This window comes from Pseudomonas lini (assembly GCF_001042905.1).
In the GTDB taxonomy this organism is placed as follows: domain Bacteria; phylum Pseudomonadota; class Gammaproteobacteria; order Pseudomonadales; family Pseudomonadaceae; genus Aquipseudomonas; species Aquipseudomonas lini.
Map to the genome: position 1 here is coordinate 1 of NZ_JYLB01000013.1, position 57671 is coordinate 57671.

At 59.4% G+C, this 57671-nt stretch carries 45 protein-coding genes and 1 pseudogene (1 of these 46 running past the window's edge); 21 read left to right on the forward strand and 25 right to left on the reverse strand.

From position 1 onward, the window contains the following. Positions 1-555 precede the first annotated feature (555 nt). The 4 genes and pseudogenes from TU81_RS27590 to TU81_RS27600 all read left to right on the forward strand — a co-directional run bounded on the left by TU81_RS27590 (position 556) and on the right by TU81_RS27600 (position 2909). Entirely contained in the window at positions 556-969 is a 414-nt protein-coding gene (locus tag TU81_RS27590) for a hypothetical protein (RefSeq protein ID WP_048397614.1), read from the forward strand. 334 nt (positions 970-1303) lie between these two features. After that, positions 1304-1666 carry a transposase gene (locus tag TU81_RS27595; RefSeq protein WP_048397720.1) on the forward strand — a complete coding sequence of 121 codons (363 nt, stop codon included), beginning with the start codon at positions 1304-1306 and terminating at the stop codon, positions 1664-1666. 14 nt (positions 1667-1680) lie between these two features. Then, positions 1681-1791 (forward strand): annotated as a pseudogene (locus TU81_RS30885) (DNA repair protein); the annotation flags it as partial. Between the two features lie 137 nt (positions 1792-1928). Beyond that, positions 1929-2909 (forward strand): LysR family transcriptional regulator, encoded by a 981-nt coding sequence (locus TU81_RS27600; protein ID WP_048397616.1) that lies wholly within the window; start codon positions 1929-1931, stop codon positions 2907-2909. A gap of 102 nt (positions 2910-3011) precedes the next feature. On the opposite strand, the gene TU81_RS27605 is transcribed toward TU81_RS27600, so the two are convergent. The 7 genes from TU81_RS27605 to TU81_RS27635 form a co-directional block, all read right to left on the reverse strand. Continuing rightward, positions 3012-3767 (reverse strand): metal-dependent hydrolase, encoded by a 756-nt coding sequence (locus TU81_RS27605; RefSeq protein WP_048397618.1) that lies wholly within the window; start codon positions 3765-3767, stop codon positions 3012-3014. A gap of 3 nt (positions 3768-3770) precedes the next feature. Next, a complete protein-coding gene (locus TU81_RS27610) occupies positions 3771-4583 on the reverse strand; it encodes a fatty acid desaturase family protein (RefSeq protein WP_157385215.1) in 813 nt (270 codons plus the stop codon). 174 nt (positions 4584-4757) lie between these two features. Further along, a complete protein-coding gene (locus tag TU81_RS27615) occupies positions 4758-5591 on the reverse strand; it encodes a fatty acid desaturase family protein (RefSeq protein ID WP_048397622.1) in 834 nt (277 codons plus the stop codon). A gap of 85 nt (positions 5592-5676) precedes the next feature. Beyond that, complete coding sequence (locus TU81_RS27620; RefSeq protein ID WP_231983795.1) at positions 5677-6993, reverse strand: MFS transporter; 1317 nt, start codon at positions 6991-6993, stop codon at positions 5677-5679. Continuing rightward, the gene (locus TU81_RS27625; RefSeq protein ID WP_231983794.1) at positions 6951-7745 is read right to left on the reverse strand and encodes a hypothetical protein; all 795 of its coding nucleotides are present in this window, start codon (positions 7743-7745) and stop codon (positions 6951-6953) included. The genes TU81_RS27620 and TU81_RS27625 overlap by 43 nt, the downstream gene beginning before the upstream one ends. A gap of 206 nt (positions 7746-7951) precedes the next feature. Then, positions 7952-8218, reverse strand: coding sequence for a hypothetical protein (locus TU81_RS27630; protein ID WP_048397628.1), 267 nt, complete (start codon positions 8216-8218; stop codon positions 7952-7954). Further along, positions 8215-8499 (reverse strand): DUF3077 domain-containing protein, encoded by a 285-nt coding sequence (locus tag TU81_RS27635; protein WP_048397630.1) that lies wholly within the window; start codon positions 8497-8499, stop codon positions 8215-8217. Before TU81_RS27635 ends, TU81_RS27630 begins: the two co-directional genes overlap by 4 nt. A 536-nt stretch (positions 8500-9035) precedes the next feature. Here TU81_RS27635 and TU81_RS27640 point away from each other — a divergent pair. Beyond that, positions 9036-9557, forward strand: coding sequence for a GNAT family N-acetyltransferase (locus tag TU81_RS27640; protein ID WP_048397632.1), 522 nt, complete (start codon positions 9036-9038; stop codon positions 9555-9557). Between the two features lies 1 nt (position 9558). On the opposite strand, the gene TU81_RS27645 is transcribed toward TU81_RS27640, so the two are convergent. The 4 genes from TU81_RS27645 to TU81_RS27655 all read right to left on the reverse strand — a co-directional run bounded on the left by TU81_RS27645 (position 9559) and on the right by TU81_RS27655 (position 13232). Then, complete coding sequence (locus TU81_RS27645; protein WP_048397634.1) at positions 9559-10251, reverse strand: aspartate/glutamate racemase family protein; 693 nt, start codon at positions 10249-10251, stop codon at positions 9559-9561. A gap of 116 nt (positions 10252-10367) precedes the next feature. Then, positions 10368-10838 (reverse strand): DUF2599 domain-containing protein, encoded by a 471-nt coding sequence (locus TU81_RS29980; RefSeq protein ID WP_082157891.1) that lies wholly within the window; start codon positions 10836-10838, stop codon positions 10368-10370. Further along, positions 10835-11767 carry a hypothetical protein gene (locus TU81_RS27650; RefSeq protein ID WP_048397637.1) on the reverse strand — a complete coding sequence of 311 codons (933 nt, stop codon included), beginning with the start codon at positions 11765-11767 and terminating at the stop codon, positions 10835-10837. Before TU81_RS27650 ends, TU81_RS29980 begins: the two co-directional genes overlap by 4 nt. A 76-nt stretch (positions 11768-11843) precedes the next feature. Next, entirely contained in the window at positions 11844-13232 is a 1389-nt protein-coding gene (locus TU81_RS27655) for a hypothetical protein (RefSeq protein WP_048397640.1), read from the reverse strand. A gap of 247 nt (positions 13233-13479) precedes the next feature. Between TU81_RS27655 and TU81_RS27660 the strand changes: the two genes are divergently transcribed. Continuing rightward, the gene (locus TU81_RS27660) at positions 13480-13974 is read left to right on the forward strand and encodes a hypothetical protein (protein ID WP_038983545.1); all 495 of its coding nucleotides are present in this window, start codon (positions 13480-13482) and stop codon (positions 13972-13974) included. A 183-nt stretch (positions 13975-14157) separates the two neighbouring features. Here TU81_RS27660 and TU81_RS27665 read toward each other — a convergent pair whose 3' ends face one another. Both TU81_RS27665 and ccoN read right to left on the reverse strand, forming a co-directional pair. Continuing rightward, positions 14158-14379 (reverse strand): hypothetical protein, encoded by a 222-nt coding sequence (locus TU81_RS27665; RefSeq protein WP_048397641.1) that lies wholly within the window; start codon positions 14377-14379, stop codon positions 14158-14160. Between the two features lie 15 nt (positions 14380-14394). Further along, the gene (ccoN, locus tag TU81_RS27670) at positions 14395-15822 is read right to left on the reverse strand and encodes a cytochrome-c oxidase, cbb3-type subunit I (RefSeq protein ID WP_048397723.1); all 1428 of its coding nucleotides are present in this window, start codon (positions 15820-15822) and stop codon (positions 14395-14397) included. A gap of 432 nt (positions 15823-16254) precedes the next feature. Here ccoN and TU81_RS27675 point away from each other — a divergent pair, with 432 nt between their 5' ends. From TU81_RS27675 to TU81_RS27690, 4 genes are all read left to right on the forward strand, one after another. Next, positions 16255-17928, forward strand: a complete 1674-nt coding sequence (locus tag TU81_RS27675) for a nitrite/sulfite reductase (RefSeq protein ID WP_048397642.1) — start codon at positions 16255-16257, stop codon at positions 17926-17928. Further along, on the forward strand, positions 17925-18419 hold the full coding sequence (locus TU81_RS27680; protein ID WP_048397643.1) for a DUF934 domain-containing protein: 495 nt from the start codon (positions 17925-17927) through the stop codon (positions 18417-18419). Before TU81_RS27675 ends, TU81_RS27680 begins: the two co-directional genes overlap by 4 nt. Before the next feature lie 206 nt (positions 18420-18625). Next, complete coding sequence (locus TU81_RS27685) at positions 18626-19594, forward strand: hypothetical protein (RefSeq protein ID WP_038983544.1); 969 nt, start codon at positions 18626-18628, stop codon at positions 19592-19594. Between the two features lie 175 nt (positions 19595-19769). Beyond that, positions 19770-20441, forward strand: coding sequence for a DUF3313 domain-containing protein (locus TU81_RS27690; RefSeq protein ID WP_038983542.1), 672 nt, complete (start codon positions 19770-19772; stop codon positions 20439-20441). A gap of 152 nt (positions 20442-20593) precedes the next feature. Here TU81_RS27690 and TU81_RS27695 read toward each other — a convergent pair whose 3' ends face one another. Continuing rightward, the gene (locus TU81_RS27695) at positions 20594-21019 is read right to left on the reverse strand and encodes a YciI family protein (protein WP_048397644.1); all 426 of its coding nucleotides are present in this window, start codon (positions 21017-21019) and stop codon (positions 20594-20596) included. Between the two features lie 257 nt (positions 21020-21276). Between TU81_RS27695 and tpx the strand changes: the two genes are divergently transcribed. From tpx to TU81_RS27730, 7 genes are all read left to right on the forward strand, one after another. Then, complete coding sequence (gene tpx, locus TU81_RS27700) at positions 21277-21777, forward strand: thiol peroxidase (RefSeq protein WP_048397645.1); 501 nt, start codon at positions 21277-21279, stop codon at positions 21775-21777. Positions 21778-21956: 179 nt separating this feature from the next. Next, positions 21957-23273 (forward strand): MdtA/MuxA family multidrug efflux RND transporter periplasmic adaptor subunit, encoded by a 1317-nt coding sequence (locus TU81_RS27705; protein ID WP_048397646.1) that lies wholly within the window; start codon positions 21957-21959, stop codon positions 23271-23273. Next, on the forward strand, positions 23270-26374 hold the full coding sequence (locus TU81_RS27710) for an MdtB/MuxB family multidrug efflux RND transporter permease subunit (protein WP_048397648.1): 3105 nt from the start codon (positions 23270-23272) through the stop codon (positions 26372-26374). Before TU81_RS27705 ends, TU81_RS27710 begins: the two co-directional genes overlap by 4 nt. Beyond that, positions 26371-29478: an efflux RND transporter permease subunit gene (locus tag TU81_RS27715; RefSeq protein ID WP_048397649.1), complete on the forward strand. Its 3108-nt coding sequence runs from the start codon at positions 26371-26373 to the stop codon at positions 29476-29478. The genes TU81_RS27710 and TU81_RS27715 overlap by 4 nt, the downstream gene beginning before the upstream one ends. After that, a complete protein-coding gene (locus TU81_RS27720; RefSeq protein WP_048397650.1) occupies positions 29475-30968 on the forward strand; it encodes an efflux transporter outer membrane subunit in 1494 nt (497 codons plus the stop codon). Before TU81_RS27715 ends, TU81_RS27720 begins: the two co-directional genes overlap by 4 nt. Positions 30969-31264: 296 nt before the next feature. Next, positions 31265-33346, forward strand: a complete 2082-nt coding sequence (locus TU81_RS27725) for a putative bifunctional diguanylate cyclase/phosphodiesterase (RefSeq protein ID WP_048397651.1) — start codon at positions 31265-31267, stop codon at positions 33344-33346. Between the two features lie 116 nt (positions 33347-33462). Continuing rightward, a complete protein-coding gene (locus TU81_RS27730; RefSeq protein ID WP_048397652.1) occupies positions 33463-34209 on the forward strand; it encodes an SDR family oxidoreductase in 747 nt (248 codons plus the stop codon). A 148-nt stretch (positions 34210-34357) separates the two neighbouring features. Here TU81_RS27730 and mapR read toward each other — a convergent pair whose 3' ends face one another. The 3 genes from mapR to TU81_RS27745 form a co-directional block, all read right to left on the reverse strand. Further along, positions 34358-35767: a GntR family transcriptional regulator MpaR gene (gene mapR, locus TU81_RS27735; protein ID WP_048397653.1), complete on the reverse strand. Its 1410-nt coding sequence runs from the start codon at positions 35765-35767 to the stop codon at positions 34358-34360. A 148-nt stretch (positions 35768-35915) separates the two neighbouring features. Continuing rightward, positions 35916-37346 (reverse strand): cytochrome c oxidase accessory protein CcoG, encoded by a 1431-nt coding sequence (gene ccoG, locus TU81_RS27740; protein WP_038983527.1) that lies wholly within the window; start codon positions 37344-37346, stop codon positions 35916-35918. Positions 37347-37541: 195 nt separating this feature from the next. Next, positions 37542-37775 (reverse strand): DUF3203 family protein, encoded by a 234-nt coding sequence (locus TU81_RS27745; protein ID WP_038983526.1) that lies wholly within the window; start codon positions 37773-37775, stop codon positions 37542-37544. A 130-nt stretch (positions 37776-37905) separates the two neighbouring features. On the opposite strand from TU81_RS27745, the gene TU81_RS27750 reads away from it, so the two are divergent. After that, positions 37906-38409 (forward strand): MgtC/SapB family protein, encoded by a 504-nt coding sequence (locus TU81_RS27750; RefSeq protein WP_038983525.1) that lies wholly within the window; start codon positions 37906-37908, stop codon positions 38407-38409. A 124-nt stretch (positions 38410-38533) separates the two neighbouring features. Here TU81_RS27750 and TU81_RS29990 read toward each other — a convergent pair whose 3' ends face one another. Beyond that, positions 38534-38716, reverse strand: a complete 183-nt coding sequence (locus TU81_RS29990) for a hypothetical protein (protein ID WP_080772152.1) — start codon at positions 38714-38716, stop codon at positions 38534-38536. A gap of 216 nt (positions 38717-38932) precedes the next feature. Between TU81_RS29990 and TU81_RS27760 the strand changes: the two genes are divergently transcribed. From TU81_RS27760 to glgB, 3 genes are all read left to right on the forward strand, one after another. Further along, positions 38933-40930 carry an alpha-1,4-glucan--maltose-1-phosphate maltosyltransferase gene (locus tag TU81_RS27760; protein ID WP_048397654.1) on the forward strand — a complete coding sequence of 666 codons (1998 nt, stop codon included), beginning with the start codon at positions 38933-38935 and terminating at the stop codon, positions 40928-40930. Between the two features lie 163 nt (positions 40931-41093). After that, positions 41094-44435: a maltose alpha-D-glucosyltransferase gene (gene treS, locus TU81_RS27765; protein WP_038983520.1), complete on the forward strand. Its 3342-nt coding sequence runs from the start codon at positions 41094-41096 to the stop codon at positions 44433-44435. Positions 44436-44437: 2 nt separating this feature from the next. Next, positions 44438-46669 (forward strand): 1,4-alpha-glucan branching protein GlgB, encoded by a 2232-nt coding sequence (gene glgB / locus TU81_RS27770; protein ID WP_048397655.1) that lies wholly within the window; start codon positions 44438-44440, stop codon positions 46667-46669. 133 nt (positions 46670-46802) lie between these two features. Here glgB and TU81_RS27775 read toward each other — a convergent pair whose 3' ends face one another. The 7 genes from TU81_RS27775 to malQ all read right to left on the reverse strand — a co-directional run. Further along, positions 46803-47870, reverse strand: a complete 1068-nt coding sequence (locus TU81_RS27775) for an autotransporter domain-containing protein (RefSeq protein WP_048397657.1) — start codon at positions 47868-47870, stop codon at positions 46803-46805. Positions 47871-48298: 428 nt separating this feature from the next. Further along, positions 48299-49099: an endonuclease/exonuclease/phosphatase family protein gene (locus TU81_RS27780; RefSeq protein ID WP_048397658.1), complete on the reverse strand. Its 801-nt coding sequence runs from the start codon at positions 49097-49099 to the stop codon at positions 48299-48301. Between the two features lie 221 nt (positions 49100-49320). Next, positions 49321-50079, reverse strand: coding sequence for a PIG-L deacetylase family protein (locus TU81_RS27785; protein ID WP_038983513.1), 759 nt, complete (start codon positions 50077-50079; stop codon positions 49321-49323). Between the two features lie 270 nt (positions 50080-50349). After that, positions 50350-52509, reverse strand: a complete 2160-nt coding sequence (gene glgX, locus TU81_RS27790) for a glycogen debranching protein GlgX (RefSeq protein ID WP_038983511.1) — start codon at positions 52507-52509, stop codon at positions 50350-50352. Between the two features lie 128 nt (positions 52510-52637). Further along, a complete protein-coding gene (locus tag TU81_RS27795; RefSeq protein WP_038983509.1) occupies positions 52638-52979 on the reverse strand; it encodes a DUF2934 domain-containing protein in 342 nt (113 codons plus the stop codon). A gap of 21 nt (positions 52980-53000) precedes the next feature. After that, the gene (locus tag TU81_RS27800; protein WP_048397659.1) at positions 53001-55796 is read right to left on the reverse strand and encodes a malto-oligosyltrehalose synthase; all 2796 of its coding nucleotides are present in this window, start codon (positions 55794-55796) and stop codon (positions 53001-53003) included. Then, a protein-coding gene (gene malQ, locus TU81_RS27805) for a 4-alpha-glucanotransferase (protein ID WP_048397660.1) crosses the window boundary here: on the reverse strand, positions 55793-57671 show its 3' portion. The gene runs 200 nt beyond the window's last position; the window shows 1879 of its 2079 coding nt (coding positions 201-2079); the start codon falls outside the window, past its right edge — the gene reads right to left on this strand; the stop codon is at positions 55793-55795. Before malQ ends, TU81_RS27800 begins: the two co-directional genes overlap by 4 nt.

The following is a 57671-nucleotide window of genomic DNA, read 5'->3' on the forward strand; positions in this document are numbered from 1 at the left end:
ATCCATGTGGGAGCGGGCTTGCTCGCGAAGACGGCGGCACAGTAAACATTGATGTTGCCTGACCCACCGCTTTCGCGAGCAAGCCCGCTCCCACAGGTTTCGCACCTTAACTGACTGGCATTAGGGCTTGCCCCCGTTCGGCGGCGAAGCCGTCGTAAAATCGGCATATGCGGTGTGCCTGAAAACATGCGATTGCAGGTTTGGGGGTCGCTTCGCAACCCAACGGGGGCAAGCCCCCTCGCCACAACAGCGGGTTAGGCTCCATTTCTTCGAGTCACTCAAGTGCAACTCCCTCTGGATAAATAAATTCGTCCTCTTTTCGTTTTTTTTTTGATGTGTGGCCTGTTTATTTCTAAACGGAGAAGAATGCCCCTCATGTTGCATTCCTGTCTACTATCAGGTTTGACAGTAGACAGGCTTATCACGGTTAATATATTAATTTCGTCGGCAACGTGCTGGTCGGAAGCGAAAGTGTTGGCCGTGAGCGGTGCCAAGGACACCCTTCTCATTGATATGTAGAAGGGGAATAATTTTTTCAAAAGGGATGAATAAGAAATGGCGACTCCAGCGAATGTAACAACCAGCACAGTGGGTACTTTTAAAGTCAGCGCCATTGGGTTTGGAAGCATAGAACAGGGAAATATTTCGTTTGAAGATGATGGTGAGGGCTTTAAAGTCAGGGTTTTTAAGACTGAGATCGGGGTGACGCAATCCTTTGAGCTTGTTTTTTCGAGAAAACAGCCCTCAGAACAGTATGATGTAAAAGACTTGACGGCGTTGTATCATAAAGAAAGCGCGGGGGAATATTTTGATTATGGTCCTGTTTCCGGCACTGTAAAGGTGTGGTATACGGATTCGCCTCGGAAAACTAAAGGCGAATTTGATATGGAAATGAAGAAAATCAAGGGTGATCCTGGGGGGCCTGTAAAGTTAAGTGTTACAGGGTCTTTTGACTTGAGCAATAGCTAGGTTGATGTGAGGTTTTATGTATCTGATGTTTGGTGTTTGATAGTTAGCGTCATACCGGTCGCTATTGAAGTTGCGGTGTGGCGCTAATCATCTCGATATAACGTGTTTGAGAAATACTTGGCTGACACTCCGCTTTCGCGAGCAAGCCCACTCCCACAGTTTATGGGTGTACCCAGAAAATTCCACGCAACTCCCATCTCCAACATGAAGCTTTCATGACAAAAGTTCGGTAGCACATCGCCATTCCGGTCATGCCTATGTGACGCGCTTGAGGGGCCTTTTGGCCGCTTTACACAAGCCGAGGGCGGGAGCCGGGAGTGAGGCAATGGGGATTATGGAACGCTACTCGAAAGTGGGCATGCAAGAACTCGATCAGCGCCTGTCGAAGATTGTCGAAGCCGCGCGCAAGAAGCCGGTTTCGGTCTACAGCGAGCAGCAACTCTACGAGCAGCTCAATTACAATCTGCTGTTCTGCTGGTTCATCGGCCTGGACCTGAACAAGGTCTGGAGCTTCAACGTATTGAGCCGCGACATCGCCACGCTGCTGAACAACCCGCGGGCGGTGCAGCTGATCCAGAAAATTATTGGCGAAGTGTTCTGCGGTGCCTTGCTGCCAATGCCCGAGTTCTCCTTGAACTTTGCGTTGCAACACACCTGGCTGGGCAAACACGCAGCGACGTCGACAACAAGCAATTGAGTGGGCCGAACGCTGGTCGAGAAGCCGAACGTGCCCGGCTCGAGACGCAATTGGCTGAGCGTGACACACAAATGCAGCAATGTTCGGTCAAGAATCAACAGATGTATGGCGGGGCCAAGGATGTCGGTGCAGGGCGAATTTCTGGTGATGAGAGCAACCCCCTTCGCCACACACGAACCCGCTCCCACAGGTTTCTCACTGGTTTAAAGAATTTCTATCGCGCTGGAAGCAATCAAAAACAAAGATCGACAGGGAGTCATCGATGTCATTCATAGAACCCACAGGACGTCAGGGTGTTGTCGAATACCGATCGCCGCAGGGGCCATCCGAATCCTGGCTGGCACGGGCCGCCGGGATTGATACCGAGGTCGCGCAATACTTTCTGGTCAGCGCCCGTTGCGGCTGTTTCATGCAGGCCGCGCGCAGCCTCAATGTGCGGGCGACCCTGCTGCGCAAGCACCTGGCGCAGCTGGAAGATCAGCTGCAACGTTCGCTGTTCAAGTTCCAGGGCAGCGCACTGACCTTGAGTCGTGACGGTCAGCAGTTGCAGGCGCAGTTGGTCGCGTTGGCGCACGAGCGCAAGTTGCCGGTGATCGAACAGCCGTTGATTCGCCTGGCCGTGGCCGAGTCGATCCTGCACGACATCCTCGGCCGCGATCTGGTCTCGCTGCTGCGACGCAACGCCAGTGTGCGCCTGGACATCATTTCCCTGGACAGCGAGCTGTCCCTGCGAGCGATCAGTGCCGATGTGGTGGTGTGGCTGGCGGGCACCGATTCGCCGTTGCCAGGCCCCAGTTTTGCCATCAGCGAGCCACAGCGTCTGGCACGGCTGGACTATCTGCCGCACATCGCCAAACGCTATTCACGGGTCGCGGCGCGGCCGGACAGCCTGGGTGACCTGGCCGATTTCATGCTGGTGCAATGGCAGCACGATCGCCACGTCACCGCTTTTGGGCCGTGGAACAATCTGGTGGAGCAGCGCCTGGCGGGAGTGGTGCAGCTGCATTCCTATGAGCTGATGCTGGAGATGATCCGCTGCAGCGCTTGCATCGGTTTGTTGCCGCACTACATGAGCCAATTCGACCGGGGGCTGGTGGCATTGCCCGGGCTCTTCAAGCAACCGATGCAGCGCCAGGTGTGGATGGCGGTCAATGCCGACTCCCGGAATGAGGCCGGGGTGCAGGGGATCGTCGAGTTGATCCACAACACGTTCAGTGAGCGACGGGAGTGGTTCGAAGGATAACCACTGTTTTAATGTGTGAGCGAGCCTGCTCGCGATAGCGATCCAGCAATCAACATCAACGTTGAATGTGAGGGTCCCATCGCGAGCCAGTGCCTTGCGAAATCAGCTTTTTTTCAGCGGAAGAAAGTAGGCGGACCATCCGATTGCCATCAGCGCCAGGTTGGCGCCATCGCGAAACAGCAAGCTGCCCGCGGCACGCCGTACTTCCTTCGAGCTGACGCGGCCGCGGGCGATGTCGAGGCGGGCAAAACTGTGTATGTGACGAATGACATCGAACGCCATGAGCCCCGATGCTGCCAGGAAAAAGAAAATCCGCTGCCAATAGGGTATGCCCAGCGACCGCACCAGGTCCGTGGTGACGTGCTGGTGCGCCACTTCTTCAGCGCAATGCCATCGCCACAGGCGGGTCTGTGGTGACTCCTTGACCGAGAGCAAGCCGTTTCTACGTAAGGCGGCAGCGGACATGACGGCCGTCACGTGCTCGAACGCGGCAGCCAATGCCAGTTGCGCATTGAGTGACAACTTCGATCGGAGGGCCTCGAGGTCTTTCTCGATCATATGCTCGAACTTCTTGACTTCAAACCCCTGGTTTTCCAGTTGCTGGTTGTACCGCCGGTGCGCTCGTTGGTGAGCACGTTCCTCGGCCACGAAGTTGCGCGAACATTCGGCAAGAACCGACGTTTGTTGCAGTCGCAAAGCGGCTGACTCCACCACCGAAATCACGAATTGCTCACCGGCCGGAAGCAATACCGAACAGGCATCGAACAGGTAAGTCTTGATTGACGTGTCGTTCCAGAATGGCTTGAAGAGGGTGGCCTCTTCACGTTTGTCAGATACAGGATGCCCGAGGTAGTCCATGGGTCAATGCCTCACACATGAACGCGGGGTGTCGGCGGCAGCGATCTCGCGAATCAATCCCGAGAAATAACCCTGCGTGATTTGCGCCTGCCGGGTATGTGCCTCGTCTTTCGCGAGCGCCTCATGCACCTGCCTAAGGCGAAAGCACGGCACGGCAGGATACAGGTGGTGTTCGGCATGAAAGCCGACGCCGTGGGGGGCGATCAACAAGCGTTCCCACCAGGTTGCAATCACCGTTCGGGATGCTCCGGGACCGGGGTTGGGCATGGCGAAGTGTTCTGCCACATCGCGCCAATACAGCAGGGCCATCAACACGGTAAACAGTGGCAGAAGCCAATACACCAAGGCCGCCAGCCAGAGGTGGAACCAGGTGAGAACCCCCGCCAGCGAAACGGCAAAAATCCATTGTCGATACCGCGTGGAAGGTGGGCATTGCGACGCCATTTTTGACGTCACCAGGGCCGTTTTCAATTCATGGAAGCCGTACAGCCCTGCGCAGTGTTTCAGCAACAGGATGGCAATGTTGAACGCGGATTTTGGAAACGTGAATCGGTCCTGTCCCTTGCATGAAACCCAGTTGGGATCGCGGTCGGTTGCGGTATGCCGATGGTGGGCGGTGTGGTCGCGACGAAACCCGAAAATGGTGATGGTGAACGGGATTGCCGTCAGGAGATCGCCAAGGGTGTCGTTGAGCATGGGGCGAGTCCGGCTGAACTGCCGGTGTGAAAACTCATGCATCAGGATGAGCAATGCATGCTGCCTTGTGCCGATGAACACAACGGCCAACACCGAGGCCAAAATCGTGCCGGCGTACATGGCCAGGCCTCCCGCACACAGGATCAGCACCCACTCGAAAACCGTGGCGGCGAGTAAACGCAATGGGGCGGGTTTGCCCCACGCCAACAGCTGGGCGCGCTCTACAGTGCGGATAGGGTGTTGAGTCTCGGCAGTCTTTGTGTGCCGTGGTTCGATAGCTGCGTCTGTCATGGCTTACTTCCAGAGTCGGGGACCGAATCGCATCCAGGTCGCAAAGAAGGTGGGGAGGTCCGTCACGCCGCCTGGCTTGCATTCGGCCAGAGCCCTCGATCGAGCGTGAGCATGGAACCAGCGCGTCGCCGGCGCCTCATGGTGAATGCGGTGCAACGAGCGATGCAGGACGAGCCAGGACAGTAGCGTTGGCAGATATAAATCGGTCGTGACGTCAGAGGGCGCGCGGCGCGAGCCTTGAGCCGAGATCGGTACTCCATAGTGCTCGGCCTGGGTTAGCCAGAAATCCAGCCAGGCAAAAATGCAATACGGAAGCAGGTAGGCGCAGACGATTTGTCGAGGCACCTCATGGATGCCCAAAGCCAGCGCTGCGACGAAAACGGCGAGAAAGGCATTGTTCCAGCGCCGGTGCCGGAGCGCATGAGGAGGTGTGTAGCGTCGGGAAAAAATATTGATGGAAACGGCAACCCACAACTGCTCAACGGCGCCAAACAGGCTGATCAGGCGTGTTCGCCATGTCTGTTGGTACAGCAACCCTTCGGGATCATCGGCCTGGCAGGTTTTGCGATGGTGTTCGAGGTGAAAGCAGCGGTAGCCCACGAAGTTGACGCCGAAAATGGCAGCCGTGAACACACCCACTGCATCGTTCAGACGCGTGCCAACGAGGAACTGGCGATGCACACATTGATGTTTGGCCTCCTGAACCCCGATCATCAGAATCGCCTGAAACACTATAAGCGGAGCAATGGCCAGCCATCCGAACGCCTCGTGCGCAGCCAGCCAGACAATCGCGGCCGTATTCAAGACGCACAGGGCCATGAACAGATAGCTGGGCATGTTGGAGCGCAATGAATGAAAGGCCTCCAAGCTGGTATCTGCATGTCGGGCAGACCTCGTGGCACTGTTCAAAGGCTCTATTCGCTTAAACATCCGACAGCCTCCCAAGGCCCGAGCCAACGTAAAAAAACGCCACCGTCGTCAATAGCAGCACACCGGATGCTACGAACACGGCTTCGATGGAGATGAATTGCAAAACCCAGCCTGAAATCGCTGCCGAGACCGGCGCGAGTCCGGCAAACACGAGCATGAACAGGCTCATGCCGCGACCGAGCAATGCAGGCGGTAATGCTCGCTGCAGCCAGGTGTACGCCATGACCTGCACAAAGCCGCCGAAGATACCAATGGCGAACAGCAGTGCCACGCCTTGCCAGAGGGCATATACCCATCCCAGCGGCATCAGCAGCAAGGCGATGGCGCCGTCCACTGCGAGCAGGGTGGTGCCTAAATTGATAATCCGCAGTTTCGGGTGGGCCGTGAACATCAGCATGCCGACCAAGGTACCCGCGCCTTGGGCACCGAGTAGCCAGCCCAGGGCTTGCGCCTCGGGGGTGAAACGCATGTGAACCAGTAGCGGCACGGCGATCTGTACGGGGCCGCTCATGAACAGTGTCATGGCCGCCATATAGATCAGATACGTACGAAGCCGCTGATTCTGAAAGAAATAACGCAGGCCTTCTGCCGAGGCCGTGGGGCCGGAATCAGCGGAAGTCGCTCTGCGGATAAGCAGAGTCCTCAGCCCGAACGCGGACAGGGCAAAGGTCAGCGCATCGAGTGCAAACGCGATGGCAAAGCCGTCCAGCGCGCCGTTTGAATCTGAGCGCGCACCAGAGGGCAAGAACGCGCTGGCGATGAGCGCACCGGCGGCGACCGGGCCCAGGGCCATGGTGACCTGTCTGAGCGCAAGAAAGACGCCGTTGGCCTGCTCCAGATCGCGCGGGTTCACAATGCCGGGCACCAAGGCACTGCCGGCCGGTAAAGTGAGCGCGCTGAACAGCCCCAATAATGCGGCGCATCCATAGATCACGGGCAACGTGGCATGGCCTTGAAAAACCGCCCAGGACAAGCCGCATAGCGCCATTGCACTTGAACAGCAGCCGAACATCCATACCGGGCGGGCACCAAAACGGTCGACCAGCGAGCCGCCAGCCAACAGGAACAAGGCGCGCGGTAATGCAAGCGCGGCAAAAGCCCAGCCGAGCGCCATCGGGTCTGGCGTTATGGCCATGACCAGCAGGGGAAAGGCGACGAGGGTGAACTGGTCTCCCATCATGGACGCCGCAGCGCAGGTCAGCAGCCGCCAAAAACGTCTGTCGCGCGCGAGTGGACGGGCTGCGCTTTCTACTGCCAGGGAAGCGTTCACAAGCACACGAAGAACAGTTTTTTCATACGCTGCAGCCAAGGCAGCGGAACTCGCTTCCATATAAAGGAAAGGCCGGAGAGTGGCACTTTACCTACGATCAGCACGCCGACATCCAGCGAAGGCTCATGCGGGAAATAGTTGTCGTTGATGGCGACGATCTTGCGAAAGCCTTTTTTGAAGTAATACCGCAGTTGCGGATCCAGCGGCAGGCCCTTGCGTTCACCTCGCACATACTGCGCTACCGGAATGTCAGGGTTTTTCGAGATCCAGTTACGAAGGCCCGGAACCGGCGAGCCAAGATAGACCTCTGACCATCCCGCCTTCAGCGCATGGGGCCAAAAGAACTCGAAAATCGCTTGCGCCGCTTTCGGATCAACGCTGCTCAGGCTGATGCCAAACAGCACGCCAGTTTTTGCAGACTCGTCGCCGTGCTGTTTTCTTGCACAGTCTTCCCACGTCGGGCACTTGCGTATGATGTCGTGCCGGGCAGGTTTCATGAACACTGACGCCAGTGCAGTCCCCGTGCGAGTGCAAAAAGCGCCGATACTCAATGCAGGGAAAGAGGTGATCCGTGACGCCAGCATCGAGGCATCGGCGCGCTGATCGTCTTGCCATTTCCTTTGCTCAAGTTCAAGCACCGAAGAAATGTCCGCCAGCGACAGAAATCGAACCTCGATCTCAAGGTCATCAGAGGGGTTGTAAGCCCCCACGTCATGTCTGCCAGCGCAACGATCAGGGACCTTTGCAATCCCGTTTTTTAAGGCAGTTTCCATCTCGGCAACAGGCAACATGACGTATACGGCTCACAGATTGAAGGGGCGAGAAATCAATCCGCGCTAATGTATTGCGCCTTTGTGAACGTCTGATGATCGGGCCAAAAAAGATCGCAGCCTTCGGCAGCTCCTACGGAGGGTGCGTACACCCGCGCAATGACGGGTTCACATGATCCCTGTAGGAGCTGCCGAAGGCTGCGATCTTTTGATCTGCGTGGCTTTCGTCAGACTCGCGCCCGTAGCTGCCGCCCCAGTACATCCATCACATCACAGCCATCGCGCAGCAACATCGCCGCCGCATGGGCCAGTTGCTGCACATCGGTGCCTTTGGCCCCCGTGATATCAAGGCTGGCCAGGCTTTCCATCATCTGCGTTACCGCCAGAAAACGGCTGGCTGCACTGCGATGCAGTACATCCAGCGGTGCTTGGGTGGCCACCAGCAACACTGGAATATTGTCTTCGTTATGCGTCATCGGCATGTGCGGATTCATGCGTCACCTCCCGCCTGAGCGGCGTGTAAACCGTCGACCGAAGCTTGCACCAGCGAGCGTGCGGTGCCGAGCATCTGCTGGCTGGCCCAACGCAACGAAGCGCTGTGTTCCGGGCGGGTGGCGGTGGGGGCTTGATGGGCGAGGGCTTCGGCGCAGCTGAGGTAGACCGAGGCGTGCTCCAGGGCGTCGAGTAACGGGATGCCGGGTTGTACGGCGAAGAGGTGGTGATCGACGTGGTCGCAGCGGGCGAAGGGGGTGGATTTTGTGGTTGGGTCGGTCATGGTGTCGCTCCTGAGAAAAATAAGAGCTGCCACTAGATCGCCGTCAAACGAAATTAGGGTGGCAACTGTACGCAGGTTGACGGACCGGTCTCAAGGCACCCGGCGCATCCGAAGATGCCCCACGTACAGTTGCCATATCACTTTGCTGCGGACGAAAGCGTACGCGTGCAAAGTTAAGGAACTATACGACCTGAGAGATACAACCGAGCCGTCAAACCCGATCACGAATGAGTCGTGACAGGCGCGAGGATAGGGAGTGAGGGCAGGGCAGTCAACCGGCGAAGCGCTGCTTTGCGTGTAGGTCTGTGCCGGTATGAATTCCATTCGTTCATAACCTCAACAAACAACCCCAACCCCGTAGGAGCTGCCGAAGGCTGCGATCTTTTGATCTTGTGTTTTCCGGGTACAGCAAAAGCAAAGTCAAAAGATCGCAGCCTTCGGCAGCTCCTACAGTAAGGATGCATTCGCCGGATCTGGCAGAGGAAGGTGCGGCGGTTTAGAGTGACCGGCCACAACCCGATCAAGGACGACTCACCATGCCCGACCACGACTCCGCCATTCACCTCGAACGCTTCAACGAATCCCACATCGAGGGCATCACCGCGCTCTACAACGACCCGGCGATCACCCGTCAGGTGCTGCAAATGCCGTTTCAGTCCACCGAGGTCTGGCGCAAACGCCTGGCGCCGGACAATGAACGGGTGGTGCAACTGGTGGCGCTGCATCAGGGGTCGGTCATCGGCAACATTGGGCTTGAGCAGTTTTCGCGAATCCGCCGCAGCCACGCCGGCAACCTCGGCATGGGCGTCGCAGTGGCGTGGCAGGGCAAGGGCGTCGGTTCGAAATTGCTGGCAGCAGCACTCGATGTCGCCGACAACTGGATGAACCTGCAACGGGTCGAACTGTCGGTGTACGCCGACAACGAAGCAGCTATTGGGTTGTACCAAAAATTCGGCTTCGAGACCGAAGGCCTGTTCCGCGATTACGCCGTGCGTGACGGCCGACTGGTCGATACCCTGAGCATGGCGCGCCTGCGTCGCACGCTCAAGGCAGACTGAGTCAGTCGCCCAAAGCAAACGCCACCGCCGCCTGCGCATGCAGTTCGGTGGTGTCGAGCAAGGGCAGGGCGCTGTGCTCGGGCTTTATCAGCAGGCCGATTTCGGTGCAGCCGAGGATGATCGCCTGGACGCCGCGTTCGGTCAGCGATTCGATCACCCGTTGATAGACCTGGCGTGAAGCCTCGCTGATCAACCCGACGCACAACTCGTCATAGATGATCCGGTGCACGGCTTGGCGCTCCTCGGCTTCCGGCACCAGCACCGTCAGGCCCTTGGCCGTCAGACGTGCCTTGAGAAAGTCCTGCTCCATGGTGAACGCAGTGCCGAGCAAACCCACCCGCAGAGCACCGGTTTCCAGTGCCGCCTGACCGGCCGGGTCGGCAATGTGCAGGAACGGAATATCGATCGCTGCCTGAATCTGCCCGGCCACCTTGTGCATGGTGTTGGTACACAGCACCACGCACTCGGCGCCACCCGCTTCCAGGCGCAGGGCTGCATCCACCAGAATCGCCGCCGCATCGTCCCAGCGCCCGGCATGCTGAGCCTGTTCGACAGGGCCGAAGTCGACGCTGTACATCAACAGTTTCGCCGAGCGCAACGGCCCGAGGCGATCGCGTACCTGCTGGTTGATGAGACGGTAATACTCGGCGCTGGACTCCCAGCTCATGCCGCCGATAAGGCCGATGGTGCGCATTGGATTTCCTCAGGCTATGGCCTGTGTTGATAGGCCAGGCCTGAAGCGAGTTTCCATTTGTTCGATGGCGGGCACCAGCGATAAATCAACTGTAATGCTCAAGTTTTGGTGAAGTGTCATGGTGCCTTTTCAGGCAGCGGGACGACATGGTTGCAGCCGGCAGCCAAAGTTTGCGCATACCCCACATCAGGTCGCCATGGTTCCAGGTTCCACTGTGGTTTATCTCGTGCAATCGCTAGATGACAAATTAATTGATGACGCATGCCATGGGTGTTTTTCCAGTAGCGGCTATTGGAATAGTCACGGGTGAGTTCGTCCCACAGGAAGGGAGTCCCTTCTGGTGGTGTTTTCCTTGCACAGGGTGTGGGCGTAATGGAAAACGACCACTGATAGTCTCGATAAACCCATTGCACACTTTCGATGTATTCCACACAGCGCTCCACGGTGAGGATATAGCTGTCAGGAGCGTCTGTTGCAGTTTGCGCATAAAGAGGCGAGTTAATGCCCTGAATCAAACCGACGCTGATCAGCGAACGAAAGAGAATGCTCAGGACTTTGCCGAGCGTGCGCCACAGTAGGGTGTTCATTGAGTCACCACCTGATCTGTGGCGGCATAAGCAAAAGTGGCGATGCCGGTGGCGCTGGTCGCCGGTGTCAGCCGAATGATAGGTACCACAACTTTCGGGTTGGTCGAGTTGTAGAAGTCGCGTTGATTGTATTGCGCATCGGCAAGTCCGGCATTGGTACCGCCAGCAATATAGAAGAACGCCATGATCGGAAACACGTTGGGCCGCCCGGCTGTCCAGGTTTTGATCAAGACTTCGTTTTGCTCGCTGAATCCCGTCGCACCGAGCAGAGCTTTACCTCTCAAGGATTGATAGAACGCGGGGCCCGCCAGCGCATTGCGATCATCCTTGATATCAAAACCACATTGGCGCTGGAATGGGTTGCCACCCGGCAGATCCCATACGTTTTTCCATTGCTCCGCACTGGTCACCCCGGCGTTTTGGCAGGCCTGACTTTGAGTCGGATAAGTAGGGTGGGCGACGCAGACTGCGGTTGAGCTGCGAGTCCAGGTCCAGGCGTCCATGGGATAGGAGCACAGATAGTCCAGGTCGATTTTGTCGGCCGGGGCTTCGAAGATGGGATACAGGATGTAGCCATTACCGTGACCCCAGGCCAGACGGCCAAAGTTGGCGTCGGCCCTGAGATACGAGAACGAAACACCACCACTCTTTTCCGATGGGGGGCTGGGATCCCAGACTTTATAAGTGTTGTTGGGGTCTTTTACCGTCACCCTGAGGGTCACGCCCGAGCACAGAAACGCAGGTTGTGAGTCCGATTTGTTGCAGTTGGGGAATTTGCGATTGTAAAGCGTGTTTAGTTGAGTGGCGATGGCGGGGCCATTCAGGGTCTGGACATTGTTGACCGTCGCTACTTCATTTGGCGGTTTTATATCGACCTGAGTGCAACCCACCATTAACGCGATTAACAGCACACCGATTACTTTTTGCATGACAGATCCCTCGTCTACATTCAAGTCAAGCCGATAAAAGCACAAACTCCACAAAGTCCGTTGCAACGTGCTTTTGTCAAAGGTGCAGGCGCAATACCCACGAAAATCTCAACTTCTCACCACTCCCGGTACGAAGAATCGTGTAGTTGATTTGCACAGGTAACCCTGCACTTTCGGTGATCCATGAGGATTCGATAGGCAAGCGCATTTCTGAGGTGTTGGTGATGTTGAATTCGGCACCGTAACGCTTGTATCTACCGTGCCAGGCAATACGCACGCTGTAACCGGTGCTCATGCCGACGTAGCTGACCATTGCCGTTCGTTTGTCTGACGACAACCTGGGCTCGGTGAGTACCAGGTTTCCCACTTGCGTGACGCTGAGGTGGAGCGGGCGAGATTCCAGCGGCATCGGGTCGATGGAGCGTTGAACCGTGTAATACACCTTGGCGACTTTCCCGATGCAATCGATGACATCGATCCGCTTCACTTTGAATGTCAGGGTTTGACCTGAATACTCGATGGTTTGTATTTCACTGCCATAGGTGCTGTTGCGACCGACCCAATAGACTTTTACGGTTTGTCTCGGCGCCGAGCCGGTGAAAGCGACTTGTACAGTGGCGAACTCGGCGTCATAAAAGTCTTCTTGAATGTTCAGCAGGGTACCGTTGGCCTCCAATACGCTGGGCGGCCTCAGATCCAGAGCCGGTTGTTGGAGATGCACATCGATCTCAAGGATCGCGGATTGGCCGGAAGAATTGCCGAGCTGATCAGTGACCGAAAACCGGAAAGGGGTACGTGGGTTATCGCCAATTCTTTCGAAAACCGGAGTAAAGAGTGTTTCGGTTACCACCGGGCTGCCTGGAGCCGCCTCTGCAGGGGTTACTTTGTGATCGACATAGGTCGTGCCAATGCTCAGGCGAATGTCGTCATAGGCGCGTCTATTGGAGTAGTCCATTCCGGTCACGACACCGCGATCCGCCTGTGCCCTGTCCACCCCCTTGGTCTGCACATCGGCGGAAACCTGTACCTTGCGGGCCGAATGGCCAGGCTCTCCGGGTGCCAGGGTATGGAAGAGCACTTTTAATGTGAGGGACTCTTCGGGTGTTGTCTGACCTACCCTCCTTACCTTGTAGTAGATCTCGTTGATACCCTCTTGGAGAATGCCTTTGGGGATGAACAGCCTGACACGATCATTCTCCTCGCCGGGATTGATGGTTTTGCCAGCCACGGGGGGGGCTCTGCCGACGACGAACAGATCAACGCGGTCGTCTACAGCCATGACAACAGACCTGGACGCCGCATTGATCCAAGGGTCAATCAAGCATAAGAGTCCTTCAGGATATTCGTCGAAGAGGGATAAGGGGATGCCTCCATCCGGATTGGCATCGTGAATGACCGGCTTTTTCAACCCCTGAATGATCACGGGATAGAGGACTAGAACATTGTTATTGATTTGATTACCCATCACCCGTCTCCTCGAGACTGACTCGCACCATCCGTTATTTGGGTGGCGGGTCTATCAAACACCCGCTCAAGTGAGCTGGCTACTGTCAGATCTGACAGGTAAAGCCGTGTAAATTGGGTTTTTCGATACCGTCTGTCGTAAATTTCTCCATTGATCATTCATCAGTCGCTGTTTTAAATGAACAGTTCTGTACTCAATCTGCCATGCTCAAAAACCGCAGCACCGCTTCAACCAAAGGAACACCGCAATGGACGACGTACAGCAACTGGGCGAGATGCTTCGCCACTATGCAGATAGCGAAGCGCACAAGAAGCAACTGTTTGAGTCGCAATCGGCCGTGTGGGCGACGCGCATTGGTGAGTTGTTCGATCAGATCCAGCAGTGGCTGGCACCGGTCCTGACGCCGAATCTGTTGGAAGTGAGCCGCGAGGCGTATGTCGCGTCCGGGCCGAGCGTACCGGCGGAGACGTCGACGTTCAAGACCGAGAAACTGAGTATCGTCATCGCCGGGAAACCGGTGGAGTTTGTGCCGGACGTGATGGGCGCGGGTGGGCAGATTTCCCTCGCCGTGATGGGCTTGACCGCGGCGCGCTATGGCAGCATTTCGCTGGTGTGCCTGCCACCGTCCAGCGATTGGCAGTGGCGCAAGACCAATGGCTTGAAAGACCCGGACACCTTTGCTTTCGATGCGAATTTTCTGGCGCAGCAGCTGCAGGGCCTGATTCCCCGCGAGCGCGGCTGAAGCGTGTTATTTGTGACGCACACATAACCACTGTGGGAGCGGGCTTGCTCGCGAAGGCGGACTAACATTCAACATTGATGCTGAATGTTATGGCCTCTTCGCGAGCAAGCCCGCTCCCACATTGATCTGCGGCGTTCGCAGCAGATGGATTCACCGCAGCTCCCACAGTGGATTGGGTGTGCATCAGATTTCGAGGTTGCCCCAGCCCTGCTTCAGCTCTTGCGGCGCCACCGCGTTCACTTTCTTGCCCGTGGCCAATTCCACCCGCCGCGCCACTTCGGGGTCATCGGCGAACGGAATCAGGCTGGCATCGTCCAGGCTTTCGGCGGTCTGGTGTTTCAGGCAGTACTCGACCGCCAACCAAAGCCCCAAAACACCCAATAGATTCAACCCCATCTCGATCATGTCCGGCTCCTTGCCTCAGGCAATCTGCGCTTCAAGTTCAGCCATTTGCACATTCGCCACACGCACCGTGCGCCAGGTGTTGTAGGCCATCAGCAACATGCCGCTGAGGAAGAACACTCCGCCGACAAAGCGCACCACAAACCCCGGGTGACTGGCTTGCAAGGCTTCGACGAAGGAGTAGGTCAGCGTGCCGTCGTCGTTGATCGCGCGCCACATCAAACCCTGGGTGATGCCGTTGACCCACATCGAGGCGATGTACAGCACGGTGCCGATGGTCGCCAGCCAGAAGTGCGCGTTGATCAGGCCGATGCTGTGCATCTGCGGGCGGCCGAAGACTTTCGGGACCATGTGGTAGATGGCACCAAACGTGATCATCGCCACCCAGCCCAAGGCCCCGGCGTGAACGTGGCCGATGGTCCAGTCGGTGTAGTGAGAGAGGGCGTTGACCGTTTTGATCGCCATCATCGGCCCTTCGAAGGTCGACATGCCGTAGAAGGCCAATGACAGCACCAGAAAGCGCAGGATCGGGTCGGTACGCAACTTATGCCAGGCGCCCGACAACGTCATCATGCCGTTGATCATCCCGCCCCAGCTCGGCGCCAACAGAATCAGCGACATTGCCATGCCCAGTGACTGCGCCCAGTCTGGCAGCGCGGTGTAGTGCAAGTGGTGCGGGCCGGCCCAGATGTACAGGGTGATCAGCGCCCAGAAATGTACGATGGACAAGCGATAGGAATACACCGGTCGCCCGACCTGTTTCGGCACGAAGTAATACATCATCCCGAGGAAGCCGGTGGTCAGGAAAAACCCCACGGCGTTGTGCCCATACCACCACTGGACCATGGCGTCGGTGGCCCCGGAATACACCGGATACGACTTGAACCAGTCCACCGGGATCGACAGGTGATTGACCACGTGCAGCATGGCGATCACCACGATGAACGCACCGAAAAACCAGTTACCGACGTAGATGTGCTTGGTCTTGCGTTGCACCACGGTGGTGAAGAACACGATGGCGTAAGCGACCCAGACCGCCGTCATCCACACCGCACCGGAGAATTCGATCTCGGCGTATTCCTTGGTAGTGGTATAGCCCAGCGGCAGGGTGATCAGCATGACCACGATTACCGATTGCCAGCCCCAGAAGGTGAAGGCGGCGAGCTTGTCGGAGTACAGCCGCACCTGGCAGGTGCGTTGCACCGCGTAGTAGCTGGCGGCGAATTGCGCGCTGCCGGCAAAGCCGAAAATCACCAGACTGGTGTGCAGAGGACGCAGGCGGCCGAAGGTGGTCCACGGCAGGTCGAGGTTCATCTCGGGCCATACCAGTTGCGAGGCGATCCATACCCCCATCGCCATCCCGACGACACCCCAGACGATGGTTGCCACGACGAATTGGCGAACGACCTTGTAGTTATAGGCTTGTCCGATTGTTGCTGTGCTCATGGTCAGTTCTTCCACGGTTGCAAAGACTTGCCAGGCCACCCGGTCTGGCATGCCATGAACTGTAGAAACCCTGCCGCAAACAAAACAGACTCAGAAAAACCGAGTTTATGCGGATCAGATGCAATGCGGGCCTGAGGCCATAGGCCGCGTTCTGATACGGTTTTTTAGTGTGCAGCTGAATCTGTAACGTGCTGCGCTGCCGGTGCATAGTCGCCACCTCAAGAACGAGCCGCAGAGCCTGATGCCGACCAGTTAAGGAATTGAACACCGCAATCCTTGTGGGAGCGGGCTTGCTCGCGAAGACGGAGTGTCAGTCACCGGTAATGTTGAATGTGACGGCCTCTTCGCGAGCAAGCCCGCTCCCACAGGTTTTGCACCTTACTGACTGGCATTAGCCACAGAGCCCGATAATCCTGATGAGGTGGCAGCTACATGTATCAGTACGACGACTATGACCGGGCCCTGGTGTTCGAGCGTGTTGCGCAGTTTCGTGATCAGGTCGAACGCTTCATGGCAGGCGATTTGAGCGAAGAAGAATTCCTGCCCTTGCGTCTGCAGAACGGCCTGTACATGCAAAAGTATGCCTACATGCTGCGCGTGGCGATTCCCTACGGCACGCTGAGTGCGAAGCAAATGCACATTCTGGCGAGCATTGCGCGGGACTACGATCGTGGCTACGGCCACTTCACCACCCGGCAGAACATGCAGTTCAACTGGATCGAACTGGCTCAGGTGCCGGACATCCTCGAACGCCTGGCCGAGGTGGAAATGCACGCGATCCAGACCTCCGGCAACTGCGTGCGCAACATCACCACCGAAGCCTTCGCCGGCGTCGCGGCGGACGAGTTGATGGACCCGCGCCCGCTGGCAGAGATCCTGCGGCAATGGTCGACCATCAACCCGGAATTCCTGTTCCTGCCGCGCAAGTTCAAAATCGCCATCTGCTCGGCGAAGCAGGACCGCGCGGCGATCATGATGCATGACATCGGCCTTTATCTTTATCGCGATGACAGCGGGCAAATGCTCTTGCGGGTGATCGTTGGCGGCGGCTTGGGACGCACGCCGATCCTCGGTTTGCAGATTCGCGAAGGCTTGCCGTGGCAGCACCTGCTGTCCTACGTTGAAGCGGTGCTGCGGGTCTATAACCGCCACGGGCGGCGCGATAACAAGTACAAGGCGCGGATCAAGATTCTGGTCAAGGCGCTGGGTATCGAAGCGTTCGCCAAGGAAGTGGAGGAGGAGTGGCAGCACCTCAAGGACGGTCCGGCGCAGTTGACCGACGTCGAGTATGAGCGTGTCGCCAGTGCCTTCGTGCCACCCGATTACCGTTCACTGGCCGGCACCGACCTGGACTTCGGCACGCGCCTGGCGGATTACACGGCATTCGCCCGTTGGGTGACGCGCAACGTTCAGCCGCACAAAGTGCCGGGTTACGCCAGCGTGGTGCTGTCGACCAAACCGGGCATCGCCGCGCCGCCGGGGGATGTCACGGCTGAGCAAATGGACGCGGTGGCCCAGTGGTCCGAGCAGTTTGGTTTCGGCGAAATCCGCATCGCCCATGAACAGAACATCGTTTTGCCGGATGTGCCCAAGGCCGACCTTTACCCACTGTGGTGCCTGGCCTGCGAGCAAGGCCTTGGATGCGCCAACATCGGCTTGCTGACCGACATCATCGCTTGCCCGGGCGGCGACTTTTGCGCGCTGGCCAACGCCAAATCAATCCCCATTGCACAAGCGATTCAGGCGCGCTTCGAGGATCTGGATTACCTGCATGACCTGGGCGACATCAGCCTGAATATCTCCGGTTGCATGAACGCCTGCGGCCACCACCACATCGGCAACATCGGCATTCTTGGCGTCGATAAGAACGGCAGCGAGTGGTACCAGATCACCCTCGGTGGCGCCCAGGGCAAGAACAGTGCATTGGGCAAGGTCATCGGCCCGTCCTTCAGCGCCGCCGAAGTGCCCGAGGTAATCGAGCGGATCATCGGTACGTTTGTCCGCTACCGGGAGAGCGAGGAGCTGTTCGTCGATACCTTGGCACGCATCGGTCTGGAGCCGTTCAAGGAGCGGGTGTACCCGAAAATGCTGGAGGTGTCGGCATGAACAATCTGCTGCGTTTGCAAGACGGCGGCGCCGAGTGGGTGCGCGATGACCCGTGGCAGTTGATTCGTGATGCTACGGATGAGTTGCCGGCCGGGCCGCTGATATTGCCGCTCCCCCAGTGGCTGGCCCTGAATGCCGACAGGACATCAGCGCTCGAAGGCGTCTGGCTGGGTCCCAACGACGAAGTGACAAACCTGACCCCGTGGTTTCCCGACCTGCCGCTGATTGCCCTGGACTTCCCGAGTTTTCGCGACGGACGCGCCTACAGCCAAGCCTATCTGCTGCGTACGCGTTTCGGTTGGCAAGGCGAATTACGCGCGATTGGCGATGTACTGCGCGATCAACTCAGCCACATGCGCCAATGCGGTTTCGACAGCTTTGCCGTGCGCGAAGACAAATCCGCCGAAGATGCGCTGAAGGGATTGGCCGGGATGAGCGTGCTTTATGGGCGCTCGGTGATTGAGCCGCGGCCGTTGTTCAGACGGCGCTGAATTTTGAGCGACGAAAATCCTGTGGGAGCGTGGCTTGCCCGCGAAGAATACACCGCGGTTTTTCAGGTATTACGCGTCATCGTTCTTCGCGGGCAAGCCTCGCTCCCACAGGGATCTCTCTTGCCTGGGTATTTTTGCTTGGGCCAATGATGGCATTTTGATAGAGTCCGCGCTTCATGAGGAGTCAGCAAAGAAAGGAGTCTGGTTTGAGCGTGGGCAAGAAGATTTTAGGGCTGATGGCGTTGTTACTGATGGCGGCCCTGTGGGGCAGTTACTTTTATGTGTTCAAAGAGAACCGTAACGGCCAACTCGGGGAGACGTTCAGCAGCTACGCCTGGTGTGGCACGCCGCCGGCCAGCGATGCCACCGGCTCGGGCAAGGACCGACTGTCGCTGCACATCACCAACAACGTTCATGGCGAGTTCATGCTCTCGGGCGCGGTGATCGTCTCCGAGCGAACCTTTGATCGTTATGACCTGGGCCGCAACGAACTGCGGCTGCGCATGGAGCCCATGCAGTGGTCCTACGGCATTGCGCCGATTCTCATGGAACAGGTCAAGATCAAACCCCTGAGCCGCAACCTGTCTTCGACCAACAAAAGTGCCTACGCGGAACTTGAGTCCAGACCCATCGGCGTCCAGGGGCGGTCGACGGACTTTCCGTTCGACACCTATCGCTACGGCTACAAACCGGTGCTGTACTACCTCAAGGGCAACGAACGCATCGACCTGAAGTTCAGGAACATCACCACGAGCATGGAGATGTCCAACACCTTTACGCCGATCCAGAAGTACAACCGCGTCGAGTACATCAACGAGAAGAATTCGTTGATTCGCGAGGAAGACTACAAGCCCTACAGCGCCAACGAATGCGCATTCAGCGTCGAGCGCAAGGGCTCGTTCAAGGTGATTGTGCTGCTGTTGTTGCTGGTGATGTGCCTGCCGCTGCTGCATGTGTTTTATCGCGACGAGCCGGGCATCGATTTTCTCGCGACGTTGGTGAGTATCGGTGCGATCCGGGTGTTTCTGGTGGGGCCATTGAACGACTTCCAGCTGTACACCATCGACTTCCTGTTTGCCGCGGTGATTATCCTGGTGGGCACGGTGTCGCTGATCAAGGCGATGCGGGCCAATAGTCGGCGGGAGTTGGCCGCGAAAAGCGGGTCTTCTTGGTGATTCTGTAGAGCGAGGCTTGTCCGCGAAGGGGCCTTTGAATATTGCCGCGATCACTTCAACGGCTACGGCAATAGATGAATATTGTATGTTTTGATAACAAAACGCCGAGCATTGGCTATACCTGTAATTCCCCTACGCAATATTGTTGCCCGGCCTTCTGACAGGAGTTACAAGCATGAAGCTTGCGTTAATGATGAGCACACTGTGCATCGCCTCTATCGGGGTGGTGGGTTGCTCCAGCAAAGTCGTTGAGCCCGACCAGTATTCCGGCTTTCTCAAGGACTACAGTCAGCTCAAGGAAGCCAAGTCGCCATCAGGCGCCGTGGTGATGCGCTGGATGGACCCCAAGCTCGATGTCAATAAATTCACCAGTGTCTACATCGAGCCGACTCAGCTTTATCCCAAACCACAACCGACGGTGAAAATCCCTCAGACCACACTGAACGGCATCACCAGTTACTACGATCAGGCGCTCAAACGCGAAGTGGGTAAATCCCTGCCATTGGCCTCCGGCCCTGGCCCTGGCGTTATGGTGGTGCGTGCGGCGATCACTGCCGTCAGTAGCAAGACCGAAGGCCTCAAGCCTTATGAAGTCATCCCGATTGCCCTGGTGGCGGCGGCAGTCAGCACTGCGACCGGCATTCGCGACCAGGAAACCGATCTGGCCACCGAAGCGGTGTTTCTCGATGGCGGCAACAACAAAGTCATCGCCCAAGTCGTGCGCAAGGGCACCGGCAAACCGCTGGAAAACGTAGATCAGGTGATGAAGCCCAATGACGTGAAAAACGTGATCGATGGCTGGGCGTCGGATCTGCATCAGTCGTATCTGAAGCTCAAGTCCAAGTAATGCGGCGGGGCTGAGGGCCTCATCGCGAGCAAGCCCGCTCCCACATTCGATCTCCAGTGTTCACGAATAGTGTGTTCACAGCAGATCAAATGTGGGAGCGGGCTTGCTCGCGAAAGCGGTCGTTCAGGCGTAGGAGGTGTATCAGGTGTGCTTCAGAGCTTCTTCGCCTGCGCACGCACCCGTTCTTCCTGCTCGCGCAACTGCGGTGTGAACTCGGCACCAAAGTCTTCGGCCTCGTACACCTGGCGAATCTCGATCTCGGCCTCCGTCCCCGGCATCGGATTGGGGCAGCGCTTGACCCACTCGATCGCTTCCTCTTTCGACTTCACCTGCCATATCCAATAGCCGGCGATCAGCTCCTTGGTTGCGGCGAACGGGCCGTCGATCACCGTGCGCTGGTCACCCGAAAAACGTACGCGGGCGCCTTTGCTGCTGGGCTGCAGGCCGTCGCAATCGATAAGAATGCCGGCCTTGGCCAGTTCCTCGTTAAAATTGCCCATCGAGGTCATCAGTTCTTCGCTGGGCATCACACCGGCCTCGGAATCCGGGCTGGCTTTCACAATGATCATGAATCGCATGGTCTTGTCTCCGCTGGATTTGAGTGACTCGCTGTCTAGTCGAATAGCGACGGGCCAAATCGACAACGCGGCCAATGGAAAATCGCCTCGCTCCCACAAGCTTATGCAGTGTTAGTAAGTTTTGTTGAAACGCGTGTATCCAGTTTTGTGCGACGACATATCACAATTTGTATCTGGGCATAGGTCGCCAGACCATTTCGTGGTTAACTTCGGCCTCGTCAAAATTCTCTACATCAACGTTCAGAAGGACTCCGTTCATGGCTCAAGTCACTCTTAAAGGCAACCCGGTTCAAGTCAACGGCCAGTTGCCACAAGCCGGTTCCCAGGCGCCAGCCTTTTCCCTGGTTGCCGGCAATCTGTCCGACGTGACCCTGGCGAGCTTCGCCGGCAAGCGCAAAGTGTTGAACATCTTCCCAAGCATCGACACCCCGACCTGCGCTACCTCCGTGCGCAAGTTCAACGCCCAGGCCAATGACATCGCCAACACCGTAGTGCTGTGCATCTCCGCTGACCTGCCGTTCGCCCAAGCTCGTTTCTGCGGCGCCGAAGGCCTGGAAAACGTCCAGAACCTGTCGACCCTGCGCGGTGCCGAGTTCATCGAGAACTACGGCGTGGCGATTGCCGATGGCCCGCTCAAAGGCCTGACCGCCCGTGCCGTCGTGGTGCTGGACGAAAACGACAAGGTCCTGCACAGCGAACTGGTCAAGGAAATCGCTGAAGAGCCGAACTACGACGCAGCACTTGCCGTTCTGAAGTAAGCGAAGTTTACAATTGTTAACGGCCTGGCCCTGTCCAGGCCGTTTTCATTTGTGCTTCAGTGTCTTAGATAAATCTTCTGTTACGTAAGCCAAAGGTAAATTGCCGGTAAAGGCGCTTTGCTTAATACCCGCCAGTGCTTATCGTTCAGCCTCCTGTAGAAAGAAGCTTCACGCGCCCAATGGTTGATCATTCCATGCAATCCTCCGCTTCCCGCAATCCTCGTCGCTGGCTGTTCGGCCTGCTTGTCCTGTTGGTCATCGCTGGCCTGTGCTGGAAATTCTGGCCCGCAGGTAGCAGCCCGAAGGAGGGCGCAGGGCAGAAAGCCGTTGCCGGGCATACAGGCCGGTCGGGGGGGATGCGTCCGGGGTTCGGCGGGGCGAGCGGGCCGGTGCCGGTGCGCGTGGCGCCGGCGGTCAAAGGCGATTTCCCGCTGTATTACAAGGCGCTGGGCACCGTGACCGCGCTGAACACCATTAACGTGCGCAGTCGTGTTGGCGGTGAATTGATCAAGATTTCGTTCGAAGAAGGGCAAATGGTCAAGGCGGGCGACCTGCTGGCCGAGATCGATCCGCGTCCTTACCAGAACGCCTTGCTCCAGGCCGAAGGCACCTTGCTGCAGAATCAGGCACAACTGAAGAATGCTCAGGTCGATGTCGAGCGCTATCGCGGCTTGTACCGCGAAGACAGTATCGCCAAGCAAACCCTCGATACTGCCGAAGCATTGGTCGGCCAGTACCTGGGCACGGTAAAGACCAATCAGGCGGCGGTCAACGATGCCAAGCTCAACCTTGAATTCACCAAAATCCGCGCACCGATCGCCGGGCGTGTGGGCCTGCGTCAGCTGGACGTCGGCAACCTTGTGGCGGCGAACGACACCACGGCGCTGGTGATCATCACCCAGACTCAACCGATCAGCGTGGCGTTCACCTTGCCGGAAAACAGCCTGGACACCGTGCTGGCGCGCTATCGCACCGGCGCCAAACTGCCCGCTGAAGCCTGGGATCGTGGTGACACCAAACTGCAGGCCACTGGCGTGTTGCAGAGCCTGGACAACCAGATCGACGTCACCACCGGCACCCTGAAATTCAAGGCTCGCTACGAGAACCGCGATCAAGCGCTGTTCCCTAATCAATTCGTCAATGTCCACTTGCTGGCCGACACCCTCAAAGGCGTGGTGCTTGCGCCCTCGGCGGCGATCCAGTTCGGCACCAACGGCACGTTCGTCTATGCCATGGACGGTGACAAGAAGGTCACCATCCGCCAGTTGAAAGTCGGCGCCAGTGACGGTGACAACACGGTGATCACCGAAGGCCTGGCCGCTGGTGATCGGGTGGTGCTGGAAGGCACCGACCGCCTGAAAGAAGGCAGCGAAGTGGAGGTCGTCAACGACAGCAAGGATGTACCGACCACCCCGACCGAACACCTGCAAGGCAAGTCGGCCGCCACTGCACCTGACGCGACGGCCACCGACAAGGCGAAAAAGGGCGGCGCATGAACATCTCGCGGCTGTTCATCCTTCGCCCGGTCGCCACGACCCTGAGCATGCTGGCGATTATTCTGGCCGGCGTGATCGCTTATCGGCTGCTGCCAGTGTCGGCATTGCCCCAGGTCGACTACCCGACCATTCGCGTCATGACGCTCTATCCCGGCGCCAGCCCGGATGTCATGACCAGCGCCGTGACTGCGCCGCTGGAGCGTCAGTTCGGGCAGATGCCCGGCCTGACCCAGATGGCGTCCACCAGTTCTGGCGGCGCCTCGGTGCTGACCCTGCGTTTCAGCCTCGACATCAACATGGACGTCGCCGAGCAGCAAGTGCAGGCGGCGATCAACGCCGCGACCAATTTGCTGCCCAAGGATTTGCCGGCACCGCCGGTGTACAACAAGGTCAACCCGGCGGACACCCCGGTGCTGACCCTGGCTATCACCTCCAAGACTATGCTGTTGCCCAAACTCAATGATTTGGTCGACACGCGCATGGCGCAGAAAATCGCCAAAATCAGCGGCGTCGGCATGGTCAGCATTGCCGGCGGCCAGCGTCAGGCGGTGCGCATCAAGGTCAATCCCGAGGCCCTGGCGGCCAATGGCCTGAACCTGTCGGACGTGCGCACCCTGATTGGCGCCTCCAACGTCAATCAACCCAAGGGCAACTTTGACGGCCCGACCCGGGTGTCGATGCTCGACGCCAACGACCAACTGACGTCACCCAAGGACTACGCCAACCTGATCCTCGCCTACGCTAACGGCGCGCCGTTGCGACTCAAGGACGTGGCGGAGATCGTCGATGGTGCCGAGAACGAACGTCTGGCAGCGTGGGCCAATGAAAATCAGGCGGTGCTGCTGAACATCCAGCGCCAGCCCGGCGCCAACGTCATTGAAGTGGTCGACCGGATCAAGGCCTTGCTGCCAAGCATCACCGACAACCTGCCGGCCGGTCTCGACGTCACGGTACTCACCGACCGCACCCAGACCATCCGCGCCTCGGTCACCGACGTGCAACACGAACTGCTGATCGCCATCGCGCTGGTGGTGATGGTCACATTCCTGTTCCTGCGGCGGGCCAGCGCCACGATCATTCCGTCGGTGGCCGTGCCGCTGTCGTTGATCGGCACCTTCGGCGTGATGTACCTCGCGGGGTTCTCGGTCAATAACCTGACCCTGATGGCGCTGACCATCGCCACCGGTTTTGTGGTGGACGATGCGATCGTCATGCTGGAGAACATTTCCCGATATATCGAAGAGGGTGACAGCCCGCTGCAAGCCGCGCTCAAGGGCGCCAAGCAGATTGGCTTCACCCTGATTTCCCTGACGCTGTCGCTGATTGCGGTACTGATTCCGCTGCTGTTCATGGCCGACGTGGTGGGGCGCTTGTTCCGCGAGTTTGCGATCACTCTGGCGGTGGCGATCCTGATTTCCCTTGTCGTCTCCCTGACCCTGACGCCAATGATGTGCGCGCGGCTGCTCAAGCGTGAACCCAAGGAAGCAGAACAGGGCCGGTTTTACCGCTCCAGTGGCGCCGCAATTGATTGGATGATCGCGGCTTACGGGCGTAAGTTAAAGTGGGTTCTCAAGCACCAGCCGCTGACCTTGATGGTGGCCATCGGTACGCTGGCCTTGACCGTGTTCCTGTACATGGTGGTGCCCAAGGGCTTCTTCCCGGTGCAGGACACCGGGGTGATCCAGGGGATTTCCGAAGCGCCACAGTCGATTTCCTTCGCGGCGATGAGCGAGCGGCAGCAGGAACTGGCCAAGGTAATCCTCGCCGATCCGGCGGTCGAAAGCCTGTCGTCCTACATCGGGGTCGATGGCGACAACTCGACGCTGAACAGCGGTCGGCTGCTGATCAACCTCAAATCCCACAGCCAACGCGACCTGAGCGCCACCGAAGTGATTGCGCGTCTGCAACCGGCGCTGGACAAGCTGATCGGCATTCGCCTGTTCATGCAGCCGGTGCAGGACCTGACCATCGAGGATCGTGTCAGCCGCACGCAGTACCAGTTCAGTATGTCCTCGCCGGATTCCGAGTTGCTCAGCCTGTGGAGCGGGCGTCTGGTGGAAGCCCTGGCCCAGCGGACTGAGCTGACTGACGTTGCCAGCGATTTGCAGGACAAGGGCTTGCAGGTTTATCTGGTGATCGACCGCGATGCGGCGTCGCGGGTCGGCGTATCGGTGTCGAACATCACCGACGCGCTGTATGACGCCTTCGGTCAGCGGCAGATTTCCACCATCTACACCCAGGCCAGCCAATACCGCGTGGTGCTGCAATCGCAGTCCGGCGAGAAGATCGGCCCGGATGCGCTGAACCAGATTCACGTCAAGACCACCGATGGCGGTCAGGTGCGCCTGTCCAGCCTGGCGCATATCGAGGAGCGTCAGGCGCAACTGGCGATCACTCACATCGGCCAGTTCCCGGCGGTGATGATGTCCTTCAACCTGGCGCCCGGCGTGGCACTGGGGCATGCGGTGGAGATCATCGATCAGGTGCAGAAAGACATCGGCATGCCAATCGGCGTGCAGACCCAGTTCCAGGGCGCGGCCGAAGCGTTCCAGGCGTCGCTGTCGAGCACCTTGCTGCTGATTCTGGCGGCGGTGGTGACCATGTACATCGTGCTCGGCGTGCTCTACGAGAGCTACATTCACCCGATCACCATTCTTTCGACCTTGCCCTCGGCGGCAGTCGGCGCCTTGCTGGCGTTGCTGCTGAGCGGCAATGACCTGGGGATGATCGCGATCATCGGCATCATCCTGCTGATCGGTATCGTGAAAAAGAACGCGATCATGATGATCGACTTCGCCCTCGAGGCGGAACGCAACCAAGGCATGGACCCGCAAACCGCGATCTATCAGGCAGCGCTGTTGCGCTTCCGGCCGATTCTGATGACCACCTTGGCCGCGTTGTTCGGCGCGGTGCCGTTGATGCTGGCCACCGGTTCCGGCGCGGAATTGCGCCAGCCTTTGGGTCTGGTGATGGTCGGTGGCTTGTTGGTGAGTCAGGTGCTGACGCTGTTTACCACCCCCGTCATTTACTTGTACTTCGACCGCCTCGGGCGGCGCTGGGGCCGTAAGTCCGAGTCCGTGGAACCGGTAGAGCAGCCATGAACCTGTCCGGACCTTTCATCAAGCGCCCGGTCGCGACGATGTTGCTGAGCCTGGCGATCATGCTGCTGGGCGGCGTGAGCTTCGGCCTGTTGCCGGTCTCGCCACTGCCGCAAATGGACTTCCCGGTGATCGTGGTCCAGGCCAGTTTGCCCGGTGCAAGCCCGGAGGTCATGGCCTCGACCGTGGCCACGCCGCTTGAACGTTCCTTCGGCGCCATCGCCGGGGTCAACACCATGAGCAGCCGTTCCAGCCAAGGCTCGACACGGGTGATTCTGCAGTTCGACCTGGACCGCGACATCAACGGCGCGGCGCGGGAAGTGCAGGCGGCGATCAATGCCTCGCGCAATTTGCTGCCGAGCGGCATGCGCAGTATGCCGACCTACAAGAAGGTCAATCCGTCTCAAGCACCAATCATGGTGTTGTCGCTGACCTCGGATGTGCTGGAAAAAGGCCAGCTCTATGACTTGGCCTCGACCATTTTGTCCCAGAGCCTGTCGCAGGTGCAGGGCGTCGGTGAAGTGCAGATCGGTGGCAGTTCGTTGCCGGCGGTGCGCATCGAACTCGAACCCCAGGCGCTCAACCAGTACGGCGTGGCGCTGGACGACGTGCGTAACACCATCGCCAACGCCAACGTACGCCGGCCCAAGGGCTCGGTCGAAGATGGCCAGCGGCTGTGGCAGGTGCAGGCCAACGATCAACTGGAAAAAGCCAAGGATTACGAGTCGCTGATCATTCACTACGCGGACGGCGCGGCCCTGCGCCTGAAGGATGTGGCCAAGGTCAGTGACGGCGTCGAGGACCGCTACAACAGCGGGTTCTTCAATGACGACGCGGCGGTGTTGCTGGTGATCAACCGCCAGGCCGGCGCCAACATCATCGAGACGGTCAGCGAAATCAAGGCGCAACTGCCAGCGCTGCAGGCCGTGCTGCCGGCCAGCGTCAAGCTGAACCTGGCGATGGACCGTTCGCCGGTGATCAAGGCCACCCTGCACGAAGCGGAAATGACCCTGCTGATTGCCGTGGTGCTGGTGATTCTGGTGGTGTTCCTGTTCCTCGGTAATTTCCGTGCCTCGCTGATTCCGACCCTGGCGGTGCCGGTGTCGCTGGTGGGCACGTTTGCGGTGATGTACCTCTACGGGTTCTCCTTGAACAACCTGTCGCTGATGGCGCTGATCCTGGCCACCGGGCTGGTGGTGGACGACGCCATCGTGGTGCTGGAGAACATTTCCCGGCACATCGACAAGGGCGTGCCGCCGATGAAGGCGGCGTACCTCGGGGCCGAGGAAGTCGGCTTCACGCTGCTGTCGATGAACGTCTCGCTGGTGGCGGTGTTTCTGTCGATCCTGTTCATGGGCGGGATCATCGAAAGCCTGTTCCGCGAGTTTTCCATCACCTTGGCGGCGGCCATTGTGGTGTCGTTGCTGGTGTCGCTGACATTGACGCCGATGCTCTGCGCGCGCTGGCTCAAGCCGCATACACCGGGGCAGGAAAACCGCCTGCAACGCTGGAGCCAGCGGACCAACGAGTGGATGGTCGGCAAATACGCCAGCAGCCTCGACTGGGTGCTGCGTCACCGTCGACTGACCTTGCTCAGCCTGATCGTGACGATTGGCGTGAATATCGCGTTGTATGTCGTTGTTCCTAAAACATTTTTACCTCAGCAGGATACCGGCCAGTTGATCGGTTTTGTGCGCGGTGACGACGGTCTGTCGTTCAGTGTGATGCAGCCGAAGATGGAGATCTTCCGCCGCGCCGTGCTCAAGGACGAGGCGGTGCAAAGCGTCGCCGGGTTCATCGGTGGCAATAACGGCACCAACAACGCCTTCATGCTGGTGCGGCTGAAGCCGATCAAGGAACGCAACCTGTCCGCCCAGAAAGTCATCGAACGCCTGCGCAAGGAAATGCCCAAGGTGCCCGGTGCGCAGTTGATGCTGATGGCCGATCAGGACCTGCAATTTGGCGGCGGTCGCGAGCAGACCTCCTCGCAATATTCCTACATCCTGCAAAGCGGCGATCTCGGCGCGTTGCGTGAGTGGTATCCGAAAGTCGTCACCGCCCTCAAGGCGCTGCCGGAGCTGACGGCGATTGACGCGCGCGAAGGCCGCGGCGCCCCGCAAGTGACCCTGATCGTCGATCGCGATCAGGCCAAACGTCTGGGCGTGGACATGGACATGGTCACCGCGGTGTTGAACAACGCCTACAGCCAGCGGCAGATTTCGACGATCTACGACAGCCTCAACCAGTATCAGGTGGTGATGGAGGTCAACCCGAAATACGCCCAGGACCCGATCACGCTCAAGCAGGTGCAGGTGATCACCGCCGACGGCGCGCGGATTCCGCTGTCGACCATCGCTCACTACGAAAACAGCCTGGAAGACGACCGGGTCAGCCACGAAGGCCAGTTCGCTTCGGAAAGCATCGCCTTCGACATGGCCGAAGGCGTGACGGTGGAGCAGGGCTCGGCGGCCATCGAGCGGGCGATTGCCAAGGTCGGCTTGCCGGAAGACGTGATTGCGAAAATGGCCGGTACCGCCGATGCGTTTGCCGCCGCCCAGAAGAGCCAGCCGTGGATGATTCTCGGCGCGCTGGTGGCGGTGTTTCTGGTGTTGGGTGTGCTGTATGAAAGCTACATCCACCCGCTGACCATTCTCTCGACCTTGCCATCGGCCGGGGTCGGAGCGTTGCTGTCGATCTACGTGCTGGGCGGCGAGTTCAGCCTGATCTCCTTGCTTGGGCTGTTCCTGCTGATCGGCGTGGTGAAGAAAAACGCGATTCTGATGATCGACCTGGCGCTGCAACTGGAACGGCACCAGGGCCTGGAGCCGCTGGAATCAATCCGTAGCGCCTGCCTGCAACGGCTGCGGCCGATTCTGATGACCACCCTGGCGGCGATCCTCGGCGCCTTGCCGTTGTTGCTGAGTCGTGCCGAAGGGGCGGAAATGCGTCAGCCGCTGGGCCTGACCATCATCGGCGGGCTGGTCTTCAGCCAGGTGCTGACCCTTTACACCACCCCGGTGGTTTACCTCTATCTCGACAAACTGCGCCATCGCTTCAACCACTGGCGTGGGGTGCGTACCGATGCTGCTCTGGAAACTCCGCTATGACTGACCGTTCGCTTATCAATCTGGTTGCACCGCTGATCACGGCGCTGTTCAAGGCGCAGCGCTCGCGTTTGCTGAGCCTGTCGCTGTGCGTGGCGATGCTCAGTGCCTGCGCCATCGGTCCGGATTACCAGCGCCCGCAAGCTGCCGCGCCAGCACAGTACAAGGAAGCGGCTGGCTGGCGTCAGGCCAATCCCAGCGATTCTTTGGCGCGCGGTGCCTGGTGGGAGCTGTATGGCGATCAGCAGCTCAACGGCCTGATCGAAAAACTCAACAGCGCCAACCAGACCGTCGCCCAGTCCGAAGCCCAGTACCGTCAGGCTCAGGCCTTGGTGCGCAGCGCCCGGGGTGCGTTTTTCCCGACGGTGGACCTGACCGTCGGGAAAACCCGCTCCAGCCAGGGCACTGGTAGCAGCAGCTCGAGCCTGAGCAGCTCCTCCAGTGGTATTCGCGACACTTACACGGCGCAGGCCGGGGTCAGTTGGGAAGCGGACGTCTGGGGCAAATTGCGCCGAGGCCTGGAAGCGGACACGGCCAACGCCGAGGCGAGTTTTGCCGACCTGGCGGCGATGCGCCTGAGCCAGCAATCGGAGCTGGTGCAGAACTATCTGCAATTGCGGGTGATCGACGAACAGAAACGTCTTTTGGAGGCGACAGTCGAGGCCTATCAGCGCTCGCTGAAAATGACCGAAAACCAGTACCGCGCCGGTGTCTCCGGCAAGGACGCGGTGGCCCAGGCCACCACTCAGCTCAAAAGTACTCAGGCGGAGATGGTCGACCTGATCTGGCAGCGCGCGCAGTTCGAGAATGCCATCGCGGTACTGATTGGTCTGCCGCCAGCCGAGTTCAGCCTGGCTGAAACCAAAGACATCCCGGCATTGCCGCAGGTGCCGCTGAGCCTGCCTTCGCAATTGCTGGAGCGCCGCCCGGACATCGCCTCCGCCGAGCGCTCGGTGATGGCCGCCAACGCCAACATCGGCGTGGCCAAAGCTGCCTACTACCCGGACCTGACCCTGAGCCTGAACGGCGGTTATAGCAGCAGCACCTCTAACAACTGGATCAGTGTGCCGAACCGCTTCTGGTCGGTCGGCCCGCAACTGGCCATGACCCTGTTCGACGGTGGGCAGCGCTCGGCGGAAGTCGATCGCAGCGAAGCGGCCTATGACGAGACCGTCGCCAAGTACCGCCAGACCGTGCTCGACGGCTTCCGTGAAGTGGAAAACTATCTGGTGCAGCTCAAGGTGCTGGAAGACGAGGCCAAGGTTCGTCAGGAAGCACTGGATGCGGCGCGCGAATCCCTGCGGTTGACCCAGAATCAGTACAAGGCCGGGGTGATTGCTTATCTGGATGTGGTGGTGGTTCAGGCCACGGCGTTGAGCAACGAGCGCAACGTGCTGAGTTTGCTGCAGAGCCGCTTGATCGCCAGCGTGCAATTGATCGCCGCACTGGGCGGCGGGTGGGATGGGCAGCTTCAGGTGAGCGAAAAGGAATAGCGTAACCCCTGTGGTGAGGGAGTTTGCTGTGGTGAGAGCTGTTGTGGCGAGGGGGCTTGTCGGAACGCCGCATCGCCCCGTTCGGCTGCGAAGCAGTCGTAAGTCCAGGCTACTCGGTATATCTGAAAAATGTAGGGGGCCGCTTCGCGACCCAACGGGGGCAAGCCCCCTCGCCACATCGTCTTGATGGCCCTTTGATGACTTTGTGAGTGCGTTCGTCCGCGGAATCAGTACAATCGCCGACTTTGCTCCCCGTGAACGAACGCAGCACGGCGGGGGCGCTCGCGAGAAGTCCCATGCTCATCGGTAGTTATTCCTTTACCCTGGTTTTCATATCGCTCTGTGTGGCGATACTTGCCTCTTATACCGCGCTCGACCTCACCGGTCGCATCGCCACGGCCAAGGGTCGGGCGGTGCATCTATGGACGGCGGGCGGCGCTTTCGCGATGGGTATCGGCGTGTGGTCGATGCATTTCATCGGCATGCTCGCGTTCACATTGCCGATCGATCTGGGCTACGACGTTACTCTCACATCGCTATCGTTGTTGATCGCGGTCCTGTCTTGCGGCTTTGCCCTGTGGCTGGTCAGCCAGCCACAACTGCCGGCCTGGCAGCTGGCGTTCGGCGCGTTGGTCATGGGCGCTGGCATCAGTGCGATGCATTACACCGGCATGGCCGCCATGCGCATGCAACCGGGCATCGATTATGACCCCGCATTGTTTAGCACGTCGCTGCTGATTGCCGTTGGCGCGTCGGGCGCGGCGTTATGGATCGCGTTCCGCCTGCGCCAGCACGCGCCGTATGTTCGTCTGATCCGTGGCGGTGCAGCGATTATCATGGGCATCGCCATCGTCGGCATGCACTACACCGGCATGGCCGCGGCGCGCTTTGCCGACGGCAGTTTCTGTGGTGCGGCGGCCGATGGCCTGAACGGTGAGGGCCTGGACAATCTAGTTCTGATCACCACCCTTGCGGTGTTGAGCATTGCCTTGCTGACCTCGATCCTCGATGCACGCCTGGAGGCTCGCACCGCGGACCTCGCTCAATCGTTGACCGAGGCCAATCGCGAACTCACCCAGCTGGCGCTGCACGACACCCTGACCGGGCTGCCGAACCGAGTGTTGCTGGCCGACCGTATCGATCAGGCGATGTCGAGGGTGCAGGAGCAGGGTGGCTGTTTTGCGTTGATGTTCATTGATCTGGACGGCTTCAAACCGGTCAACGATGCTTTTGGGCACCACATGGGCGACCAGTTGCTGCGTGAGGTCGGTTTGCGCCTGCGTGAAGATTTGCGCAGTCAGGACACCCTGGCGCGAATCGGTGGCGATGAATTTGTGTTGCTGGTGCAACTCGCCGAGCCGAATGACGCGTTGAACCTGGCGGCGCGTCAGGTCGGGCTGATCGGGCGCTCGTTCCGGGTTGCGGAACATGACTTGCAGATTTCCGCCAGCGTCGGCATCGCGCTCTATCCGGGCAACGGTCAGACCGCCGAGGAATTGCTGATGAACGCCGACGCGGCGATGTACCACGCCAAGGGTGCCGGGAAAAACGGCCACCGTTTCTTCGACGCGTCGATGAACAGCAACGCGCGCAAGCAGTTGCAATTGCTGCAAGACCTGCGCAACGCCGTCGACCAGCAACAGTTCAGTCTCTATTACCAACCCAAGTTCGACGCCGGCAATGGCCGAGCGGTGGGTGCCGAGGCATTGCTGCGCTGGATGCACCCGACGCAGGGCATGCTGCAGCCGGACAGCTTCATCGATCTTGCGGAGAAGACCGGGCTGATCATTCCGATTGGCGAGTGGGTGCTCAACGAAGCCTGCCGTCAGATGCGCGAGTGGTACGTGCTCGGTTACACCGACTGGCGCATCGCGGTGAACCTCTCGGCCTTGCAGTTTTGCCACGCCGGGTTGGTCCAGAGTGTCGCCAAGGCCTTGGCCACTCATCATTTGCCGGCCAACAGCCTGACCCTGGAAATCACCGAAACCACCGCCATGAGCGACGCCGATGCGAGCATGACGGTGCTGCAGGAGCTCTCGGAAATGGGCGTCGACCTGTCCATCGATGACTTTGGCACCGGCTATTCGAGCTTGATGTACCTCAAGCGTTTGCCGGCCAATGAGCTGAAGATTGATCGGGGTTTCGTCCGCGATCTGGAACACGACAGCGATGACGCAGCCATCGTCTCGGCCATCGTCGCCCTTGGCCAGGCCTTGGGCTTGCGGATTGTGGCCGAAGGGGTGGAAACCGGTGTCCAGCAAGACTTCCTGACCCAATTGGGCTGCGACTCGTTGCAGGGTTACCTGCTGGGGCATCCGCTGCCTGCTGATCGCTTCATGGCCGATATTCACCGTGGGGAGCAATTGGCGACGGGCTGATAGCCCCCTCACCACAGGTTGTCGTCATTGGAATTGACGCAGGTTCATGCAAAACCACGCAATGGCGGTTATTCTTGGCCCCGACTGCTTACGCTTGTAACGGGGGAAATGCCAGCATGGACAAAGTCATCGTTATCACCGGCGGCAGCCGCGGAATTGGTGCCGCCACGGCCCTGTTGGCCGCAGAACAAGGCTATCGGATCTGTATCAACTATCAGTCCGACGAACAGGCGGCGCACAGTGTGCTGGAAAAAGTTCGCGCACTCGGTGCCCAAGCCATTGCGGTACGCGCCGATGTCAGCATCGAAGACGAAGTGATCGGCCTGTTCCACCGCGTAGACACCGAACTCGGTCGGGTCACGGCACTGGTGAACAACGCCGGCACTGTCGGGCACAAATCGCGGATCGACGAAATGTCCGAATTTCGTATTCTGAAAATCCTCAAGACCAACGTCCTGGCGCCGATCCTCTGCGCCAAACACGCGATCCTGCGCATGTCACCCAAACATGGCGGGCAGGGTGGCAGCATCGTCAATGTGTCGTCGGTCGCTGCCCGCTTGGGCGCCCCCAGCGAATATGTCGACTACGCAGCATCCAAAGGCGCGCTGGACACCTTCACCATCGGCCTGTCCAAGGAAGTGGCGGGCGAGGGGATTCGCGTCAACGCCGTGCGACCGGGTTACATCTACACCGATTTCCATGCATTGAGCGGCGATCCTGATCGGGTCAGCAAGCTGGAATCGGCGATCCCGATGGCTCGGGGTGGGCGGCCGGATGAAGTGGCGGAGGCGATTGTGTGGTTGTTGTCGGATAAGGCTTCGTATGCGACGGGGACTTTCGTCGACCTGGGGGGCGGGCGTTAATCCCGGACTTTGCTTTGTCTGTTCTGGCCTCTTCGCGAGCAAGCCCGCTCCCACAGGGGACGGTGATGTTCACAAATGTTGTGTTCACACCCGTCCACTGTGGGAGCGGGCTTGCTCGCGAAGGCGATAGCCAGACAACATCAAACCTTCAAAACGACCGCACAATCCGCCCCAACGTCTCCATCGCCTTCTCCGAATCTTCAGTCCAAGGGCTACCATAATTCAGCCGAATACAATTCCTGAACCGCTGAGTCGGTGAAAAGATCGGCCCTGGCGCAATGCTGATCCCTTGCGCCAATGCCATCTGAAACAACTTCAACGAATCCATCTGCGGTGGCAGTTCCAGCCACAAAAAGTACCCGCCAGCCGGTTGGCTGACGCGAGTCTGGGCCGGGAAGTAGCGGGCGATGGCGGCGAGCATGGCGCTTTGCTGTTCTTCCAGGGCGTAACGCAGTTTGCGCAGGTGCCGGTCGTAGCCGCCGTGTTGCAGGTAATCGGCGATGGCGGCCTGGGCGGGCATTGAGGCGCAGAGTGAGGTCATCAGTTTCAGGCGTTCGATTTTCTGTGCATACCGCCCGGCAGCGACCCAGCCGATGCGGTAACCGGGGGCCAGGCTCTTGGCGAACGAACCGCAATGCATCACCAACCCTTCGGTATCGAAAGCCTTGGCCGGTTTTGGCGCCTGTTGCCCGTAATAAAGCTCGGCGTAGACGTCGTCTTCGATCAACGGCACCTGATGGCTGCGCAACAGCTCCACCAGCTCCTGCTTCTTCGCTTCGGGCATGGTCGCGCCCATGGGGTTCTGGAAACTGGTCATGCACCAGCAAGCCTTGATCGGGTGCCGCTCCAGGGTTTGCGCGAGCACGCCGAGGTCGATGCCGTCTCGCGGATGAACGGGAATTTCCACGGCTTTGAGCTTCAGCCGTTCCAACACTTGCAGGCTGGCGTAAAACGCCGGGGCTTCGATGGCCACCAGATCGCCGGGTTCGGTGACTGCTTGCAGGCACAGGTTCAGGGCTTCGAGCGCGCCGTTGGTGATCAGCAACTCTTCCATGGGCAGCATCAGCCCGCCGACCATGTAGCGCAAGGCGATTTGCCGACGCAGCTGCGGGTTGCCCGGCGACATGTCGGTGACCACCATGCGCGGGTCCATTTCCCGGGCGGCACTGGCCAGCGAGCGGGACAGGCGTTGCAACGGAAACAGGGTCGGGCTGGGGAACGCCGAACCGAAGGGCACGGTGTTCGGATCCTTGATCGAGTCCAGCACCGAGAACACCAGTTCGCTGACGTCGACTTCGGTGGACTCGTTGACCTGACTGCTGATCACCGGCTCCGAGAACGGGCTCGGTGCATGCGCATTGACGAAGTAACCGGAACGCGGCCGCGCGCGGATCAGGCCACGGCGTTCGAGCAGGTAATAGGCCTGGAACACCGTGGACGGACTGACCCCGTAGGTCTGGCTGGCGTAGCGCACCGATGGCACCCGCTGGCCGGGACCGAGGACGCCGGAGCGGATCAGTTCAGCGATGTCGTCGGCGAATTTTTCGTAGCGTTTCATCGAGTGCCCGGTGTGGTGTCATTCATTGAAAAATGGTCGCAGCTGAAATTGCCAAGATCGCAGCCTTCGGCAGCTCCTACAATGGATCGGCGTACGCCCGTAGGAGCTGCCGAAGGCTGCGATCTTTTAGGCTCTGCATCTTAAAGGCTCAACGGTTCATCGGCGCAACAAACCGGCTCTTGGCCACGCTGTTGATGTCCGGTTCATCACTGTCGACAATCTTGAAACCGATGGTCTGCGAGCTGCTGCTCGGGCGATCCGTGGTCATCGCCACCGACACCGGTACGTCAACGATCTCACCGGCGGCCAGGCTCAGTTCGGTCTTGCCTTGCAACTGGAAGCCATCGCCATCGACCAGCGTCAATCGATAATCCTGACGTTGCTGGGTCTTGTTGATGACCTTCAGGCTGTAGATGTTTTCGATCTGGCCTTCACTGTTTTCGCGGAACAGGCCACGGTCCTTGCTCACGTCCAGCGACACCATCGGCCGCTCCACCAGCGCCAGGGCGAGGGCGCCGATCATCACCAGCAGCACGGCGGTATAACCGATCAGTCGCGGCCGCAGCAGGTGGGTCTTGCCACCTTGCAATTCATGCTCCGAGGTGTAGCTGATCAGCCCACGGGCGTAGCCCATTTTGTCCATGATCGAATCACAGGCGTCGATACATGCGGCGCAACCGATGCATTCCATCTGCAAGCCGTCGCGGATGTCGATGCCGGTCGGGCACACCTGCACGCACAACTGGCAATCGATGCAATCACCCAAACCGACTTCGGCCGGTTTCACCTCTCGTTTGCGTGGGCCACGGTTTTCGCCACGGGCCACGTCGTAGGAAATGGTCAGGGTGTCTTTGTCGAACATCACGCTCTGGAACCGCGCATACGGGCACATGTGCATGCACACCGCTTCGCGCAGCCAACCGGCATTGATGTAAGTGGCCCCGGTAAAGAACAGTACCCAGAACAGGCTGACACCGCCGATTTGCAAGGTCAGCAGCTCTTCGGCCAGCGGACGGATCGGTGTGAAGTAACCGACAAACGTCAGGCCAGTGAGCAGACTGATCGCCAGCCACAGGGTGTGTTTGGCCGAGCGGCGGATCAGCTTGTTCAGGCCCCAGGGCGCGGCTTGCAGCTTGATTCGCTGGTTGCGCTCGCCTTCGGTGAGCTTCTCGCACCACATGAAAATCCAGGTCCAGGAACTCTGTGGGCAGGTGTAACCGCACCAGACCCGGCCTGCGAACACGGTGATCGCGAACAGGCCGAACGCAGCGATGATCAGCAGCGCCGAAAGCAGAATGAAATCCTGTGGCCAGAAGGTTGCGCCGAAGATGTGGAATTTGCTTTCGGAAAGGTCCCAGAGCACCGCTTGGCGGCCGCCCCAGTTCAGCCATACCGTGCCGAAGAACAGCAGAAACAGAACCCCCGCGCCACTCATGCGCAGGGTGCGGAACAAACCCGTGAAGCTGCGGGTGTGGATCAGGTTGTCGCTGGACTTGGCCTTTATCTTTGGACGCAAAGGCTCATTGCTTTTTATAAATGTGGCAGGTTCAACGGTTCGGACGGGGATTCTATCGCTCATGGTCTTTCGCTCATCAGCCTCCATCAGGCCTGAGCACTATGACCAGCGATCTGTTTGCATAACAGACTCAGCTAAAGCAATAAAAAGCGGATCAGATGGATTGCCCGAACCCGTCTGCGACAGCTTGATGCACCCGCCACGGCTGGCCGCAAACACCTATACCGGATGTTTGCGGCGGGTGTTGATGCCGATCAGTCAAATCACCGAATCACTGTCCGTGGCCTTCAAATGTCGGCGACCGTCCACGGCGCCTGCTACGGTCAATGCATCGGCTTCTGCTTCGGTGATGTAGATGCGATGGCCGTCGAGCTCGACCATCGACATGGATTTTTCCGGGTCGGTGATGATGGTGACATCGGCACAAAAACGAATTTCTTCGCCGTTTTTGGTGATGAAGAAGCAGGTCTGGTTTTCGATGCGCACGGTCATGGCGGTGTCCTTTGTTCTGCGGATTCTGAAATGTTAGGACCCATCCGCCGGTCATCGTTCTGTGCAACCGATTAATGGCGGGTGCGGTCCATCCTTTATCGAGTCATTACATCATCACAAGGACTGCACGATGGACGCCTGGTGGCATGAGGTTTGGGTCACGTTGCAAGCGGAGTTCGCCGACATCGGCGACGCTTCTCAACTGACGCGCATTACCGTGCGATTGCTGATGGCCGCCTTGCTGGGTGGCATTCTCGGCTTCGAGCGTGAGCAAAAGGGCAAGGCCGCCGGGATTCGCACCCACATGTTGGTGGCGCTGGGCGCGGCGCTGTTTGTGCTGGTGCCGCAGATGTCAGGATCCCAAGCCGACGCCATGAGCCGGGTGGTGCAGGGTGTGATCGCCGGCATCGGCTTTCTCGGCGCCGGGACTATCCTGAAAAACACCGACGGCGACGAGGGCCATGTCAAGGGCCTGACCACCGCCGCCGGGTTGTGGATGACCGCGGCCATTGGCGTTTCAGCCGGGATGGGCCGCGAGGCGACAGCGGTGCTCAGTACGTTGCTGGCGTTGGTGATTCTCGGTGTGATGCCTATCGTCGTGCGCCAACTGGAAAAAGATCGACCCCCCCCGTAGGAGCTGCCGCAGGCTGCGATCTTTTGATTTTGATGTTTTTTTTGGATATTGCCGAAGATCAAGATCAAAAGATCGCAGCCTTCGGCAGCTCCTACATTGAGCCTTCATACGTCGGAGGTAGTGTTTACGGCTTCACGATCTCTGGCGGCTGGGAGTTCGGCGGCTCTTCCCGGGGTGGCGGGGTAGTGCCAGGTGGTTCCTGCTCCGGGATGGGGCCGGGTTCGGTCGGCGGGGTTGGGGGTATGGGCGGAATTGTCGGCTCATCGATGTTCGGATCGGGTGTCTCGGCGGGGATAGGGATACTCATCGAAACAGTCTCCAGTGGCAGATGGCGTGAGTCGTGCTTAAGTTGATTGACCCGTACTCAGGGAATTTGATTCCCCGAAAGACTTGGCAAATCCCTCTGAACTTTTACCGGCGCCTGCTGTTCGGAACTTAAGTGAGTTCATGCCGGGGCAGATCGCTTCGTGTGAACGACGACCAGGCACAAGAGCGTCCTTGGGGCGTTAAGGAGAGATGCTCGATGACCGCTGAGAAACCCACAGAGTTGAGCTACAACCCTCATATACCGCTGTCGCAGGCGTTACTGCTACCGCGGATCGTGATCGAAAACACCATGCCGATCCTCGATGGCGGGCAATTCGCCGTTAAAGCCGTGATTGATCAGGACGTGGTGGTGACCAGCAAAGTGTTTGCCGACGGTCACGACAAACTGGCTGTGCGCATCCGCTGGCGTGCCGACGGCGACGAAACCTGGCAGAGCGAGGTGATGGCCGAGTTGGGCAATAACGGCTGGCAGGGCCAGTTCCGTGTCGAGAAGCAGGGCCGCTATGTGTTCTACCTGGAAGCCTGGATCGATCAGTTCGCCAGCTTTTGTTATGAGCTGGAGAAAAAGCACGTCGCTGGCGTCTCGGTCAGCCTGGAGCTGCAGGAAGGGCGCACTCACGTTCAGCAGGCGGCCGAACGTTCCGAAGGCCTGCTCAGTGAACAACTGGCGGCGTTGCACCATGAATTGTCCGGTCTGCTCGAAACCGAGCAGGTCGCTTTGTTTCTGCACCAGCGTAGCGCGGACTTGATGGCCCAGGCCGACCATCGTCCCTCGCTGAACCTGAGCCCTGAATACCCGGTGGACGTAGAGCGAGCGCTGGCGCAGTTCGCCAGTTGGTATGAACTGTTTCCGCGCTCGATCACCGATGATCCGGCCCGCCACGGCACCTTCAACGACGTGCATTCGCGGCTGCCGATGATCCAGGACATGGGCTTCGACGTGCTGTATTTCACGCCGATCCACCCGATCGGCCGCAGCTACCGCAAAGGCCCGAACAACTCATTGACCGCCGGCCCCGAAGACCCGGGCAGCCCTTATGCCATTGGCAGTGAAGAGGGCGGGCACGAGGCCATTCATTCGGAACTGGGCACTCGCGAAGATTTTCGCCGGCTCGTTGCGGCCGCCGCCGAGCATGGGCTGGAAATCGCTCTCGACTTTGCGATTCAGTGTTCCCAGGATCACCCGTGGCTCAAACAGCACCCGGGCTGGTTCAACTGGCGGCCAGACGGCACGATCAAATACGCCGAGAACCCGCCGAAGAAATACCAGGACATCGTCAACGTCGATTTCTATGCCGTGGATGCGATTCCCAGCCTGTGGATCGAGCTGCGCGACATCGTGGTCGGTTGGGTCAAGGAGGGCGTGAAGCTGTTTCGCGTCGACAATCCTCATACCAAACCGTTGCCGTTCTGGCAGTGGCTGATCGCCGATGTGCGGGCGCTGTACCCCGAGGTGATTTTCCTGGCCGAAGCCTTTACCACGCCGGCGATGATGGCGCGCCTGGGCAAGGTCGGTTACTCCCAGAGCTACACCTATTTCACCTGGCGCAACACCAAGACCGAACTGGCGACCTATTTCACCGAACTCAACGAGTCGCCGTGGCGTGAATGCTACCGGCCTAATTTTTTCGTCAACACACCGGACATCAACCCGGCGTTCCTGCATGAATCCGGGCGTGCCGGTTTTCTGATTCGTGCTGCGCTGGCGACCATGGGCTCCGGGCTGTGGGGCATGTATTCGGGTTTTGAACTGTGTGAAGCGGCTCCGGTGCCGGGCCGGGAGGAATACCTCAATTCCGAGAAGTATGAAATCCGCCCACGGGACTTCAATGCGCCGGGCAACATCATTGCCGAAATCGCCCAGCTCAACCGCATCCGCCGGCAGAACCCGGCGTTGCACACGCACTTGGGCCTGAAGGTCTACAACGCCTGGAACGACAACATTCTGTACTTCGGCAAACGCAGCGTCGACGGCAGCAATTTCATTCTGGTGGCGGTCAGCCTCGATCCGCATCACGCCCAAGAGGCGAATTTCGAATTGCCGCTGTGGGAAATGGGCCTGCCCGACGATGCCAGCACGCAGGGCGAAGACTTGATGAACGGCCACCGCTGGACCTGGCACGGCAAGTACCAGTTCATGCGGATCGAACCGTGGCATCAACCATTCGGGATTTGGAGGATTACCAGTTCCTGAGCCTGGCGAAGATCAAATGTGGGAGCGGGCTTGCTCGCGAAAGCGGTGTGTCAGGCGACATCAATGCTGACTGTTATGGCCCCTTCGCGAGCAAGCCCGCTCCCACACTGACCGCATTTTTTCAGGCAATTGATGTTTTCCCAGAATTTTTCAGGAGTTACAAATGGCGAAGAAACCCAGGTCAGCCACCTTCATCAAGGACCCGCTCTGGTACAAGGATGCAGTGATCTACCAGGTTCACGTTAAATCTTTTTTCGACTCCAACAATGACGGGATCGGCGACTTTCCCGGCCTTATCGCCAAACTCGATTACATTGCCGATCTGGGCGTCAACACCATCTGGCTGTTGCCGTTCTACCCCTCGCCACGACGCGACGATGGCTATGACATCGCCGAATACCGTGGCGTGCACCCTGACTACGGCACCATGGCCGATGCCAAGCGCTTCATTGCCGAGGCCCATAAACGCGGCCTGCGGGTGATTACCGAACTGGTCATCAATCACACCTCGGACCAGCATGCGTGGTTCCAGCGCGCGCGCAAGGCCAAGCCCGGCTCGGCGGCCCGCGACTTCTACGTCTGGTCCGATAACGACCAGAAATACGATGGCACTCGCATCATCTTTCTCGACACCGAAAAGTCCAACTGGACTTGGGACCCGGTGGCCGGTCAGTACTTCTGGCACCGTTTCTATTCGCACCAACCGGACCTGAATTTCGACAACCCGCAGGTAATGAAAGCGGTGCTGTCGGTAATGCGTTACTGGCTCGACATGGGCATCGACGGTCTGCGGCTGGATGCGATCCCGTACCTGATCGAGCGCGATGGCACCAACAACGAAAACCTGCCCGAGACCCACGACGTTCTCAAGCAGATCCGTGCCGAGATCGACGCCAATTACCCGGATCGCATGCTGCTGGCCGAGGCCAATCAGTGGCCGGAAGACACTCAGCTGTACTTCGGTGACACCGACAAAAAGGGCCTGAACGGCGACGAATGCCACATGGCCTTTCACTTTCCGTTGATGCCGCGCATGTACATGGCGCTGGCTCAGGAAGATCGCTTCCCGATCACCGATATTTTGCGTCAGACCCCGGAAATCCCCGCCAACTGCCAGTGGGCGATTTTCCTGCGTAACCACGATGAGCTGACCCTGGAAATGGTTACCGACCGGGAGCGCGATTACCTGTGGAATTACTACGCGGCCGACCGTCGGGCGCGGATCAATCTGGGGATTCGTCGGCGTCTGGCGCCGTTGATGGAGCGTGATCGTCGCCGCGTGGAACTGCTCAACAGTCTGCTGCTGTCGATGCCCGGCACGCCGACCCTGTATTACGGCGATGAAATCGGCATGGGCGACAACATCTACCTCGGCGACCGCGACGGTGTGCGCACGCCGATGCAGTGGTCGATCGACCGCAACGGCGGTTTTTCCCGCGCTGACCCGGCCAGCCTGGTGTTGCCGCCGATCATGGATCCGCTCTATGGCTACCTGTCGGTCAACGTCGAAACCCAGGCCGGTGACCCTCATTCGTTGTTGAACTGGAACCGGCGCCTGCTCGCGGTGCGTAAGCAGTCCAAGGCCTTCGGTCGCGGGACGCTGAAAATGCTCTCGCCGAGCAATCGACGGATTCTGGCGTATACCCGCGAATTCACTGGGCCGGACGGCAAACACGAGATTATTTTGTGCGTGGCCAACGTGTCCCGCAGCGCGCAAGCGGCGGAGCTGGATCTGTCGGCTTACGTCGGCATGGTTCCGGTGGAGATGCTTGGCGGCAATGCGTTCCCGCCCATCGGCCAATTGAATTTCCTGCTGACGCTGGCGCCATACGGTTTCTATTGGTTCGGTCTGGCGGCGGAAAACCAAATGCCGAGTTGGCACGTGGAACCGGCGCAAAGCCTGCCGGACTTCACCACCCTGGTGCTGAAGAAACGCATGGAAGAGCTGCTCGAAGCACCGTCCCGCCACACCCTGGAGCAGGGCATTCTGCCGAGCTGGTTGCAGAATCGCCGCTGGTACGCCGGCAAGGACGGTATCATCGACAACGTCAACCTCGCTTACGGCGTGCGTTTCGGCGACCCGCAGCATCCGGTGTTGTTGGGTGAAATCGACGTCACCAGCGGCGGTCAGACCAGCCGCTATCAGTTGCCATTCGGTTTTATTTCCGAGGAGCAGGTCGGCGCGGCCTTGCCGCAGCAATTGGCGCTGGCCCGGGTTCGGCGCGGGCGTCAGGTCGGTTTGATCACCGACGCCTTCAGCCTCGACAGCTTTGTTCATGCCGTGTTGCAGAGCATGCAGGCTGGCATGGTGTTGCCGTCCGACGGCGGCGAGATCCGCTTCGAGCCTACCGACGAACTGGCCAAACTTGGTCTGACTGCCGAGTCGGAGGTGCGTTACCTGTCCGCCGAGCAATCCAACAGTTCGGTGGTGATTGGCAGCAGCCTGGTGCTGAAGCTGATCCGCAAGGTCGCGTCAGGCGTGCACCCGGAATTGGAAATGAGTGCGTACCTGACCCATGCCGGTTTCAGCAATATTTCGCCACTGCTGGGGGCGGTGATTCGTCGCGATGCGGCGGGCGAGGACACGCTGTTGATGATCGCCCAAGGCTACTTGAGCAATCAGGGCGACGCGTGGGAGTGGACCCAGAACAACCTCGAACGGGCGCTTCGCGACGAACTCGCCGATGCCGTGTCGGAGCAGGAACAGCACTACAACGCCCTCGGCGAGCTGAAGGATTTTGCCGGCATGCTCGGTCAGCGTCTGGGAGAAATGCATCAGGTGTTGGCGGCCCCGAGCGCCAACCCGGACTTCGCTCCACAGGTCACCACGCAGAAAGATGCCGTGGCCTCGGCCAAGGATGTGGCGGCGCAACTGGAACACGCCCTGAAGTTGCTCAAGCAGCATCAAACCGAACTGAACACCGCGGATCAGGCATTGGTCAATCGATTGCTGGACAACAAAAAAGCCATCCTCAGCCATATCCAGGAACTGGGTAAAAAAGCTGCGGGTGGTTTGCGCATCCGTGTCCACGGCGACTTGCACCTGGGGCAGGTGCTGGTGATCAAGGGCGATGCCTACCTGATCGATTTCGAGGGCGAACCGGCGCGGCCGCTGCATGAGCGCCGGGGCAAACACAGCCCCTATAAAGATGTCAGCGGCGTGTTGCGTTCCTTCGATTACGCCGCGGCGATGGCGATCAACGTGCACAACGTCGACAACACCGCCGATGCCCAGGCGGCGCGTCAACGGGTCGCCGAGCGTTATCTGAAAGAGGCGCGGCAAGCATTTGTCCACGCTTATCGGCTTGCGGCAGCTAGTCTTGCTCATGCATGGCAAGATCCTGAAGGCGAGGACGCCGCGCTGGCGTTGTTCGGTCTGGAGAAGGCGGCTTATGAAGTGGCCTATGAGGCTGAAAATCGCCCCACCTGGCTGCCCGTGCCGTTGCACGGTCTGTACGGGTTATTGAGTGGGCTTAAACCCTTTTCCGATCTTGGTGGAGAGTAGTCATGAGTATCTCGAACAAGGAACAGGGGCACGTTAAAGAGGCGCTGCTGCCCAGGGCGCGGGATATCGACGCATTAGTACGCGCTGAGCATCGGGATCCCTTTGCAATTCTCGGCCCGCACGGCGATGGCGCTGACGGGCAATTCATTCGAGCCTATCTGCCGGACGCCTTGAGTGTGCAGGTAGTGGACAAGGAATCCGGGGAAGAGCTCGGCAGCCTTGAAACCACCCAAACCCCGGGGCTGTTCGTCGGGCACTTCGAGCGGGCCCGGCCCTATCAGTTGCGAACCCGTTGGGCCGGTGGCGAGCAACTCGCCGAGGATCCTTACAGTTTTGGCCCGTTACTTGGCGAGATGGACTTGTACCTGTTCGCCGAGGGCAATCACCGGGACTTGAGCAGTTGCCTCGGCGCGCAACTGAAGACGGTCGATGGCGTCGACGGCGTGCGCTTCGCTGTGTGGGCACCGAACGCCAAAAGGGTCTCGGTGGTCGGCGATTTCAACGTCTGGGACGGCCGCCGACATCCGATGCGTCTGCGCCATCCTTCCGGCGTCTGGGAGTTGTTCATTCCGCGCCTGCAAGCGGGGGAGGCCTACAAATACGAAATCCTCGGCGCCCACGGCATTCTGCCGCTCAAGGCCGACCCGATGGCCCTCGCCACCGCTCTGCCGCCGGACACCGCATCGAAAGTCGCTTCGCCGCTGAAAATAGAATGGCAGGATCACGCCTGGATGCAGTCGCGGGGCGAACGTCAGCGAACCAGCGCACCGTTGTCGATTTACGAATTACACGCCGGTTCCTGGCAATGCGAGCTGGATGACCTGGGTGAGGTCGCCCGTCAGTACACTTGGCCCGAGTTGGCCGAACGGCTGATTCCTTATGTGAAGGAGCTGGGTTTCACCCACATTGAACTGATGCCGATCATGGAGCATCCGTTCGGTGGCTCCTGGGGTTATCAACTGCTGTCGCAATTCGCCCCGAGCGCCCGTTACGGCTCGCCGGATGACTTCGCCGCTTTCGTCAACGCCTGTCACCAGGCCGAGATCGGCGTGATCCTCGATTGGGTGCCGGCGCATTTCCCCACCGATACCCACGGCCTGGCGCAGTTCGATGGCACCGCGTTGTATGAGTACGGCAACCCGCAGGAAGGTTTTCACCAGGACTGGGACACGCTGATCTACAACCTGGGCCGCACCGAGGTGCACGGCTATATGCTGGCGTCGGCGTTGCACTGGCTCAAACATTTCCATGTCGACGGCCTGCGTGTAGATGCAGTGGCGTCGATGCTGTATCGCGATTACTCGCGCAAGGCCGGCGAATGGGTGCCCAACCGTCACGGCGGTCGGGAGAATCTGGAAGCCATCGATTTTCTGCGTCATCTCAATGACGTGGTAGCTCTGGAAACGCCGGGCGCGTTGGTGATTGCCGAAGAATCCACGGCGTGGCCGGGGGTCAGCCAGAGCACGCAACAGGGTGGGCTGGGTTTTGCCTATAAGTGGAACATGGGCTGGATGCACGATTCATTGCATTACATTCAGCAGGATCCGGTGTACCGCGCCCATCATCACAACGAGCTGAGTTTCGGCCTGGTGTATGCCTGGTCCGAGCGCTTCATCCTGCCGATTTCTCACGATGAAGTGGTGCATGGCAAGCATTCGCTGATCGACAAGATGCCGGGAGATCGCTGGCAGAAGTTTGCCAACCTGCGGGCTTATCTAAGTTTCATGTGGACGCATCCCGGCAAGAAACTGCTGTTCATGGGCTGCGAGTTCGGCCAGTGGCGGGAGTGGAATCACGATCAGCAACTGGACTGGTATCTGCTGCAATACCCGGAACACCAAGGGGTGCGCAAACTGGTCGGTGACCTGAATCGGTTGTATCGCGAAGAACCGGCGCTGCACGATCAGGACGATGCGCCGCAAGGCTTCCAGTGGTTGATTGGCGATGACGCGATCAACAGCGTCTACGCCTGGCTGCGCTGGAGCAAGGACGGGCGGCCGGTGTTGGTGGTGGCCAACTTCACTCCGGTGCCGCGACAGTCCTACCGCGTCGGCGTGCCGTTTGCCGGGCGCTGGGTCGAGTTGATCAACAGCGATGCCGATACTTATGCCGGGTCCAATTATGGAAACGGCGGCGGAGTGTTCACCGACGAAGAGCCGAGCCATGGCCAGGCGCTATCTCTGGAGTTGAACCTGCCGCCGTTGGGGGTGTTGATTTTGCGTCCGGAGGGTTGATCTAAAACCGCGTCGCTGCATTCGCGAGCAAGCCCGCTCCCACATTGGCTTTGTGTACGACGACAATCCAATGTGGGAGCGGGCTTGCTCGCGAAGGGGCCAGACCGAACAAAGCGCTTCTTGAGTCATGCACTCACCACCGCATCCGCACCCCAAGGCTGCCAATCAACCCGTTCAAATCATTGTCATCCACATCGCTGCTGTAATCGGCGCTGATGTACAGGCTGACCAAAGGCGTCACTCTGGCCACCAAACCCAGACCCACATCCACCGTCGAGGATTTACGGCTGCTGCTGATTTTGTCGACCTGATCCAGGCTTACGGTATTACCGGTGTACACCGTGTGCCACACGTTGGTCCGCACATACGGTTCGACTGGCAGGCCATTAATATCGTAACTGCCTTTCAAGCGTGCACCGACCCGGCCGCTCCAGGACGTCAAGTCGCTGGATGACGCATTACCAGAACCGGCATAGGGCGTATCCAGCGTAATGCGCTGATTGATCAATTGCGCCTGGGGTTCGATCACCCAGTTGTTACCCAGACCAATCGGGAAACCACCTTCCACCGACAACGTCACCGCGCTGCCTTCGGTAGCTTGCCGCGCGCCTTGGTCATTGCGACTGTAACCGTTGACCCGGCCACCGCTGGCCGACAAGTCCACGTGCCAGCCTTGCGGGCCGGTCAGGCTCCAGTAGGCGCCGAGACTTTGGCCTTCAAGGTTGAGTGTGTCATGACGGGGATCGGCAAGGGCGCGGCTGGTCAGCAGACCGTTCTCATTGCCCAGGAGTTGGGTGGTGCCGCCGATCAGTCCGACCCGTTGGGTATGGCCGCTGTTGCTTTTTACGGTCAGCAACGCCGGGCCTTTGAATTCGCTGGCGCCGGGGATAGACGAACCCTGGGCCAGAGAGTCGGTTTGGGCCTGTCGTGAGGTCTTTCCGTAGACGTGGTCCCAGGCCGAAGGCGCGGCGTCTTCAACCGTCAGGTGTGAGCTTTGTATGTCGGGATTAACGCGTAAACGGCCCGCAGAGGTGGTGGTGCCGTCAGGTAAGGTGAGGCCCGGTAACTCCTGATTATACCAAGGAGTTGCTTGGTCCTCGGCAGACGAGGCCTGAACCTCCATGGATGAGCACAACAGGAGTGAACCTGTAACAGTGCAAAAAGTGATTTTGATCTCTTGTGAGGTGAATGAAGTTCTCATGGGGGTCTACCTTGCAATCGCATGCCTATCTCGCTTTGGCGTCTCTCCTACCCCGAATGAGGGGCGACCGAATGGATTGAGGCAAGGTCAGGCCCGCCTGTTTTTACAGGAGTCTGGAGGCTTGCCCCTAGTGGATTTCCGGGGGTAGTAAGCACTAGCTAAGAAGACTGCTGGCATTGCGTCAAGAAAGTGGCCGATAGGCGGTATGTCTATTTTAGTCGTTGTAAGTGACTGATTTTTGGCGCGTATATAAGTTGTTGTTTGTGCAAAAAATCATCGCGAAAGGCGCGTGCCAGACGCGCTGGGTAGGGGGCTATCGGTTGTTTTGGGGATGATCCCGTGCGGGATAAACAAACGGCGTCGGCGCGCCATTGCTGTCATTTTTTCTGTCAGCGTTGGCAGTCCTTGGCGACTGCCGCTTGACGCTGTTACAGGCGCACCTCCACCGCCAGCGGCAAATGGTCCGACAGATGCGTCCAGGGTTTGTGGCCGAGTATTCGCGGTTCATGACTACTGGCATTACGCAGGTAGATCCGGTCCAGGCGCAGTAGGGGAAAACGCGCCGGGTAAGTTTTCGCCGGTCGGCCATGATGGCGTTCGAAGGCTTCATGCAGGTAGTCGCGCCGGGCGAGGGTGGCGTTGCCTTGCAACTGCCAGTCGTTGAAGTCGCCGGCAATAATTACCGGGGCCTCATCGGGCAGCGATTCGAGCAACAGGCAGAGCAACTGCAGCTGGAGTTGTCGATGGCTTTCCAACAGGCTCAGGTGCACGCAAATGGCATGCACTTCGGCATGGCCCGGCACATCCAGCACACAATGCAACAACCCGCGTCGCTCGGGACCGGTGATCGAGACGTCGAGGTTGCGAAATTCGCGGATCGGGTATTTCGACAGCAGGGCATTGCCGTGGTGGCCGTCGGGGTAGACCGCGTTGCGACCGTAAGCGAAGTCGCTCCACATGCTGTCGGCCAGAAACTCGTATTGCGAGGTTTGTGGCCAATCGTTGTAGCGGGAAGAATGCCGGTCGTGCTCACCGACCACTTCCTGCAGAAACACCAGGTCTGCCGACGTGCTGCGTACCGCTTCACGCAGTTCCGGGAGGATGAAGCGCCGGTTGAGGGCGGTGAAGCCTTTGTGGGTGTTGACCGTCAGCACTCTCAGTCGATGAATCGCCGGAGGCGTGTTCGGTGGCGTTGATTCGACGGCCTGTCGTTCGGCATCGCTGGTCACGTTCACTCCTCTGAATCAGGGCTGCTGTTTCCATGCGACTGATACACGGGCGAGCAGTTCAGTTTGAGCGCCGCCAATCCAATGTGGGAGCGGACTATTGTGGCGAGGGGGCTTGCCCCCGTTCGGCTGCGGAGCAGTCGCAAAACTTTTGGGGCCGCTTCGCAACCCAACGGGGGCAAGCCCCCTCGCCACAAAAGCTCCATCGCCTTTCCTCGAATGTTTCAGACAAACACGATTTCATACGGCAATCGCATGCGCTCCAGAATCACCGGGGGCAGTAGCGGGGCGATGCCGATCGCCGGCTCGCCGTCGAGTTGGCTGGCGTAGGCGTAGGTGGCGTGGCTTTTACGCGCCACGGTCCAAGTGTCGAGGCGTACCTTGCGCGCGCGATGCCAGGGGATCAGCCCGCGATCACGTGTCGGCCAGTGCCAGGCCCAAACCGGTATTTCGTTGAGCGTCGCACCAACCAGGGCTACAGCCCTGGCGCTGGCACGGCCGACGGCGTCGTGGTCGACGTTGCCGTCTTCGCGCCAGGTGGTGAACACCACGTCACCAGGGCGCAGGTAGCGGAGGATGAATTGGGTCAATTCAGACTCCCGCTCGGTAAGACCGTTGTCGGTGAAGCCGCCGCGAATCCACTTCAGGCTGTGCATCGGCAACCCGAGCCGGCGCAAGGCTTCGACGCTTTCCTGGGGGCGGAACACGCTCAGGCGTTTTTCCGACCACTGTCGCGACCCCGGATGACTGGCGCTGCCGTCGGTGATCGAGATCAATTGCAGGGGATGACCGAGGGAGCACAGCAACTGTAGCAGGCCGCCGCAGGTCACCACTTCATCGCCGGGATGCGGCGCGATGACTACCGCGCGAGCGCCAGCCGGGACCAGCGTTTCGGTGTTGATGACAGGGATGTTGTCCAGTTGCGGGGCGCTGTTCCAGATCTGCGCGGGCAAACTGTTTTCACTGATGGAAACGGGTTTCATAGGCGCTACTTCCTTGTTCTGTCTTGCCCTCAGTCATGCGCATTACTTGCAGGGGAGCAAACCTGGCAGACCCGTGAAGGCGGGGTAAATAGCAATTGCAGCGCTCCGAACCCTGGATTGCCGCGGGCAGAGTATTGCTCATGGAACGCTATTCGTCGCCTCAGCCTTTGGTCTGATACGGCTTTTTTAATCCGAGTTGTGTCAGGTGTCGCAAATAGTCCACACAAGCCTGCTCCCACAGGTTCCGTTGATTGGCATGGCCCCTGAAGGTCACTCGTCTTCCTCACGCTGCAGTTCGAACAGCAGCAGCGAACGGCCGGTGACTGAATATTCGTGACCGAACTCGAAGCGTTCCTGGCCACGAATCGAGGGTTGATTGGTATCGATCATGCACGTCCAGAAACCGCCGTCAGGCACTTCCGGCAGGAGGAAATTGACGATGTCATGGTGGGCGTTGACCACCAGCAGCAGGGTCGCGTCGGCGCCCTTGCGGCGAATACCGGTTTCCTGGGCGCGGCCATCGAGCAGCATGCCCAGGCAACGACCATGGCCTTCCTCCCATTGTTCGGTGGACATTTCGCTGCCGTCCGGGGCCAGCCAGGTCACGTCCTTGACGCCGATGTCTTCGTTGTAATTGCCCACCAGGAAGCGCCCGCGACGCAGGATCGGATAGGCCAGGCGCAACTTGATCAGGCGTTTGACGAACTTGAGCAGCGCCTTGCCGTCTTCGCTCAGGTCCCAGTTGACCCAACCGATCTCGCTGTCCTGACAGTAAGCATTGTTGTTGCCTTCCTGGGTGCGGGCGAACTCATCGCCGGCCACCAGCATCGGCGTGCCCTGGGACAGCAGCAAGGTGGCGAAGAAGTTGCGCATTTGCCGCTGGCGCAGCTCATTGATCTCGGGATCGTCGGTGGGGCCTTCGACACCGTGGTTCCAGGACAGGTTGTTGTTGCTGCCGTCCTGATTGTTCTCGTCGTTGGCTTCGTTGTGTTTGTCGTTGTACGACACCAGGTCGTTCATCGTGAAACCGTCGTGGGCGGTGACGAAGTTCACCGAGGCATACGGCCGCCGGCCACGCTGATTGAACATCTCGCCGGAGGCGGTCATGCGACTGGCGAAGTCCGCCAGTTGGCCGTCGTCGCCTTTCCAGAACGCGCGCACGGTGTCGCGGAATTTGTCATTCCACTCAACCCAACCCGGCGGAAAGTTCCCGACCTGATAACCGCCGGGGCCGCAATCCCAGGCTTCTGCAATCATCTTCACCTGACGCAGCACCGGGTCCTGACGGCAGGCCACGAGAAAGCTGTGACGCTCGTCGAAACCGTCGTGGTAACGGCCGAGGATGGTCGCCAGGTCAAAACGGAAACCGTCCACATGCATTTCCGTGGCCCAGTAACGCAGGGAGTCGGTGACCATTTGCAGCACGCATGGGTGACTCAGGTCCAGAGTGTTGCCGGTCCCGGAATCGTTGATGTAGTAGCGCTTGTCGTCGGGCATCAAGCGGTAGTAGGAGGCGTTGTCGATGCCGCGCATCGACAGGGTCGGGCCTTGTTCGTTGCCCTCGGCGGTGTGGTTGTAGACCACGTCGAGGATCACTTCCAGATTGGCCTCGTGCAGGTGCGCGACCATCTCCTTGAACTCGGCGATCTTGCCGCTGGCCAGGTAGCGTGGGTCCGGGGCAAAGAACGCGATGCTGTTGTAACCCCAGTAATTGGTCATGCCTTTGTGCAGCAGATGCTGGTCATTGACGAAGGCATGAATCGGCAGCAATTCCACGGTCGACACACCGAGCTTGCGGATGTGTTCGAGCACGTCATCGACCATCAACCCGGCGAAGGTGCCACGCAGGTTCTCGGGGACGGAGGGGTGACGCATGCTGATACCGCGTACGTGTGTTTCATAAATGATCGTTTTATCCCACGGCACGCTGACACGATGGTCATGACCCCAGGTGTGAGCCGGGTCGATCACTTTGCATTTGGGCACGAAGGGCGCGCTGTCCCGTTCATCGAAACTGAGGTCGGCGTCGGGGTGGCCGATGGTGTAGCCGAACAACGCTTCGGACCACTTCAATCGGCCGACCAATTGCTTGGCGTAGGGATCGATCAGCAGCTTGTTGGGGTTGAAGCGATGACCGTTGGCCGGGTCATAAGGACCGTACACGCGATAGCCGTAGATCAACCCCGGATGGGCGTCGGGCAAGTAGCCGTGGTAGATCTCGTCGGTGTATTCCGGTAACTCGATACGCTCCAGTTCCACCTCGCCGGAATCGTCGAAGATGCACAGTTCGACCTTGGTCGCGTTAGCCGAAAACAGCGCGAAATTGACCCCCAGGCCATCCCAGGTCGCGCCTAGCGGGAAGGGCAAGCCTTCACGGATTCGCGAGGCCTCGGCACGAGGTTCGGGCGCGGTTTTCTTTGGACTGCTCATAGTTGCTCCTGCATGGGGTGACGGTACTCGACTGCGATGAACCGTGGCTCTGGTTTTTTTCGAGGGCGAGCGCACCCTCGGTGGCGAGAAGCACGCCACAAATCAAGCGAGGCAAGGCGATAAACGCGTCAGGTCGTTGGCGGTTTGCGCGCAGCGCGTGGCTTTTTCTCGACGTTTTTTTCGCCAAGCGGGGTCACTGTCGAAGCTGAGGGTTTGGCTTTGGCCCTGGTTTTGGGTTCGACGCCTTTGGCATTGAGCTTGCCGTCGGGCTTGCCGACCGCGGACTTGGCGCCGAGGCTTTTGCTGCCAGCTTTCGATGACTTGCCGGGTGCCAGCGCTTTGGCTTGGGCTTCAGCGTCGGCCAGTTTGCAGGCCATCTCCCAATGGCGTTTTTCCTGGCCCACGGGTTTCCCTTCGGACTCCCAGATCTGATAGGCAAATTCGCGGATGCGTTTATCGTCGGTACTCATCGCAATGCTCCTGAACTGAACTCAAGCTTGGGTAGTTTGGATAAAGAGATTGACCGGGAAATCCCCCAGCGCGGCGCTGACCATCAGCTCCCTGTGTTTTGTGACTGCGACGCTCGCAAAAAATCCCTTCATATTTTCTTCAGGGACGGCGAACGGCAATTTGACCCGTGTATCGCCCCACAGCGGCGCGTCAATCTGTGGTTCGGCACTGTTTTCCAGCAGTTCGGCACAGCATATCGGTACTATCACGATAGCCCGTTTCCCCCGCCATTCACGAGTAAACGCCAGTACCCGGTGAGCCTGGTTACCGAGGATTTCCAGTGCTTGATAAGTGCCTTTTTGAAACAGCCCGGCATGCTCGGCACGTAGGTTTAACGCCTGGGCGATCAGGGTTTGCTTGATGCGCCCGTCACGCCAGTTCGCCAACAGATCGGGCAGGTCCAACCGTAGGTCCATGGCCTGCTGACGGCTGGCGTAATCCACCGGCCGGCGGTTGTCCGGATCGACCAGCGTGAAGTCCCAGAACTCGTTGCCCTGATAAAGATCCGGCACCCCCGGCACGGTCATTCGCAGCAAGGTTTGCGCCAAGCCATTCAACGCGCCCGGTGCGGCAATGCTCTGCGCCGCCGCACCGAGGGCCGTGCGCAGTGGCTGGCCTTCGGGGCTGAGCAGCAGGCGTTCAAGAAACCCATGGGTCGCCTGTTCATACCCCTCGTTCGGCGCACTCCAGCTGCTTTGCAACTTGGCTTCGCGCAGGGCTTTGCGTTGCCACTGCCAGAGGCGCTGGGCGTAGTTCTCGAGCGCCACCCGATCATCGCTGCGCAGCTCCAGCGGCCAACTGCCGAGGATCGCTTGATAGAGAATCAGCTCGTCGCCCGCTGTGGGCGCGCCCGGTTCAATGCGCAATTCATCGGCCAGGGTTCGCCAGTGTTCGACCTGTTCGGCGTACCAGGCGCTACGCTCGCTCAACACCGCCAACCGCGCGCGAGTGTCTTCGCCGCGTTTGTGGTCGTGGGTCGCGGTGGCCAGCAGGTTGTCGGGGAACTCGGTGAGGCGATTGACACAGGCTGCATGGAAGTCAGCCACCGGAGCGCCGAACTGCTCGGTGTTGTAGCCGACATCGTTGCGCGACAGCAGCACCGCCGAGCGATAAAGCGCGGTGTCTTCCACCGCTTTGGCTGCCGCCGGTGAGGTCAGTTGCTGGAAGCGCACGCACGCATGCTTGAGCAGTTTGCGTGGGCGGCCCACCGGGTGTTTGCGCCAGGGTTGGCCGCCGAGCCAGCCGGCCAGGCAATCGAGCACGGGCCAGTCGGCCTCGCCGAGGGTTTGCCGGGCACCGTCCATGGCTTGCTGGAAAAACACCTCGTCCTGAGCGGCGCGGCCCAGCGGGCTGATGTAAGTGCGATATACCGGGAAGTGCACGATCAGTTCCTGCAAGGCCCGACGGATTGCGCCGAGGGTCAGGTCCCGGGTCATCAGATCGTCCCGGGCCACTTGCAACAGGGCGTGGGCGACACTTTCGAAATCCCCTGCGAGGGAGCCGTTGAGAATCTGCTGGCGCGCCAGTTGTGCTTCCTGACGGAAATCGGCGGGCCGTTCGCTGTGCCGGCTCCAGAGTTCACCCAAGGTCTGGGCGCCTTCGGGGTCGTGTTGCAGCAACGACAACTGGTTCATGAATTCGTAACCGGTGCTGCCATCGACAGACCAGTCGCGGTGCAGGGTTTCGCCTTCGCCGAGGATCTTCTCGACGTAGATTGGCAGGTGCCGCTGCGGTGCCAGGCGATCGACTCGGCGGCGCAATTTGCGGCAGTAACCCCTCGGGTCGGCGAGGCCATCGATGTGATCGATGCGCAGCCCGTCGACAAGACCTTCGGCCACCAGCTCGAAGATTTTTGCATGGGTCGCCTCGAACACTGCCGGGCGTTCGACGCGCAGGCCGCCCAGTTCATTGATATCGAAAAAGCGCCGCCAATTGATGTCGTCCGCCGCGGTGCGCCAACTGGCCAGGCGATAACTCTGGCGCTCGAGCAGGTTATGCAGGCGCTGGAAACCCTCGGGGGTGAGCGAGTCGTAGGTGCCGAGGGTGTGTTGGATGGCGTGAAGAATGGCCGGATCGCTGGCGAGTTCATGCAGCTCGGTTTTTAGCGGAATTGCCAGGCTGTGCGCGTCGGTCTGGTAGCTCAAGGTACTGAAGCGGTCTGCCATGGATTTGAGCTGCTCGACCTGCTCGGCATTCAATTGATCATCGGCCTTGAGCAGCTCGCCGTAGTCCGACGGGCAAATCGGGAAGTGATGTTCGTAGTGCTCGACATAAAAGCTGCCGCGCCGGGCATCGAAACGCAAGGGCAGGGTGCCGTCCTGCAAGGCGATGCCGTAATCACTGCCCAAAAAAGGCAGCAGCAATTGGCCCTCCATCAACGGGTCGGGCGAGTGCCATTGAATGTCGAAGAACTCGCCGTAAGGGCTCAATCGCCCCCATTCCAGCAAGTCGAGCCACCAGGGATTATCGCCACCGCCGACGGCCATGTGGTTGGAGACGATGTCGAGGATCAACCCCATGTTCTGTTCGCGCAATGCACCGACCAAACGGCGCAATGCAGCTTCGCCGCCCAGTTCAGGGTTGACGGTGGTCGGGTCCACCACGTCGTAGCCATGCATGGACCCCGCGCGTGCGGCGAGCAGCGGCGAGGCATAGACGTGACTGATGCCCAGACTGGCGAAGTACGGCACCAGCGGCACCGCCTGATCCAGAGTGAAACCTTTATGAAATTGCAGCCGCAGAGTCGCCCGCAGCGGTTGGATGAGCGGTTGATTCATTGGTCACGCTCGGCCGCCTGAAGTCGCGCACAGGCGAGCAGTTCCAGGCGCCGGGCGGCGTCCGGATCATCGAGCAGGGCTTCGCTGTCGCCGGGTAGCCTGCGGGACCAGTTGGGATGGGTATCGGTGGTGCCGGGCAGGTTGGCCTGCTGTTCGATACCCAAGGCATCTTCCATCGGCAGCAATACCAGCGGCGCACGGGTATGGCCGAGGAAGCGGATCGCGGCGTCGAGCACCTGATCGGTTTCGTGGGACTCTTCGCGGAAATTCTGCGGATCCTCGCTCAGCACCCGGCGCAAGCCTTCGCGCTCGCGTTCACGGTGTTGGCGCCATTCGATTTCACCCGGGGCGTCGACCAGATTCAAGCGCGCGCTCCAATCGATATCGCGGCCATGCCACCAGCCATTGAGCGTCGGCAGGTCATGGGTGCTGGTGGTTGCAAGGGCATTGTCCGGCCAGTCGAGAATCGGCTTGAAGTGAGTATTGTCCTGTTCGAACAGCAGCACACGCATGCCAAGAATCGAGCGCGCGATGAGTTTCTCGCGCAAACCCTCGGGCACGGTGCCGAGGTCTTCGCCGAGGACGATGGCCTGATGTCGATGGGATTCGAGGGTCAGTAAACGCAACAGATCGTCCACCGGATAATAAAGGTAGGCACCGTCGCTGGGCGGCGCGTCGTTGGGGATCACCCACAGTCGTTGCAGGCCCATGACGTGATCGATACGCAGGCCGCCGGCATGGGCGAAGTTGGCCCGCAGCATTTCGATGAACGCACGAAAGCCGTTGCGCACCAGACCTTCGGGGGAGAACGCGGAAATGCCCCAGCCCTGGCCGGAACGATTGAGGATGTCCGGTGGCGCACCGACGGTCAGTGAGGCGAGCAATTCGTCCTGGCGACTCCAGGCCTGGCTGCCGCCGCCGTCAGCGCCAACGGCCAAGTCGGCGATCAGGCCGATGCCCATGCCGGCACCGCGGGCGGCGGCTTGGGCGCGTTCCAGGCTGCGCGCAATCAGCCATTGGCAGAACGCGTAGTAGCCGATGCGGGTCGAGTTTTCTTCGGCAAAATGCGCCAGAGCGGTGCTGCGCGGGTCACGCCATTGTTCGGGCCACTCGCGCCAGTCGAGGCTTTCACTGCGAAGGGCACGGGCTTCCTGGATCGCTTCGAAGCGGCAATGATTTTCCAGCGCTTCGCCACCGGCATGGCGGAAGCTGCTGAAGTCTGGGTGCAAGGGGTGTTCGCCGTGGGTGAACCCTTCGTACAAGGCTTCGAGCAAGCGGTGCTTGGCTTCGGCGGCGGTGGGCCAGTCGATCAGCGGCAGTGCTTCGAGGTGCTTGAGCTCAGTGGCAAGGCCGGTGGCATCGATCGCGGTGCGCAGGGCACGTTCACCGAGAATCGCACCGGGCGCTGCGTACAGGCTATTGAGGAACAAGCGACTGGACGGCGAGTAAGGGCTGTAACGCTGGGTGTCGCCGCTGAACATCGCATGCAGCGGGCTGATCGCCAACGCTTCGGCGCCTCGTTCGCCGGCCACCCGGGCCAGCTCTTCGAGGGCCTGGGTATCGCCGAAACCGCCATCGCCGGGGCGGCGCAACGAGTACAACTGCACGCTCAGGCCCCAGGCGCGCGGGTTTTCACTGTCTACGGCGTCGCCGACGCTGTAGCAGTGCTGGGGTGCCACCGCCAGGGTGAAGGACTGATCGTCGATGCTGACGTGCTGATAACCCACCGGCACCAGCCCGGGCAATAGAGCATTGTCATCGAGCTTCAGGTTAATCCGTGAGCCGTCTTCGAGATGGATCTCACACGGGGTTTGCGGTTCGAAGTAGTGAGACAGGTCAAGGCCGACGCCCACGTCGCAGGTCAGCAACGGCGGC

Coding starts and splice junctions, on each gene's coding strand:
- TU81_RS27630 (WP_048397628.1), bottom strand. CDS start 8,218: ATGAATCCGCACATGCCGATGACGCATAACGAAGACAATATTCCAGTG.
- TU81_RS27730 (WP_048397652.1), top strand. CDS start 33,463: ATGGACAAAGTCATCGTTATCACCGGCGGCAGCCGCGGAATTGGTGCC.
- TU81_RS27665 (WP_048397641.1), bottom strand. CDS start 14,379: ATGATCGAGATGGGGTTGAATCTATTGGGTGTTTTGGGGCTTTGGTTG.
- TU81_RS27710 (WP_048397648.1), top strand. CDS start 23,270: ATGAACATCTCGCGGCTGTTCATCCTTCGCCCGGTCGCCACGACCCTG.
- glgB (WP_048397655.1), top strand. CDS start 44,438: ATGAGTATCTCGAACAAGGAACAGGGGCACGTTAAAGAGGCGCTGCTG.
- tpx (WP_048397645.1), top strand. CDS start 21,277: ATGGCTCAAGTCACTCTTAAAGGCAACCCGGTTCAAGTCAACGGCCAG.
- TU81_RS27600 (WP_048397616.1), top strand. CDS start 1,929: ATGTCATTCATAGAACCCACAGGACGTCAGGGTGTTGTCGAATACCGA.
- TU81_RS27745 (WP_038983526.1), bottom strand. CDS start 37,775: ATGACCGTGCGCATCGAAAACCAGACCTGCTTCTTCATCACCAAAAAC.
- TU81_RS27650 (WP_048397637.1), bottom strand. CDS start 11,767: ATGCAAAAAGTAATCGGTGTGCTGTTAATCGCGTTAATGGTGGGTTGC.
- TU81_RS27705 (WP_048397646.1), top strand. CDS start 21,957: ATGGTTGATCATTCCATGCAATCCTCCGCTTCCCGCAATCCTCGTCGC.
- TU81_RS27750 (WP_038983525.1), top strand. CDS start 37,906: ATGGACGCCTGGTGGCATGAGGTTTGGGTCACGTTGCAAGCGGAGTTC.
- TU81_RS27640 (WP_048397632.1), top strand. CDS start 9,036: ATGCCCGACCACGACTCCGCCATTCACCTCGAACGCTTCAACGAATCC.
- mapR (WP_048397653.1), bottom strand. CDS start 35,767: ATGAAACGCTACGAAAAATTCGCCGACGACATCGCTGAACTGATCCGC.
- ccoG (WP_038983527.1), bottom strand. CDS start 37,346: ATGAGCGATAGAATCCCCGTCCGAACCGTTGAACCTGCCACATTTATA.
- TU81_RS27610 (WP_157385215.1), bottom strand. CDS start 4,583: ATGTACGCCGGCACGATTTTGGCCTCGGTGTTGGCCGTTGTGTTCATC.
- TU81_RS27645 (WP_048397634.1), bottom strand. CDS start 10,251: ATGCGCACCATCGGCCTTATCGGCGGCATGAGCTGGGAGTCCAGCGCC.
- TU81_RS27625 (WP_231983794.1), bottom strand. CDS start 7,745: ATGTTGCCTGTTGCCGAGATGGAAACTGCCTTAAAAAACGGGATTGCA.
- TU81_RS27660 (WP_038983545.1), top strand. CDS start 13,480: ATGGACGACGTACAGCAACTGGGCGAGATGCTTCGCCACTATGCAGAT.
- TU81_RS27725 (WP_048397651.1), top strand. CDS start 31,265: ATGCTCATCGGTAGTTATTCCTTTACCCTGGTTTTCATATCGCTCTGT.
- TU81_RS27695 (WP_048397644.1), bottom strand. CDS start 21,019: ATGCGATTCATGATCATTGTGAAAGCCAGCCCGGATTCCGAGGCCGGT.
- TU81_RS27800 (WP_048397659.1), bottom strand. CDS start 55,796: ATGAATCAACCGCTCATCCAACCGCTGCGGGCGACTCTGCGGCTGCAA.
- TU81_RS27595 (WP_048397720.1), top strand. CDS start 1,304: ATGGAACGCTACTCGAAAGTGGGCATGCAAGAACTCGATCAGCGCCTG.
- TU81_RS27715 (WP_048397649.1), top strand. CDS start 26,371: ATGAACCTGTCCGGACCTTTCATCAAGCGCCCGGTCGCGACGATGTTG.
- TU81_RS27680 (WP_048397643.1), top strand. CDS start 17,925: ATGAACAATCTGCTGCGTTTGCAAGACGGCGGCGCCGAGTGGGTGCGC.
- TU81_RS27675 (WP_048397642.1), top strand. CDS start 16,255: ATGTATCAGTACGACGACTATGACCGGGCCCTGGTGTTCGAGCGTGTT.
- TU81_RS27590 (WP_048397614.1), top strand. CDS start 556: ATGGCGACTCCAGCGAATGTAACAACCAGCACAGTGGGTACTTTTAAA.
- ccoN (WP_048397723.1), bottom strand. CDS start 15,822: ATGAGCACAGCAACAATCGGACAAGCCTATAACTACAAGGTCGTTCGC.
- TU81_RS27605 (WP_048397618.1), bottom strand. CDS start 3,767: ATGGACTACCTCGGGCATCCTGTATCTGACAAACGTGAAGAGGCCACC.
- TU81_RS27655 (WP_048397640.1), bottom strand. CDS start 13,232: ATGGGTAATCAAATCAATAACAATGTTCTAGTCCTCTATCCCGTGATC.
- TU81_RS27720 (WP_048397650.1), top strand. CDS start 29,475: ATGACTGACCGTTCGCTTATCAATCTGGTTGCACCGCTGATCACGGCG.
- glgX (WP_038983511.1), bottom strand. CDS start 52,509: ATGAGCAGTCCAAAGAAAACCGCGCCCGAACCTCGTGCCGAGGCCTCG.
- TU81_RS27760 (WP_048397654.1), top strand. CDS start 38,933: ATGACCGCTGAGAAACCCACAGAGTTGAGCTACAACCCTCATATACCG.
- TU81_RS29990 (WP_080772152.1), bottom strand. CDS start 38,716: ATGAGTATCCCTATCCCCGCCGAGACACCCGATCCGAACATCGATGAG.
- TU81_RS27690 (WP_038983542.1), top strand. CDS start 19,770: ATGAAGCTTGCGTTAATGATGAGCACACTGTGCATCGCCTCTATCGGG.
- TU81_RS27775 (WP_048397657.1), bottom strand. CDS start 47,870: ATGAGAACTTCATTCACCTCACAAGAGATCAAAATCACTTTTTGCACT.
- TU81_RS27795 (WP_038983509.1), bottom strand. CDS start 52,979: ATGAGTACCGACGATAAACGCATCCGCGAATTTGCCTATCAGATCTGG.
- TU81_RS27615 (WP_048397622.1), bottom strand. CDS start 5,591: ATGCCCAGCTATCTGTTCATGGCCCTGTGCGTCTTGAATACGGCCGCG.
- TU81_RS27785 (WP_038983513.1), bottom strand. CDS start 50,079: ATGAAACCCGTTTCCATCAGTGAAAACAGTTTGCCCGCGCAGATCTGG.
- treS (WP_038983520.1), top strand. CDS start 41,094: ATGGCGAAGAAACCCAGGTCAGCCACCTTCATCAAGGACCCGCTCTGG.
- TU81_RS29980 (WP_082157891.1), bottom strand. CDS start 10,838: ATGAACACCCTACTGTGGCGCACGCTCGGCAAAGTCCTGAGCATTCTC.
- TU81_RS27635 (WP_048397630.1), bottom strand. CDS start 8,499: ATGACCGACCCAACCACAAAATCCACCCCCTTCGCCCGCTGCGACCAC.